Consider the following 57671-nt stretch of genomic DNA (forward strand, 5'->3'; position numbering starts at 1 on the left):
CGCCTGCACAGGCGGGCGCCACACAGGGCCTTGCCCTGGCCCAGCCCGGCGTTGCCGGGCCCGGCCATCCACCTTATTGCCGAATCAGGAGACCTCTCGATGTCCGATCAAACCACTCACTTCACCCGCCGCCGTGGCCTGCAGGCGCTGGCCGCAGCATCCCTGACCGCGCTCGGCGCCCTGTCCGGCACCGCCGCCCTGGCCCAGGACGGCTTCCCCAGCAAGCCCATCACCATCCTCGTGCCCTTTGCCGCTGGCGGCACCACCGACATCCTGGCGCGCATCGTCGCCCAGGCGCTGCAGCAGGAGCTGGGCCAGACCGTGATCGTGGACAACAAGCCCGGCGCTGGCGGCAACATCGGCGCCGTGGCCGCCGCACGTGCACCGGCCGACGGCTACACGCTGTTCATGGGCACCGTGGGCACGCATGCCATCAATGCCGCGCTCTACGCCAAGCCCGGCTTCGACCCCATCAAGGACTTCTCGCCCCTGACGCGCGTGGCCAACGTGCCCAACCTGCTGGTGGCCCACCCCAGCCAGCCGTTCAAGACCGTCAAGGAAATGATCGCCTATGCGCGTGCCAACCCCGGCAAGCTGAACTACGGCTCTTCGGGCAGCGGCAGCTCCATCCACCTGTCGGGCGAGCTGTTCCGCTCCATGACGGGCCTGGACATGGTGCACGTGCCCTACAAGGGCAGCGCCCCGGCCATCACCGACCTGCTGGGCAACCAGATCGCCATCATGTTCGACAACATGCCCTCGGCCATCCAGCATGTGCGCTCGGGCAAGCTGCGCCCCATCGCCGTGACCACGGCCAAGCGCTCGCCCGAACTGCCCGATGTGCCCACCGTGGCCGAAGCCGGCGTGCCCGGCTACGAGGCCACTTCGTGGTTCGGCCTGTGGACCCAGGCCAAGACGCCCGCCGCCGTGCAGCAGCGCCTGTACACGGCCATTGCCAAGGTGCTCAAGGACCCGGCCGTGGTCAAGAAGATCAACGACCAGGGCGGTGATGTCGTGATCGACACGCCGGCCGAATTCCTCGCCTACATCAAGGCCGAATCGACGAAGTGGAGCAAGGTCGTCAAGGACTCCGGGGCGCAAGTCTGACCTTCGTTTCCGTATAAAAGAGCTGCTGCGTGCAGCTCTTTTTCATTGGAGCACCGACCTATTGCTAAGCACCGCCCACATCGCACGAACGAGCGCGGCCCAACTCAGGGACACCGAGGAAGGGCCTAAGCCGGCCGCGCCGCCCCGCACCGAGGGTGTCGTCCCCCTTCAGGGGCGCCGTGCAACGGGGAAGGCGCGAAGCGACTCAGGGGGTAATCATTTCAATCCAGCAGATCGGAGTAGTCGCCCTTGTCGTAGCCTTCGATGGCCTTCCAGGGCTGGGCCAGCGGTGCGGGCAGCTTGGTGGCGGTGACGACGATGCGCTCGGTGCCGTGGGAGTCGCTGCGCTCCACGCGGCGGGCGAACTGGTTGGCCACGTCCCAGTCGATGACGGTGGTCTGTTCGCCTGCCGTGCCGCGGTAGCGCTGCACGCCGTTGTGCGCCTTGCCCACGCGCTCCATGCCCTGCAGCGCGGTGGGAGGCACGATCCAGTACACGTTGTCGAAGGAGCCGCCGTAGCCCACGTTGCCGTGGTGGGCCAGGTCCACGCTGATGACGCGGCGCAGCTTGGCCAGGATGACTTCCACGCCGACCTTGCCGTCATCGGCGCGGCGGATGGACAGGGGTGCGGCGCGGGCCTCGTCATGGGCGTGGCCGGCGTGCGGGCCGTGGGCATGGTCGTGGCCGTGCTCCTGGCTCTGGCGCAGGGCGGCGGGCATTTCGCGCTCTATCCACAGCTGGGCCTTGCGGCGATAGACACGGTTGGTATAGACGCTGCTTCGCTGCACGCCGTCGCTGCCCACGCTCATGGCTTCATAGGTGATGCGCAGGTCGGCTTCGGGCGTGGCCTGCACGGCGGCCGTGGTGCGGGCCACGGAATCCGCAGGGACTGCGGCCGTGGGTGTGGATGCCGCCGCCTTGGCCGGCTCGGCGGCCCATGCAGCGGAGACGGAACAGGCCAGCAGCGCGGCCGCGTAGATGTGGCGCGCCGCACGCGGCGCCGGAAGGGAAAGCGTCATGGAATCCAGCCAATGCGAAAAAACCGGGGCCGGGCACACGCATGTGCCACGGCTCCGGCCAGGGGTTGGCAAGCAGCCAACGAAGGAAGAAACAATTACAGGCCAGCGGCTTCGCGGACCTTGGAGAACACCTTGGTGTTGTCCATCGTGCCCTTGAAGATCTTGGCGCCTGCGCCGCCGGCGAACAGCATCACGTCGCCGCCGCCATGGGTCTCGGAGCCCGGCGTGCCCAGGTTCAGGCCGACTTCCTGCAGGTAGTTGTCGTCCGTGGTGTCCACGGCCGTCACGTCGTCGCGCGAGGCGCCGCGCGTGGGAGCGATCCAGGGCTTGTTGCCATCTTCGGCATTGACCTGGCTGGAGGCCGTGGCGTTGGGACGTCCGCCGTTGCCGAAGGCCAGCGTGGTGTAGGGCTTGCCGTCCTGGGCCTTGGCCATCTGGCCGGTCTGGTAGTCCTGCACCTTGCCCAGGATGGGATTGCCGATCTTGGAGTAGCCGTTGAACACCATGTTGTGGTCGTGATCGGCCGTGACGACGATCAGCGTGTTCTTCAGGCCCGGGTCCTTCTTTTCCATGTAGGCCATGGCGGTCTCGATGGCGCGGTCGAAGGCCAGCGTGTCCTCCAGCGCGCGCTTGGCATTGGTGCCGTGCAGTGCGTGGTCGATGCGGCCGCCTTCCACCATCAGGAAGAAGCCCTTGTCATTGCGGCTGAGCACGTCCAGCGCCTTGCCGGTCATGTCGGACAGGCTGGGCTCGTCCAGCCTTTGCTTGACGCGGTCCAGCTCGTAGGCCATTTCGCTTTGCGTGAACAGGCCCAGCAGCTTGGGGGCCTTGGTCGCGTCCAGGGCCGACAGCTCGCTGCCCTTGGCGACATAGGCGTAGCCCTTGGCCTTCATCATGTCCACGAGGTTGGCCGTGTCCGTGCGCTTGCTGCTGGGGTTGACCGACTTGGGCAGGTAGTTGCGCTGGCCGCCGCCCATGAGTACGTCGATGCCGTCGCCCAACTTGGCGTTGTAGTTGGCATGGCCGGGCACGGACTGCTCGGCAATGCTGTTGTAGCCATTGCGGTTGCAGATGTGGGCGTAGGTGGCCGCAGGCGTCGCATGGCCCACGCGCGTGGTGGAGATGGCGCCCACGGCACGGCCCTTGGCCTTGGACAGTTCCAGCAGGGTCTGCGCGGGCTGGCCGTTGCCGGCCGGGCAGGTGGTGTCCTCGCCGTTGATGTACTGCTGGCCGTTGGCCGCATAGGCCAGGGTCTCGGCCGACATGGAGATGACTTCGTTGTTCATCTTCACGCCGGTCATGTAGGCCGCCATCGAAGGCGCGCTGTCCGTGGTCTGTCCATCGCGCGAGAAGGTCTTGACGCGGCTGGCGTAAGGCAGAGACTGCATGGTCAGCGTGGCGCGCTCGCTGCTGGTCAGTGCCGTGGGATTGGCAGCCAGCTGCTTCTCACCCTTGTAGATGCGCGCGGCGGTCACGGTGACCGGGCCCATGCCGTCGCCGAGGAAGAAGATGACGTTCTTGGCCTCGCCAGCCGCATGGGCGGCAGGTGCCAGCAGCGCCAGCGCGCCGGCCGCAGCCAGGGCGAGGGAGGTCTTTTGGAGGATCGGATGCATGTGGAATTCCTTGAGTGCCTTGATTGCAGCGTGCGGCATCACAAGCCGATGCTCTTCTTGATCAGCGTGAAGACGGTGGTGTTGTCGATCACGCCCGAGAACGTATCGGCACCCATGCCTTGCGCGCCCAGGAACACGTCGCCGCCGCCGTGGGTTTCGGAGGCCAGGGGCACCACGGCCTCCTGCAGGTAGTCGGGGCTTTCCAGCGAGGCAGCGTCGATGGGACCCCGCGTGGCCAGGCGCTTGGGACCGTTGCCGAAGCCCAGGATGGTGTAGGGATTGCCGTCCACGTCGGTGGAGGCCTTGCCATCCACGTAGTTCTTGACCAGGCCCAGCACGCCGGGCTTGCCGGCCTCGGTCTTGCCGGTGCGCGCGGCATAGCCGTTCAGGTGCAGCGTGTGGTCATGGTCGGCGGTGACGACGATCAGCGTGTTCTTCAGGCCCGGATCGAGCTTGGCCATCTTGTCCAGCGCGGTCTGGATGGCGTTGTCGAAGGCCACGGTGTCCTGCAGCGCGCGGCGCGCGTTGGTGGCGTGCAGCGCATGGTCGATGCGGCCGCCTTCCACCATCAGGAAGAATCCCTTCTTCTTGGCCGACAGTGCGTCGATGGCCTTGCCCGTCATCTCGGCCAGGCTCGGTTCCTTGGTCGCATCGCGGTCCAGGTCATAGGCCATGTGGTCCTTGGTGAACAGGCCGGCGATCTTGCTGCCGTCCACGGGCAGCTTGTCGAACTCGCTCTTGTTGGCGGCGTAGCTGTACTTTTGCGTCTTGAACTCGGCGACCAGGTTGCGGCTGTCGTTGCGGCGGCCGCCGTCGGCCTTGGGCGTGAAGTAGTAGGAGCCGCCACCCAGGATCACGTCCACGCCGTCACCGAGCTTGCTGTTGTAGCCGGAGCCGCCGGGCACCAGGGCCGCGGCAATGGTGTTCTCCGCATCGCGGTGGCAGACGTGCGAATAGGTGGTTGCCGGCGTGGCATGCGTGATGCGCGCGGTGGAGACCACGCCCGTGCCGTAGCCGGCGGACTTCATCTGCTCGAGCAGGGTGGGAACGGCCTGGCCGTTGCCGCTGGGGCAGGTGCTGTCGTAGTTGGTGTGATAGGCCTTGCCCGCAGCGTCCGTGGCCTTGGTGTCGGGCGTCATGGAGATGACTTCGTTGTTCATCTTCACGCCGGTCATGTAGGCGGCCATCGAGGGCGCGCTGTCCGTCACCTGGGCGTCGTTCGAGAAGGTGTGGACGAAGGCCGTCTCGGGCAGCTTGTCCATGGTGAGCTCACCGTCTTCACCCACGCTGTAGATGCGTGCGGCCGTCATGGTGGTGATGCCCATGCCGTCACCCAGGAAGAACAGCACGTTCTTGGTCGGAGCGGCTGCGGACGAACCGTCGCTGCCGCCACAGGCGCTCAACAGCAGCGAGGCACCAGCCAGCGCGCTGCACAACATCTTCAATTTCATGCGGATATCCCTCTGTAGGCAGGGGACCCCGCAGCACGGCCGCGCCCTCCCCCTGTTGATTGACCCGTGCACTGTAGGAGCGGCCTGTGACGAGCCCGTGACAGCAAGGCAGCAGCGGCAGGCGTATCGTTGCGGGGATGCGCTGCCAGCCGGGGAGCACCCGGCCACCTCAGCGACTGAACAAGGAACCCCATGGACCAGAAAGCCCAAGCCCCGAACGCCTCGCACGCCACGGATGCGCCGCCCAAGCCGGTGCTCGACTACCCGTTCGAGGCGCCACCGCAGCGCGGGCAGACGCTGGAGGTCGCACCCGGCGTGCTCTGGATACGCATGCCCCTGCCCTATGCGCTGGATCACATCAATCTCTGGGCCATCGATGACGGCCAGGGCTGGGCCATCGTCGATACCGGCGCGCGCACCGACGAAGGCGTGGCTACCTGGCGCGCGCTGTTCTCCCAATCCACCGACGGCCGCTCGCTGACGCGCGTGCTGGTCACCCACATGCACCCCGACCATGTGGGCCTGGCCGGCTGGCTGACGCGCAAGTTCCATGTGCCGCTGTACATGACGCGCCTGGAGTACCTCAACTGCCGCGTCGTGGTCTCGGACTGCAGCCGTGAGGCGCCGCCCGACGCCATCGCCTTCTACCGCCGCGCAGGCTGGAGCGACAGCGCCCTGGAGTCCTACCGCGCCCGCTTCGGCAACTTCGGCAAGCACATCCACGCCCTGCCCGACAGCTACCGCCGCCTGCACGACGGCGAGGAACTGCGCATAGGAAAGCACCTGTGGCGCGTGGTGGTCGGCAGCGGCCACTCGCCCGAGCACGCCAGCCTCTACTGCCCCGATCTCAAGCTGTTGATCTCGGGCGACCAGGTGCTGCCGCGCATCTCGTCCAACGTCTCGGTCCATGCCATGGAGCCAGACGCCAACCCCATGGCCGACTGGATGGATTCTTTGGAAAAGGTCAGGCGCGAAGTGCCCGACGATGTGCTCGTCCTGCCCGCGCATGGCGATTGCTTTCGCGGCCTGCATGCACGAATCGATTCACTGGCCGCAGGCCAGGAACGCGCCAACGCCCGCTTGCTGGCCGCACTGGCCGAACCGCGTCGCGCCGTCGATGTCTTCGGCGCCCTGTTCTCACGCCCCATCAGCGAATCCAGCCCCGCCCTGCTGGGCATGGCCACGGGCGAGAGCCTGGCCTGCCTGAATCATTTGATGCATGCGGGGCAGGTGGAGCGCAGCATCGATGGTGAGGGGATTGCCTGGTACCGGGCGATGCCCGGTGCCGCAGCCATCGGCTAGGAACCGATCAGGCGGGAACGGCCTGTGCGGGGGCCGGCAGATGAGGATAGCGGTGCGCCAGCGTCTGCTCCAGCCCGAACTGCGCCAGCAGGGCATGCAGCCGTTCGGCCGAGCTGCGCTTTTTCTGCCCCGTATAACGCGCAATGATCAGCTCGTTCTTCATGCTGTGCTCCCAGCCGACCAGCTCGGTCACGGTGACCTGGTAGCCACAGGCTTCCAGGTACAGGCAGCGCAGCACGTTGGTGAGCTGGCTGCCCATTTCGCGCGTGTGTATGGGATGGCGCCACAGTTCGGCCAGCGGCGTGCGCGTAAGGCTCAGCGCCTTGGTCTGGCGCAGGCAGGCAGCGACCTCGGCCTGGCAGCAGGGCACCAGCACCATGGCCTTGGCCTTTTTCTCCAGGCCGAAGGCGATGGCATCGTCGGTGGCGGTGTCGCAGGCGTGCAGGGCCGTGACCACGTCGAATTGCGCAGGCATGAAGTCGGCATGCGTGGATTCGGCCACCGACATGTTGAGGAAGCCCATGCGGTCGAAGCCCAGCTCGGCGGCCAGCTTCTGTGAAGCTTCCACCAGCGGCGCGCGCGTTTCTATGCCGTAGATATGGCCGCGCCCCAGCGGTTTGAAATACAGGTCGTAGAGGATGAAGCCCAGGTAGGACTTGCCGGCACCGTGGTCGGCCAGGGTGACCGCATGGTCGTCGGCCGACAGTTCTTCGAGGATGGGGGCGATGAACTGGTACAGGTGGTAGACCTGCTTGAGCTTGCGCCGCGAGTCCTGGTTGATCTTGCCTTCGCGCGTGAGGATGTGCAGAGCCTTGAGCAGTTCGATGGACTGGCCGGGCTTGAGGCCCAGCTGCTCGGTCACATCCTGCTCGGGTTTCGCGGCAGGCTTGCCTTGGCGCGCCTTCATTCGGCTGCGCCCGGCTTGGCTGCATGCGCCACGGGGCAGCGCGCGCCCACGCCCATGTCCAGCCAGCCTTCGATGCCGATCTTCTCCAGCGTCTCCATGTTGCGCTCGTAGATGGACTCCGCCTCGGGGAATGCTTCGACCGCCTTGTCTATGCTGTCCTCGCGCAGCAGGTGCAGCGTGGGATAGGGCGAGCGGTTGGTGCAGTTGGTGACGTCGTCGGCTTCGGTGCCCTCGAACTGGAACTGCGGATGGAACGAGGCCACCTGCAGGATGCCTCCCAGGTCCAGTTCCTCGACCATGGCGTCGGCCACTTCGAGGAAATCGTTGAAGTCCAGGAACTCCTGCAGCGCATGGGGCAGGATCAGCAGCGTGGTGTCGCGCTTCTCAGGCGAGGCCTCGGCCAGCGCCTCCAGCTCGCGGTGCAGGTCCGCCGCCACGCCCTCGGCGTCGGTGGCCTGGCTGACCGTGTAGTGGATCTGGCCCTTGATGTGCACGCCCTTGGCGAAAGGGCACAGGTTCAGGCCGATCACGGCCTTTTCGAGCCAGTGCACCGTATCCTCGATCACGGTGACAGGCGGAAACTCGGCCGCGCGAATCTCGTGGTTGGTATCGGTCATGGCTGTGCCCTTCAAAAATGCGAACGGGGGCACTGCGCCCCCAGACATTGCGAAACCGTCCAGGAACCCTTCCCTGCCCTGTCACGCAGGGTCCGCATTCTAGCCGCGCCGCCCGGGCGATGCCGGTGCTCGGATTTCTCAGCCCAGCAGGCGCAGGCCTGTCAGCAGCTCATGCTCCCGGGCCGCGTAGCGATCCGTCATCCCGGCGATGAAGTCGGCCACCACCCGCGCACGCGCCGATACGTCCTCGGCCAGCATGGCCCGCTGCACGAAACGCGGCTTCATGCGATCGGGCTCAACCATGTAGGCCGCAAACAGCTCGGCCACCACCTGCTGCGCGCCGTCCATGGTCTTCATCACCTGTTCGTGGCGATAGAGATTACGGAACAGGAACTGCTTGAGCTGCAGCGACTGCTGCCTCATGGTATCGCTGAAGCCCACCAGGGGGCCAGCCTGTGCGCGCACCTCATCGACCGAACAGGGCCGCGCCTGAGCAATGCGTTGCTGCGTGGCGGCGATCACGTCATAGACCTGCTCGCTGAGCATGCGGCGGATGCTTTCGTACAGCAGTCGGCGCTCGGCCAAAGGCATGCCCAGTTGGGGATGCTCGGCCAGCGTTGCATCGTGATAGCGCGCGAACAAAGGAACGGCCTCGCGCAGCTGGGCCATGGTGATCAGGCCGGAGCGCACGCCATCGTCCACGTCATGGGCGTTGTAGGCAATGGCATCGGCCAGATTGCACAGCTGGGCCTCCAGCGAAGGCTGCCGGCCCAGCAAAAAGCGCTGGGCCACGCCACCGGGCTCCCGCGCTTCCAGGTGCTCGGCATTGGTGCGCGAGCAGTGCTTGAGAATGCCCTCGCGCGTCTCGAAGCTCAGGTTCAGGCCGTCAAAGGCCGGATAGCGCTCCTCCAGCCGATCCACCACGCGCAGGCTTTGCAGGTTGTGCTCGAAGCCGCCGTGCGGCTGCATGCAGGCATTGAGCGCGTCCTGGCCCGCATGGCCGAAGGGGGTGTGGCCCAGATCGTGGGCCAGGCAGATGGCTTCGACCAGATCCTCGTCCAGTTGCAGCGACCGGGCGACCGAGCGGCCCAGTTGGGCCACCTCCAGCGAATGCGTCAGCCGTGTGCGGAACAGGTCGCCTTCATGGTTGACGAAGACCTGGGTCTTGTAGACCAGTCGCCGGAACGCCGAGGAATGGACAATGCGGTCCCGGTCGCGCTGGTAATCGCTGCGCGTGGGCGTAGGCGCCTCCGGGAAACGCCGCCCCCGGCTGAACGCCGGGTTGCAGGCATAGGGGGCCAGGGCCTGTTTCTGCATTCGATCGCCTCATCATGCTGACAAGGGCACTCTAGCAGTTCCGGCTTGCCCCCGGCGCCGCGCGTCAGGCGCAGCAGGCGTCTATGACTTCGCGCACCAAGGCATCGGGTGCCGAGCGCATGACGGCCTTTCCCGGCCCGTCGATGAGAACGAAGCGGATCTCGCCCGCCTCGGACTTCTTGTCCACGCGCATCAGCTCCAGATAGCGGCCAGCGTTGTCACGCGCATCCAGTACGGCGCCACGCACGGGCAGGCCCGCACGTTCGATCAGCACGCGCAGCCTTTGCACAAAGGCGGCATCCACCAGGCCAAGGCGCTGCGACAGCTCGGCCGCCATGACCATGCCGGCGCCCACGCCTTCGCCGTGCAGCCAGTTGCCATAGCCCATGCCGGCTTCGATCGCATGCCCGAAGGTGTGGCCGAAATTGAGAATGGCGCGCAGCCCAGCCTCTTTCTCGTCCTGCCCCACGACCCAGGCCTTGATCTCCACGCTGCGCTTGATCGCGTGCGCCAGTGCCGTGCGGTCGCGGGCAAGCAAGGCATCCATGTTCTCCTCCAGCCAGGCCAGGAAGTCCATGTCGGCGATCGGCCCGTACTTGATGACCTCGGCCAGGCCGGCGCTCAGCTCGCGCACGGGCAGCGTGTCCAGCGAAGCCAGGTCGCAAACCACCAGTTGCGGCTGGTAGAAGGCGCCGATCATGTTCTTGCCCAGCGGATGGTTGATGGCGGTCTTGCCGCCCACCGACGAGTCCACCTGCGACAGCAGCGTGGTGGGCACCTGCACGAAGGGCACGCCGCGCATATAGCTGGCGGCGGCAAAGCCGGTCATGTCGCCAATGACGCCACCGCCCAGCGCGAACAGCACGGTCTTGCGGTCGCAGCCGCCGGACAGCAGGTCGTCAAAGATCAGGTTCAGCGTCTGCCAGTCCTTGTGGGCCTCGCCATCGGGCAGCACCACGGTACGCACGCTGCGGTAGCGTTGTTCCAGCACGCGACGCAGTGCGGGCTCGTAGAGCGGCGCGACCACATCATTGCTGACGATCACGGCCTGGGCCGCAGAAGGCAGGGCGGCATAGGTCGCGGCCTGGTCCAGCAGGCCGGTGCCGATGGTGATCGGATAGGAACGGTCACCCAGGTCGATGGTCACGACCTGGGCGGCAGGCAAGGAGGAAGCGGTGGGCAAGATGGTGTCGCTCCAAGGCAGAAAGAGTGAAAGGAATTGCGCGACACGGCAGCGCGCCCGGCAACCGCCGATCTTAAAGAAAAAGGCCCCGGCAAGTGCCGAGGCCTTTGGTGTTCCACCTGACTGTGCTCAGGCCAGTTCCGCCTGCATGCGTATGCGCTGCGCAGCCTGCGCCACAGACAGACCCGATGTCTGGATCACGAAGTGAGCCGTCTCCAGATAAAGCGGCTCGCGTTGCAGCAACAGCTCCCGCAGGCGCAGCGCCGGGTCTTCCACCTGCAGCAAGGGCCGCGTCACATCGTTGCGCAGCCGCGCGGCGATGGCCTCTGGCGTGCAATCCAGATAGAAGACCTGGGTGCGCGCATGCAGATGGCGTCGGTTTTGCTCGCGCAGCACCACACCGCCGCCCGTGGACAGCAGCAGGCTGGATGTGGAGGCCGACAGCTCATCAATGACCTGCGACTCCATGTCTCGAAAAGCCTGCTCGCCCTCGCGCTCGAAAAACTCCCGGATGCTGCAGCCTATGCGCTGCTCGACCACATGATCCGCATCCACAAAACGCATCGACCACAGGCGCGCCAGCTGGCGCCCTATGGTCGATTTGCCGGAGCCGGGCAGGCCGATCAGGGCGATCGGCCTTTGACCTGTCAAGGGGCTGTCGGAGTGGTGGGGGTTGTCGGAGTGGTGGCTGTCGCGCATGCCGGATAGTCCACGGGCAGGGTCAAGGTGCTCACATTATTATTGGATTTGAAGGTGAACTGCACTTGAGTCGAGCCCGCAGGAGTACCAATCTTCGAAGTCACCTGGAAAGCAACTCCGCTGCGGCCTGAGACACGATCAAGCACCGGGGATCCGTTGAACACGGAAACCGTCACATTAGTGTCCAGGGATTTGGCCTCGATGGTCGTCCCGGCCGGTGCAGGAAAGCCCTTAGGAGTTCCTAGTTCACCCGTCCAGATCGCATTACAAGTGGCATCCAGCTTGCTCACCGTCAACTTATTGACCAACGCACCGCTTTGGTACAGGCTCAGCCAGCCCACCGAAGTAGCCTTCAGGAACAGGCTGTCGCTGATGACTTGGCCCGTGCCCAGCACAGTCGAAATGGCCACGTTGATCAGTTGACCGTCGGCAGGACGCGGATTCTGCACTTGGTAGTCCACCGTGCACAGTCCGTTGACTGTCTGGCAGCCACCACGATTGGAAGAACCAACGCGGCCGAAGTCCACTGTTGCGACCACAGGCACGCCATCGGATACCGGATTACCGTTGCTGTCCACAATGCCAATGCGCAGTGTGGATGTATCACCGGAAAGGTCCAGGTCCAGGTTGAACTTGGAGGCAGAAAGATCGAAGCCGCGCTGCGTGGAAATACCGGTGGTCACGGTCAAAAGATCTGATTGCGACGTCACGTTCCGACCATTCACCGTTGCCCTCACAACAACGGAAGTGGGAGCGCTTTTGGATGATACCGACGTGGTCACGATGCCATCATTGTTCGAGCGAGCCTGGGCAATATTGACCTGGACACCCCCTGTGGCTTCCATGAAATCCACAACCACGTCTTTGATCGGGCTGCCGCTGGAATCAACCACCTTGAAACGGAGGATGGCGGTCTCAGAGCGCCCATTACCACCCGATCCTTTGATAACGATGGATTTGTCAGACGGAACCACATCCAGGAAATTGATGGCCTGGACCAAGGCCTGAGGATCGCCCGTGGGAGGTGCGCTCGTAATGGCCAGATTCTGGCCGCCGGACACTTCCTTGGTTGCAATTGTGGCAGAGGCCTTGACGCGGGTCGCGCCGATCGAGGTTGCGGTGGCCGCTGAAATTTCCACTTCAGCCACGCCCTTGCTGTCCGTCAGGGCAGTCCTGGATTCAGGGCTGAATTTCAACAAACTCCCGCCATCTTCCGAAAACGTCACGATTTCATTGGCAACTGCAGCGCCTTTGGCATCCAGCAAGGTCGCACGCGCCCTGGCGGTGCTCTCAGAGGCGGTGATCGAAATGACACCCTGCGCGCTGGAGGACGCGCCAGTGATCACCTGAATCGTCATGGTTCCTGCCGGAGTTTCGGTTCCTCCTCCCGTACCACCACCGGTGCCCGGATTTCCCCCTCCGCCACCACATGCGACCAGCGTAAAGGCCGTCAAAGCGGCCAGCCACAACTTTTTCATCAGAAATCTCCCTAAATTTTCACTCAGCGTTTTGCAGCGCTATCAGAAATCATTTTTGGTGTAATGAATACCAGCATTTCTCTCTTGGAAGAGGCCCTGGAGCGGCTCTTGAAAAGATTACCCAGTACAGGCACATCACCCAACAACGGAATCTTGTTTTCCTGATTGGTTTCTTCCAGTTCAAAGATGCCACCAATCACCACGGTGCCGCCGTTTTGCACCAGGATCTGCGTCTTGATATGCTTGGTATCAATAGCTACACCTTGGGTCGTTGTTTCACCGCGAGAATCCTTGTTGATATCCAGATCCAGGATGATATCGCCTTCAGGAGTTATTTGCGGCGTCACTTCCAGCTTCAACACCGCCTTCTTGAAGGCTATGGTGGTCGCTCCGTTAGGAGCAGTGACTGAATATGGGTATTCAGTACCCTGCTCGATCAGCGCCTTTGTCTGGTCAGCGGTCATGAGACGAGGGCTTGAAATGATCTTGCCTTGCCCATCGGCCTCCATTGCCGAAAGCTCCAGCGTAAGGAAGCGATTGGCTGCAGCATTGAAGATGGACATGGCAAACGTGCCAGACCCTGCAACACCTGCCACGGAGGCAGGAAGATTCACGAAGCTGCCCGAAGTGTTGACCGTACCTCCAGCACCCGCTGAAGCATTTGCGTTATCGAACCCCGTACCGAATACAACACGATTGTCACCGCCGATGCTATAGCCGCCATCACCACCGCGCTGGGCACGCAAGTCCCCGCCGCCGAGGCGCACACCCAGCGCACGACCGAACGTGTCACGGGCTTCCACAATACGCGCTTCAATGAGCACTTGCCGCACTGGCACATCCAGCGTCGCCAGCAATGCCTTCATGGCCTCAAGCTTGGCAGGGGTGTCCGTCACAAAGAGTTGGTTGGTTCGAGGCTCGGAGATTGCAGAACCACGCTCGGACAGAAATCTCGTGGCAGTTCCACCAACACCCGCACCACTGGTGTTCGTCGTGATTTGCAACAGAATATCGGCCGCCTTCGCATAGTTCAGCTGAAAGCCCTGGGTGCGCAGCGGCTCCAGTTTCTGGATTTCCATCGCCGCTTCATAGTCACGCTTGGTACGCGCATCAATCTCATCCTTGGGCGCAATCCAGAGCACCGAGCCCGACTTTCGCATGCCCAGGCCCTTGGCATCCATGATGATCTGCAGCGCCTGATCCCAGGGAACATCCTTGAGACGCAGGGTCAATGCCCCGGAAACCGTGTCCGAAGTCACGATATTGAAGTTCGTGAAGTCGGCAATCACCTGCAGCAGCGACCGCACTTCGATGTTCTGGAAATTCAGGGAGAGCTTTTCACCGCTATAGCCGGGTCCCTGCGTGAGCTTGCTCACATCCACCTTTTTCTGGCGGACCTCGATCACAAACTGGCTGTCGCTTTGATAGGCACTGTGCTCCCAGTCACCTGTAGGGGCAATGCGCATGCGCACCGACTCACCCTGCTGCACCGAAGAGATTGTCTGCACCGGCGTTCCGAAATCCGCAACATCCAGCTTGCGACGCAATCCTTCAGGCAGGGAGGAGCGCAGAAAATCGACCACCAGCTCCTTGCCTTCGCGGCGCAGATCCACGCCGACCTGGCTATTGCTCAGCCCCACGACGATGCGGCCAGAACCATCACTGCCACGACGGAAATCAACATCCCGAATGGGTTGGACATCACTGCCAAAAGCTGTCTTGGCTTCAAACACGCCCTGCTGCGTAGAAGGCTTTACTGTGGCAGACGTTGCCACCGGATCCAACAGGATCAGCAGCGCCTTGCCTTGGCGTTCAGTGCGGTAGGACGTAGCAGACTTCAGATTCAGCACCAGGCGGGAGCGGCCCGATGCCTCCACAATATTGATGGAGCGCAGGTTGCCCTGGTTGAGCTCGACCATCGATTTACCCGTGGCATTGGTTGCGCCAGGGAAATCCAGTGCGATTCGTGCAGGCGACTGGATTGCAAATCCGGTCGGGTCCGCCGCCAGCGCTTCGGAAAGCTCGATGCGCACCACCTCAGTGCCCCCTTGAATCGAGCCGGAGACCGACTCTATCGCGGACTGCGCCCATGCCAAGGAGCCAAGCAGCCAACCGCCTACGGCGATTCCCCAGCGAGCCTTGTGCAACATGCTTCGATGTGTGCCCATCATTTTCTTCCCTCCTGCAACTCCAGTGTGCTATTTCTCTCTATCCAGTCGCCGCTGCCGTCCTGGACTATTTCCCGCAACTGGATGGACGTCTCGGTGATCCGGGTAACCTTGCCGTAGTTCTGCCCCAGGTAATTTCCTGCCCGAACCTGGTACAGCAAAGCCCCCACCCTGACAAGCGCCGTAGGCACGCCTTTTTTGTCCAGACTGCCGACCATGGTCATTGCGTCCAAAGGCTCGGCCTCCAGCGGTTCCTTGCGGCGATTGAGTTCGGAAGCAATCAGGGTGGTATTGGCGCTAGTCTGTGCAGACTCCCTGCGCAGCACCTGCATCAGCTTCATGGGATTGAAAGGATCCATGCCATCAGAACCAAGATAGGCCTGGGGCGTGAAGATCTTGGGCTCTTCCAAAGGCTTGACACGGGGCTTGGCATTGGCTCTTTCCTGGGCCATCCAGGTCTGCAGCTCCTCCTGATCAGAAGAAGAGCAGCCTGAGACGGCCAAGCAGGCTGCCAGCGTGAGCCAGCCGCTGAAACGCATGTGTCTCATTATTTCTTGCCCTTCCCTGCAGCCGCGCGTTGCGCCTGCACCTCGTCGGCATCCAGGTAGCGGAAGGTCCGTGCCGTCGCCTCCATGCTCAAGACTTCGCTGCCTTCCTTACCCACGGGGACGATCGAGAGATTGTTCAAGGTCACGATGCGCGACAGGTAGGCCACATCGGAGGCGAATGATCCGATGTCGTGAAAGCGACCAGTCACCTTCAAAGCAATGGGCAGCTCAGCGTAGTACTCCTTGACCACCATCGCACCAGGCCGGAAGGTTTCAAACTGCAGGCTGCGGCCCAGGCCTGCTTGATTGATATCCGAGAGCAGCGCCGCCATTTCCGCCTTGCTGGGCAATTGCTTTTCCAGTTGCGTCACATACTGCTGGACCTGTTCACGCTGCTTCTTCAGGCCATCCAGGCTGACGGCCTTGGACAGCTTCTGGCTGAAGTCCTGGCGCAGCGTGACTTCGGTATTGCGCTCCTGCTCCAAGGTGTCTTCGTAGTCCTTGATCAGCACATACCAGAGCACGGCGGCCACAGCCAGCGCGATGGCCACACACAAAAGCGCCCGCGGCAACACAGGCCACCGCGACGGGTCATTGGGATCAAGACCACGGAACTGGCGCTGGATGTTCTCCTGCAGTGCGGAGAAGTCGATGTCTTTCTTTTTCTTCTTGGCCATCACTGGGGCTTTCCTGGGTTGGCCGGCGTCGAAAGGCTCTTTTCCGCCACACTGGCGCGCGTCAGTTGAAAGCGCAGATTGAACGCAGCAGCGCGGCGCTGGTCCTTGGGCGTGACATTGACCGTCCTGGCCACGATCTCCACCAGATCCGGCTTGGAGATCCAGGGCGTTCCTTCGGACAGATTGCGCAGCATTTCGGAAACCCGCTCATTGGACTGCGCCGTACCCTGCATGGTCACAGACAGACCTTCCTGCCTGATGCTGGTGATGTAGACGCCATCGGGCAACTGCGCCACCAGCTCGTTGAGCATGTGCACCGGAAGATTGCGGTCGGACTGCAGATCTTCCACGGCCTTCTGACGTGCACGCAGGGCCGTGATCTCATCCTCCAGCCCGGCGATCTCCTTGATCTGAGACTCCAGCACGGTGATCTGGGCGCGCAGCATGCTGTTCTTTGCCTGCTGGGCCTCGATCATCATCTGGTACCACCAATAGACTGCACCAATGATCAAAAGCCCTATCAGGGCCGACAGGACCATGGTGGCCTGGAATGCTTCCTTGCGTCGCTTGCGTGTTGCTTCTCTGTGCGGAAGCAGATTGATCAGAATCACGACACAAACCTCCGCATGGCCAGTCCGCAGGCGGTCAGGTAGGCGGGGGCCTCGCGCGACATGCGCTTGAGGCGTACGCCGCTGCCGACTTCCATTCCATCAAAGGGATTGGCAAGGCTGCAGGCAAATCCGGTCTGCTGCGTGATGGCCTCGGACAGGCCGGAAAGTGGGGCCGAGCCGCCTGCCAGCAGGATGTGGTCTATGCGGTTGTGGGGCGTACTGGTGAAAAAGAACTGCAGTGCGCGCGACACTTCCTGCGTCATGCTTTGCACAAAGGGCTTGAGCACGGCGGACGCGTAGTCCTCCGGAAGTTCGCCGCTGCGCTTCTTGGACTCGGCCTCTTCGAGCGAGAAACCATATTGGCGCGCGATCAGTTGCGTCAGCTGTGCGCCGCCAAAGGCCTGGTCCCGGTCATACAGCACCTCGTCGTCGCGCAGGATCTGCATGCTGGTCGTCATGGCGCCCAACTCGAACAAGGCCACAAGGGCGTTGTTGCCCTGATTGGGCAGGCGCTCGATCAGCCGTGCAGCCGCCATGCGGGAGGCGTGGGGCTCGATGTCGATGACCATGGGCTTGAGGCCGGCCGCCTCGGCCAGGCCCTGGCGGTCCTGCACCTTCTCGCGGCGCGATGCGGCAATGAGCACGTCCACGTCGCCGGGTGAATTCGATGACGGGCCTATGACACAGAAGTCCAGGCTCACTTCATCGAGCGAGAATGGAATGTACTGATTGGCCTCGGATTCGACCTGGACCTCCAATTCCTGCTCGCTCATGCCGTCCGGCAGCGAAATCTTCTTGGTGATCACGGCTGAGGCCGGCAGGGCCATGGCCACGTTCTTGGTCCGCGTGCCGCTTTTTTTGACCAGTCGCCGTACAGCCTCTGCCACTTCATCGAACTTTTCGATGTTGCCGTCCGTGATCCATCCCCGCTCCAGCGGTTCGATGGCACAGCGCTCCAGCAACAGTTCGCCCGACTTGGCACGAGACAACTCAACGAGCTTGGCGCTCGAAGAACTGATGTCGATGCCTAGCAAAGGTGCGGGCTGGCGACTGAATAAGGATCCCATAGCAATCAACTTGCCCTCCCTCTTCTTGTGTATGTAAAGAACGCAACAAACCTTCACATATAGGTTGAATGCTATCAGCAAGACTGTCCGCAGCTCACCATGCCAGCCGGAGCACGCTTGGCGCTAGTGGCCAAAAACAGACATTATTGCGGGCCATCAAATGCGACATGAATGCACCCCTGCTTGCATGTCGGCCTGCACGCCTGGCTTAGGATGCGTGGCTTGCGGCCATGCTGGCAACCGTGTGCAGCCGTCTCCTACCGTCCTTCTGGGGCACGCATTTTTATAATGCGGCACTCCTCAGCACTCCCTGCGACATGCCGTCTTCAGACTCCCGAGAACCCCAGGCTGCAAAGCCTCGCTCCGCCCCATCCAAGCCCATGCACTGGTTTCCCAAGGCCTTGCTATGGCTGGCGGGCATCGCCGTCGCCGGCGCGCTGGCCTTGATGCTGACCGTGGCTGTGGCCCTGGCCATGGCCTATCCCAACCTGCCAGACGTCTCCGAGCTGGCCGACTACCGGCCCAAGCTGCCGCTGCGCGTGTACTCCAGCGAAGGCGCCCTGCTGGGTGAATTCGGCGAGGAGCGGCGCACGCTGACTCCCATCCAGGACATCCCCAAGGTGATGACCGACGCCGTGCTGGCCATTGAAGACACGCGCTTTTTCGAGCATGGCGGCGTGGACTACAAGGGAATGGCCCGCGCCGCGCTGGCCAATCTGGGCCGCGTGAAAAGCCAGGGCGCATCGACTATCACCATGCAGGTGGCGCGCAACGTCTATCTGTCTTCCGAGAAAACCTTTACACGCAAAATTTACGAAGTCTTACTGACTTTTAAGCTAGAGCATCTGTTGAGCAAAAACCAGATTCTCGAGATCTACATGAACCAGATTTATCTGGGAAATCGGGCCTATGGCTTTGCTGCTGCCTGTGAAGCCTATTTCGGCAAGCCACTGAAGGACATCACGGTGGCCGAGGCGGCCATGCTGGCAGGCCTGCCCAAGGCACCCTCGGCCTACAACCCGATCAGCAACCCCAAGCGCGCCCGCTCGCGCCAGCTCTACATAATCGAGCGCATGGAGGAAAACGGCTTCATCACCTCCGCCCAGGCCACTGAAGCCAAGGCCGAGCCGCTGAAGATCCGCACGGGCTCCTTCAACACCCGCGTGCATGCCGAATACGTGGCCGAGATGGCACGCCAGCTGATCTTTGCCCAGTACGGCAACGAAGCCTATACGCGCGGCCTGAACGTCTACACCACCATCAATGCCGGCGAACAGGAAGCCGCCTACGCCTCGCTGCGCCGCGGCATCATGGACTACGAGCGCCGCCAGAAGTACCGCGGCCCCGAAAAGTTCGTGGCCCTGCCGGCCGACGCCGAAGACCGTGAAGATGCCATCGACGACACCCTGGCCAACCACCCCGACAACGGTGATGTGCTCGCCGCCGTGGTGCTGGATGCCAATCCGCGCAAGATCCTGGCGGCACGCGCCGACGGCGAACAGATCGAGATCACGGGTGAAGGCCTCAAGCCCGCCGAATCGGGCCTGAACCCCAAGGCACCGCCCAACATCAAGATCCGTCCCGGTGCCGTGATCCGCGTGGTCAAGACGCCCAAGAACACCTGGGAAATCACACAGCTGCCCGAGGTGGAAGGCGCCTTCGTGGCCCTGGTCCCCCAGACAGGCGCCTTGCGCGCCCTGATCGGCGGCTTCGACTTCCAGAAGAACAAGTTCAACCATGTGACCCAGGCCTGGCGCCAGCCCGGCTCGGCCTTCAAGCCCTTCATCTACTCGGCCGCACTGGAAAAAGGCTTCTCGCCGTCCACCATGATCAATGACGCGCCGCTGTTCTTCAGCGCCGGCGTGACGGGTGGCCAGCCATGGGAGCCCAAGAACTACGACAGCCGCTACGACGGGCCGATGACCATGCGCACGGGCTTGAACAAGTCCAAGAACATGATCTCCATCCGCCTGCTGCAGGCCGTGGGACCCAAGCAGGGCCAGGAGTGGGTCACGCGCTTCGGCTTTGACGCCGCCAAGCATCCGGCCTACCTGACCATGGCGCTGGGTGCCGGAGCGGTCACGCCGCTGCAGTTGGCTGCCGGCTACTCCGTGTTCGCCAATGGCGGCCACCGCGTCAACCCCTGGCTGATTGCCCGTGTCACCGATCACAAGGGCCGGATCCTGTCCGAATTCACGCCGCCCCCGGTGCAGGAACTGCCCCAGGCCATCGACGCGCGCAACGCCTTCATCATGGACAGCCTGCTGCAGGACGTGGCGCGCGTGGGCACGGCAGCACGCGCGCAGTCCACGCTCAAGCGTCCCGACCTGTATGGCAAGACGGGCACGACCAACGACTCGGTGGATGCCTGGTTCGCAGGCTTCCAGCCCACGCTGGCCGCCGTGTCCTGGATCGGCTACGACACGCCGCGCAACCTGGGCAGCCGCGAGACGGGCGGCGGCCTGAGCCTGCCCATCTGGATCGGCTTCATGCAGCATGCCCTCAAGGGCGTGCCGGTGGCAGAGATGCCTGTGCCCCCTGGCGTCGTGAACATGGGCGGCGAGTGGTACTACGAGGAAAACGCGCGCAACGGCGGCGTCAGCAGCCTGGGCATGGACAGCGCTTCCACGGGCGGCGCTGCAGGCGCCACGCCCCCGCCCGCCACCGAGGAGCGCAACCGCATCCTCGACCTCTTCCGCAACTGACCGCCACACAAGCGGTTGACCACGCAAGAAAGCCCGGCCATGCCGGGCTTTCTTCATGGAGCCTGCCGATAACGGCGGATCAGCGTGCCGAGAACTGCAGCGCCAGGCCCGACTGCTCGGTGGCGTAGCGGCTCAGGTTGGCGAAAAACTCGCCCGCGCCCTTGGTATCGAGCCAGGCGCCCTGCGCCGCGTCGTAGCGGTAGTGAAAGCCACCGGCCTTGGCCGCCAGCCAGATCTCGTGCAGCGGTTTTTGCTGGTTGATCACGATCTGGCTGCAGTTGGCAAAGACCAGGGTCACCATGCCCCCCACGCGCTGGGCATCGAGGTCGGCATCGGTTTCATCGTTGATGCGATCGCAGTCTTGCTCCACCGCCAGCAGCAGTCGTTCGGCAAGGTCCAGAAATTCTTGGTCGGTCATTACAATTCGCTTATGTTGAAAGCCTCGCAAATTCTAGTCAGGTGCATTGCCCTTGGCGCCTGTGCGGCGTCCCTGGCCGCCTGCGGCCAGAAAGGCCCGCTGTTTCTGCCCAGCTCGCCTGCGGCCAGCCACCGCGCCACACTGCCGCAGACCCTGGGCATTTCCAGCCCGGCCGAGCGTGCAACGCCCGCACCTGCACCCACCACCTTGCCCGCTGGCCCGTCAAGTGCCGCCGTCGAGGAAAGCTCGACACCCACCGGCACTACGGACTCCCGCAAGCAGCAGGCCGACTGAGCCGGTGGCCGCGCCGCGGCTTGATACACATCAACACCGCTGCCAGGCATGGCGCTTAGAGTGACTTTCTCTTGTCCCTCGACAACCCGCCATGCCCGTAGAGCTCTACCGAGACAAAAATCACGCCTGCCTGATGTTCACCGACCTCATCGAGGAAGATGGACAGGCCATACAGGCCAATCAGTTCCTCATCGTCGATGACGACACGGGCGCCATCATCGACCCGGGCGGCAATCTCGCATTCAACGAGCTGTTCATGGGCATGTCGCGGCATTTCGCGCCGCACAAGCTGTCCTATCTGATCGCTTCCCACGCCGATCCCGACATCATTGCCTCGCTGGACCGCTGGATGACCAGCACCAAGGCACAGCTGGTGATCTCGCGCATCTGGGAGCGCTTCGCGCCCCACTTCACCAAGGTCGGCAAGACCGAAAACCGCGTGATCGGCGTGCCGGACGCCGGTGGCCGGCTGCCGCTGGGCCGCCATGAACTGCACCTGCTGCCCGCCCACTTCCTGCATGCCGAAGGCAACTTCCACTTCTACGACCCGGTCAGCCGCATCCTCTTCACGGGCGATCTGGGCGTGTCCCTGATGAACGGCATCGAGGCGCAGGTGCCCGTGACCGACCTCGTGCCGCACATCGCCCGCATGGAAGGTTTTCACCGCCGATACATGGTCTCCAACAAGATCCTGCGGCTGTGGGTGCAGATGGCGCGCCAGCTGCCCATCGACATGATCGTGCCCCAGCACGGCGCGCCCATCATGGGCGCCAAGGCGATTGCCGACCTGTTCAATTGGCTCGAAGGCCTGCAGTGCGGCATTGATCTGTTCGACCAGCGCAACTACCAGCTGCCCATGGCGGACATCGACCCCGTGACCCGCCAGCTGCTCCCTGCCCTGCGCGCCGTCGCCGGCTAGCGCCTGGCGCGCCGGCGGCGCAGTGCATGGACCACGCGCCAGGCCAGCAGCAGCGCAAGAATGGCGGCGTACACGCCGACCTCGGCAAAGTTGTTCTTGCCTGCGCGCATCCAGAAGAAATGCAACAGGGCCAGCGGCGCGACCGCATAGATACAGCGGTGCAGCCATTGCCAGCGCCTGCCGCCCATGGCGCGCATGACACGGTGCGGTGAAGTCACCGCCAGAGCGGTCAGCAAGAGCAGCGCCGCAAAGCCCACCAGGATGAATGGGCGCTTCGGGATGTCGAGCACGATCTCGCCCCAGTCCAGCCCCATGTCGAACCATGCATAGCACAGCAGGTGCAGCAGCGCGTAGAAGAACACATACAGACCCAGCATGCGCCTGAAGCGCGCCAGTGCCGTCAGTCCCAGCGCCTGGCGCAGCGGTGTCACGGCCAGCGCCACGCACAGAAAGCGCAAGGTCCAGTCGCCGGTGGAGCGCAGCAAGGCCTCGGCCGGATTGGCGCCAAGCGTGTTCAGGATGGCTCCAGCCAGCAGCCAGGCAAACGGCAGCAGGCACGCAAGAAACACCAGCGGCTTGGCCGTCCGGTGCAGCAAAAGACGCTGCACCGCCGTCATTGCATGGGCCACATCAATAGAACTTCTTGAGGTCCATGCCCGCGTAGAGCTGGCCCACCTGGGCTTCGTAGCCGTTGAACAGCTGCGTCTTGCGCTTCTTGGCGAACAGGCCGTCTTCGCCAATGCGCCGCTCCGTGGCCTGGCTCCAGCGCGGGTGCGGCACGTCGGGGTTCACATTGGAATAAAAGCCGTACTCGTTGCGTGCCGCCTTGTTCCAGGCCGTGCCCGGCTCCTTGTCGGTCAGGCGGATGGCGACGATGCTCTTGGCGCTCTTGAAGCCGTACTTCCACGGCACGACCAGCCGCACGGGCGCACCATTCTGGTTGGGCAGCACCTCGCCATACATGCCAAAGGCCAGCAGCGTCAGCGGGTGCATGGCTTCATCAAGACGCAGCCCCTCGGTGTATGGCCAGTCCAGCACGCCGCTGCGCAGGCCCGGCATCTGCGCCTTGTCGGCCAGGGTCACGAATTCCACATACTTGGCACTGCCCAGCGGCTGCACCTTGCGCAGCAGCTCGGCCAGGGAATAGCCCACCCAGGGAATCACCATGGACCAGCCCTCCACGCAGCGCAGCCGGTAGATGCGCTCTTCCTGTGGAGCGAGCTTGAGCAGCGCATCCAGGTCCAGCGTCTGCGGCTGCTGGACCAGGCCCTCGATCTTCACCGTCCAGGGGCGGGTCTTAAGCGTGTGGGCATTCTTGGCAGGATCGTCCTTGTCCAGCCCGAATTCGTAGAAGTTGTTGTACTGGGACACATCGGCATAGGCCGTGACACGGTCCATGGTGTTTGCGCCCACTACCTGGGAAGGCACGGAGGCCAGTGCCGCCAGCTTGCCGGGGCGCTGCACGCCCGCCGCCCAGCCGGGCAATGCCGCGCCCGCCGAGCCTGCGGCCAGGTACTGCAGCCAGGCACGGCGCTGCAGGTAGCCGGCCCGGGGCGTGATCTCGCTGCCTTGCGGGTGTTGGAAGCCGTTGTCGTGGGAGCGGATCAGCATGGGAATCTCCTGGTGTGCCGGCGGGCACGGGGCGCTATTGCTGGCGATATAGCGATTGGGAGCCTCGCAGGCGCGCGCAAGTTCCCTGCGGCACCGATGCGATGGTGCACGAAAAAGCGGCATGCGCCTGAACGCATGCCGCTGCCCTTATCTTGCCACTGTCACTCTGCCACTGCCGTGGCTCAAAGCTCGCCGTAGCTGTGCAGCCCCGACAGGAACATGTTCACCCCCAGGAAGGCGAAGGTGGTGATGGCCAGTCCACCCAGCGCCCACCAGGCGGACACCGTGCCGCGCAGGCCCTTGACCAGGCGCATGTGCAGCCAGGCCGCGTAGTTGAGCCAGACGATCAGCGCCCAGGTTTCCTTGGGGTCCCAGCTCCAGTAGCCGCCCCAGGCCTCGGCCGCCCACAGCGCGCCCAGCACGGTGGCGATGGTGAAGAAGGCAAAGCCCACGGCGATGGATTTGTACATCACATCGTCCAGCAGCTCGAAGCTGGGCAGGCGCTCGGCGATGCGCTTGCGCGCCAGCAGGATGCCGGCCACGATCAGCGCCGAGATGCCGAAGTAGACCATCCAGTAGCTGCCGCCGTTCTGGGTGGCGCCCTGGCGGAAGACGATGGGCTCGAAGCACAGCACCACACCCAGCATCCACAGCGGCGCGAGCTTGTACCAACGGGTCTCCGTGGCCTGCTGCTTGATCAGGTAGGCAAAAGAGACCATGGCTGCCAGCGCAAAGGTGCCGTAGCCGATGAAGTTGGCCGGCACGTGCAGCTTCATCCACCAGCTCTTGAGCGCCGGCACCAGCGGCTGGATCTCGTGCGCCTCGCGCACCAGCGTGTACCACAGCAAAAAACCCACGGCCGCGCTGACCACCAGCATCACGAAGCCGCCCAGGGCGCGCGTGTCGTAGTGCTGTTCGTAATAGAGATAGAAAAGCGCCGTCATCCAGCAGAACATGACGAACACTTCATAGAGATTGCTGACCGGAATGTGGCCTACATCGGGGCCGATCAGATAGCTCTCGTACCAGCGCACCATGGTGCCCACCAGCGCCAGCGTCACGGCCAGCCACGCCAGGCGCGAGCCCAGCAGCGACAGCGCCGTGCCCTCGCCCCGCGCAAACATGCCGATCCAGTAGAAGACGGTGCTCATGAAGAACACCATGCTCATCCAGAGGATGGCCGACTGGCTGGACAGGAAGTACTTGAGGCCGAACACCGTGTCCGAGCGCGCCAGTTGCGCCCCTTCAGGCCCCTGGTAGAGCCCGATGGCCAGCAGCGACAGCCCGGCCACCACCAGCATCAGCCCGCGCAGCGGGCGCCAGAACCAGCCCAGCCAGATGGCCGAGGGAATGGTGCCGACCAGGATGCACTTTTCGTAGACATCCATGTACTCGCCATAGCGCTGCAGCGCATACAGCAGTCCCGCCGCCACCAGGGCCGCGAACACCCAGTCGAACCAGTTGCGGCGGGCGAAGAAGCCCTCGTTGAGCGTCAAAGTCGTCGTGGTAGTGGCGGTGTTCATGCGGAACCTCCGGGGGATTTCTTGTGGATGGGCTCGGCGCCTATCAGCTTGCCGGCCAGCATGGCGAATTCTCTATCACCATCGAGTGTCTTGCGATTCGTGGACAAGGCCATTTCGGCATGGCTTACCCCATCGCGGGGCGTGAGCCAGATCCAGAGGCGGCGGTCACGCACGTACAGCATGCAGAACACGCCGATGATGAGGAACAGGCAGCCCAGATACACCACGTTCTTGCCCGGGGCGCGCGCCACCTGGAAGACGCTGGCCTGCACCTGCTTGAAGTCCTGCAGCATGAAGACCATGGGCATAGGGTAGAACTGCGCATCGCTGAGCGAGAACACGGCCTGGGTCATGAAGGACTGCGTCTGCTCGCTGGGCTCCAGGGGCGCCTGGCCCGCCTGCGTGCGCACGATCTGGGCCAGCTCGAACAGCACGCCGTTGAGAATGCGCACCAGCACCTCGCCCGCGCGTTCGCGCTCGGCCGCAGGCACATTGCTTTCCATGAAGTCCGAGATGGCCTGCAGCCCGCCCAGCGGCTTGCCGTCCGGCCCCTTCTTGTCGGTCTGGCCCGCGAACAATTCCAGCGCCTTGGTGGCCGACTGCGCCAGCGCGCCGCTCAGTTCGGAACGCGAGGAATCGATGGCCTTGGCCACATAGGCCTTGGCCGCCTGCTCGCGCAGCCGAGGGTCCTGCAGCGCGCTGCGCAGGCGCAGGAAGGTGTCCATCTCGCTTTCGGGATCGGCGGGAATGCGCAGGTAGCGCATGGCATCGGCCTGGTTGTCGCGCACGCCCAGCAGGAACACGCGCTGGCCGTCGCCCGTGTCCACGGGCAGCATGTAGTTCTGGAACTCGCGCGCCTGGCCCGAGGCATCGCGCAGCTTGTAGCGGATGCTGGGGCCGATGTTGCGCAGCTCCTTCTTGGTCACGGTCTTGTGGGCCGCGCCCAGGCGCTCGTCGATGGCCTGCTTCAGGTCCACCTTGCGCACATCGGTGCCGCTGCCATTGGCCCCGCCGCCACCGCCGAAGTTCTCCACGTTGATGGTGCGCAGTTCGGCAAACTCCAGCGTCACTGTCTCGTCCTTGCCGTCCGGGAGCTTGCGCACGAACTGGTCCGATCCGCCGATCACGCCCTCGACATCAAAGGGCTTGGCTCCCGCCTCCAGCGGCACGGCGCGCAGCTTCACCGACGAGCCGCCGTCGTCAAAGCTGGACTGGTAGATCTCGATGCCACGGTAGCTGGCCGGGTGGTTGACCTCGATGCGCTTTTCCAGCTTTTCGCCCGTGGCCTTGTCGTGGATGACGACCTCGCTGGCGAACAGCTTGGGCATGCCCGTGGAGTAGTACTCCACGATGAATTTCTTGAGTTCCACCGCAAAGGGCAGCTCCTGCAGCAGCACGCCGTCGGACTGCGACAGGATGGCCGTGCCTGCCGTGCCGCCCTCGGTCACCAGCAGGTTGCCTCGGAAGGTGGGGTTGCGCTCGCTCAGCCGGTGCTGCTCGGACACCTCGGAGATCAGGCCACCGCCGGTATAAGGTGTTTTGCCTCCCAGCCACATCTGCGCGCGCACGATGAGGTCGCCATCGAACAGCCCGCCCAGGCAGATCAGCACGATGGCGCTGTGGGCCGCGATATAGCCCAGCTTGTGGGCCGCACCCGCCTTGGCAGCCAGCATCCAGCCGGTGCCGGGACCGGCCGCCGTGTCGCGCTGCTGCAGCCGCACCTTCCAGCCGCCCGATACCAGCTGCTGGCCCAGGCGCCTGGCGGCCTCTTCGGTGCTGCCGGGCACCACGTTCTGCGCACGGTGGCCGAATGCCTTGAGGCTTTGTTCGCGAACGTTTTCCTTGTAGCTGCGCAGATCGGCCAGGTACTTGGGCGCATGGCGGGCCACGCACAGCGAGGTGCTGATCACCAGAAAGGCCAGGATCAGCAGGAACCACCAGGCGCTGTAGACCGCATTGAGCTTGAGCGCGAGGAACAGCTGGGCCCAGAAAGGCCCGAACTGGTTGACGTAGTTGCCCACCGGCTCATGCTGCTTGAGCACGGTACCGATCACCGAGGCAATGCAGATGACCGTCAGCAGCGAGATCGCGAAGCGCATCGATGCCAGCAGCTCCAGGGTCGCGCGCGCGGCCTGCGGGCGGGAGGGAGCAAGAGCGGCACCGGAAGAGTTGTCTGACATGAAGAACGAAAAGCCAAAACCCGAATGAAAAAAGCGGGACCATCTGCATTCATGCGATGGACCCGCCTGGCTTGGGGTGTCTATAAAGCAATAGGTTCCCGGTGATTACCCTGGGAACCGCGTCGGCCCCGGGATCGCATCAACGCAGGCCAGCGATGTAGTCTGCCACGGCCTTGATTTCGCGATCGTTAAGCTTGGCAGCAACCTGCGTCATCTGAATGCTATTGCCGCGCTTGCCGTCACGGAAGGCCGTGAGCTGGGTCGTGGTGTAGTCGGCATGCTGGCCCGCCAGGCGCGGGTACTGGGCTGGAATGCCGGCGCCGTTGGGGCTGTGGCAGCCCGCGCAGGCAGCAATGTTGCGCTCCTGGATGCCGCCGCGGTAGATGCGCTCGCCCATGGCCACCAGGTCCTTGTCCTTGGCAAAGCCGTCCTTGGGCTTTTGCGTGTGCAGCCAGGCGGCGATGTTCTTCATGTCAGGCTCGCTGAGCATGCTGGCAAAGCCCTTCATCACGGGGTCCTTGCGCTTGTCGCCCTTGAACTCCAGCAACTGCTTGACCAGGTACTCGGGATGCTGGCCGGCCAGCTTGGGCTGCAGCGGGATGGTGGAATTGCCGTCGGCCGCATGGCATGCCGCGCAGACGGCGGTGTAGCTGGCCTCGCCCTTCGCCAGGTCGGCCTTGGCCGCCTTCGGCTGTGCCGAGGCAGCAGGTGCCTCGCCAGCGGAGAAAGCGGGAAAGGCGGGGGCTGCAGCAAGAATGGCAGCCGTCAGCAAAGAGGCAAGCAACTTCATATCGAGGGCGTGGTTCTGTTGTTGAAAGCGCAAAATTCGGCGGATTCTACAATGGGGTCCCCTGTGATTGATATCGTCAGGAACCCTGGTTTCGCCCCTGCGCACAGAGGAAAACATATTCCTTGATCGTGGTCACAAACTGGCCACGGATTCGGTGCTGAAAATATGTTTTTCGCAGCCCAGCATATCGATCTGTGCCAGCGCGGCAATAAGGGCTCTACCCATGTGGCGCGCAATACCACACCCGTGCGCGCCAGATTCCGCTTCCCCGTCGCTTCAACCCGCGCCGAAGCGGCTGTCCGCCTGGCGGCGGAACTCCGAGGGCGTCATGCCCTTGATCTCCAGGAAGCGCCGGTTGAAGTTGGCCACGTTGTTGAAACCCACCTGGTAGCAGATGTCGGCGATGAAGCTGTCGGTCTGCATGAGCAGGTGGCATGCGCTGTTGATGCGTACGCGGCTGACGAAGTCGGTGAAGCTGTTGCCCGTGGCCCGGCGGAAAAAGCGGCTGAAGCGGCTCTCGCTCATGCCCAGCTCGGCCGCCACGTCGGCCAGGCTCAGCGGCTCGCTCACGCGCGCCATGATGCGGTTGACCACCTCGTTGATCTGGTCCACCTGGGCCTCGCCCTGGGCGCCCTGCATCTGCACGGCTGACAGCAGCCGGTAATCGGTGCACTCGGCCAGATCGGACAGCAGCGCGCAAAAGGCCGTGAAGCGGCGCATTCCGCGCGCACTCCTGACCGCATCCCAGTGCGCGCGCGCCGTCTGCGCCAAGCCGAAGAACTCGATGCCATGGCGCGCACGGTCCAGCAGTTGAAGCACCTCGCGCATCTCCGGGATCTGCTCGGCCGCACGGGCGATGGGGTCGTGGTTGAAAAGGATCACGTAATCGCGTGCAGGCGAGCCCCCATCGGGCGCATCGAACGAGATCCAGTTGTGCGGCAGGCGCGGGCCGCACAGCACGAGGTGGCCGGGCTCGAAGGGGCCTATCCAGTCTCCCACGAAGGCGCGGCCCGAGGTGTCGGTGATGAGGTGCAGCTCGTACTCCTCATGGAAATGCCAGCGCACCAGGGGGCTTGGGAAACCATGTGCCAGGCAGCGCACCAGGCCGCTGCCCTCCATATCCTCATAGCCCAGCGCGGGCGTCCGCACGAAATCGCGCTCCAGTTCAGGGTGACGCTGGCGGGGTGTGCGACGGCGTGGGCTGGTCATGGCGGCGTGAAGGTTTCTGGAGAGGCCATGGGCAAACAGTATCACCAGCGGCGGCTATCCACCGCAATGGGCTGCCAGCGCGGCATCGAGTTCCGCGCGCCGGGGCGGCTGGGCACCGGCGCGCGTGCAGTTGAGCGCTGCGGCCGTTGCGGCAAAGCGCAGCACCTGGCGCCACGCGCTCTCGGGCAGTTCCTGCAACTGGCCCGGCTGCTCGACACCCTGCTCCAGCAGCGCAACCGACAGCGCCGCGCCAAAGGTGTCGCCCGCGCCGATGGTATCCACCAGTTGCACGGCCGGCGGCTGCACCGACACAGGCGCCTGTCCTGCACGCAGCAAGGTCGCGCCGGCCGCTCCGCGCGTGAGCACCACGGCCCGGGGACCCAGCGCCAGCCAGCGCGCGGCGGCCTCCAGCGCCGGAACGCCGGGCGCGATAAAGGCCAGGTCCTCATCGCTGAGCTTGACCAGGTCTGCCTGGGCCAGCCAGCCCAGGCAGTCGCGCCGGAAGGCCTGGGCATCGCGGATCAGCGTGGGCCGCACGTTCGGGTCGAACACGATGATGCGGCGCCCGCGCTCAGCCGCCACCAGGTCCAGGATGCGCGGCCCGACAGGGGTGTGCAGCAATGCGATGGAGCCGAACTGCAGATAGCGGCATTCGGGCGGCAACTCGGGCAGCTCGGCAGGTGCCCACAGCGTGTCCGCCGTTGCCTGCGTATAGAAGGCATAGCGGTTGGTGCCCTGCGCATGCTCGACAAAAGCCAGCGTGCTGGGCGCATCGCAGCGCTGCACCAGGCGCATGTCCACGCCGTTGCCCTGCAGGTGCGCGAAAAGGCGCTCGCCGAAGAGATCGCGCGACAGTTGCGAGACAAAGCCCGTGGCCTGCCCGAGCCGCGCGGCGGCCACGGCGCAGTTGGCGGGCGCGCCTCCTTCATGGCCCTGGAAGGCCAGGCCGCCCGTGGCGGTGAAATCGATCAGGGCTTCGCCCGCGATGGCTATGCGCATGCGTTCTACCTCGCTGCCTGTTGGACAAAAGCATGGACACGGTCTGTGGCACGGCGGACCGCCTCCACCAGATGCGGATGGCCCGCGGCCTCACCCCACAAGGGCACTTCGGCACACAGCGCGGCCACGGGGTCGGTGGCGGCGCAGATGGCGTGTGCCACTGCGGGGTCCATGGCCTGATCCTGGTAGGCATAGGGCAGTGTGTCATGGTGCCAGCGCTGCAGAAAAACCAGGAACAGCGCCGGCAGCATGGCCACGGCATCCATGGACGCGCCCTGCGCGATGCGCTCGCGCACCGTGGGCGCGATGAAGCCCGGGATCTTGGCAAAGCCGTCGGCCGCCACGCGCTGGTTGGTGTCGCGTATCGCAGGGTTGCCGAAGCGATCCAGCACGGTGTCGCGGTAGGCCGGCAGGTCCAGGGCCGATGCCTTGCCGGGTGTTGCAAGGCAGGGAATCACGTCCTGCGTCACATAGTCCCATGCCATCTGGCGTATCGCCGGCACGGCACTGCCTTCGTGGATGAATCGCAGGCCGGCCAGCGTGCCGGCCCAGGCAATGCAGCTGTGGCTGGCGTTGAGGATGCGGATCTTGGCCTCCTCGTAGGGAGCCACGGAAGACACCATCTCCACGCCCACGCGCTCCCAGGGCGGGCGGCCTGCGACGAAGCGGTCCTCTATCACCCACTGTGAAAAGCTTTCGGCCGTCACGGCGGCCGCATCGTCCCAGCCCGTCGCGGCCTGCACGCGCTCGCGCAGCTCCGGCGGTGGGCGCGGGGTGATGCGGTCGACCATGGCATTCGGGCAGCTGATGTTGTGCCCTGCCCACTCGGCCAGTTCCTGCAGTTGCGCCAGTTGCATGAAGGCCAGCAGGCCGGCCAGCAGGCGATCGCCGTTGTGGCGCAGGTTGTCGCAGCTCAGCAGTGTGACCGGGCCGGCATGTGCACAGCGGCGCAACTGCAGGATGGCGCACAGCACGCCATAGATCGTCTCTCCGACCTGCCCCTGGCGCATGCGGCCGATGTCGGCCGCAAGCTCCGGGCTGCCGGTGTCCAGCACGCCGCTGCCATCGAGGTAGTAGCCAGCCTCGGTCACGGTGAGGGAGATGACACGTGTGCAGGGGCTGGCTCCGCGCGCGATCACGGCAGCCAGCCCGGGCGCATGGGGGATCACTTCGCGCAGGGCCTCGATGCGTTGGTAGCGCACCGATCCGCCAGGCGCAATCGTCTCCAGTGTGTAAGCCCCTCCCTGGCGCGCCAGCGCCTCCAGCGTCTGCGCCATGTCGGAGCGCAGGTTGGCCCCCACCAGCTCCCATTGCGTGTCCCCTGCATCGATCAGCCGCTGTTGGTAAGCGGCCTGGTGCGCACGGTGAAAGGAACCCAGGCCCAGGTGCAGCACCGTGGGGCTGGAAAGATGCGGAACAATCGCGTTCATGGTGACCAGAGGGAGATGAGGAAGAAAGGATGACTGCTCCGGGCAGCCTCTCGGAGCGAAGCGCTCAGGCGCCTGCCAGCGTGCGTCCCTGGCGGTCGAACAGGTGCAGAGCGCAGCCGGTGTCCAGCGCGACGGACACCGCGTCGCCCACGGCCAGTGGCGTGCGCTCGGCCTGGCGCGCAATGAGCTGCGCCCCGCCCACGCTGACATGGATCAGCGTGTCGGCGCCCAAGGCCTCGATCAGGTCCACGCGGCCCATGACCTGTCTCTGTGCAACGGCATCGGTTGCGACCTGCGCTCTGGCCACGCGCAAGGCCTCGGGGCGTATGCCCAGCGTGCCGTCGGCGGGCAGGCGGCCCTGCGTGGCCCCGGAGAACACGGGCAGTGCCCCGGCGGCGATCAGGTTCATCGACGGCATGCCGATGAACTGCGCAACGAACTGGTTGGCCGGATGGTCGTAGAGCGCCAGGGGCGCGCCCACCTGTTCGATGCAGCCATCGCGCAACACCACAACGCGGTCGGCCAGGGTCATGGCCTCGACCTGGTCATGGGTGACATAGATGGTGGTGGCGCCCAGCGCCTTGTGCAGCTTGTGGATTTCCACCCGCGTGTTGCCGCGCAGCGCCGCATCGAGGTTGGACAGCGGCTCGTCGAACAGGAACACCTTGGGCGCACGCACGATGGCCCGGCCTATGGCCACGCGCTGGCGCTGCCCCCCGGACAGATCGCGCGGCTTGCGTTCCAGATAGGGCGTGAGGTCGAGCGTCTCGGCCGCCTGCCCGACCTTTCGGCGTATCTCCTCTTTGGGCACGCCGGCCAGGCGCAGCGCGAAGGACATGTTGTCGTACACGCTCATGTGCGGATACAGCGCATAGCTCTGGAACACCATTGCCAGGTCGCGCTCGCCCGAGGGCGCATGCGTGATGTCGCGCCCGTCGAGCAGCAGTTGCCCCGAAGTGATGCTCTCCAGCCCGGCGATCAGGCGCAGCAGCGTGGACTTGCCGCAGCCCGAAGGCCCGACGAAAACGATGAATTCGCCGCGCTCGATGGCGAGGTCCACGCCGCGGATGATCTGCGCCTCTCCGAAGCGCTTGCGTATGTCCTGAAGTTGCAGATAGGCCATGGTTTTCCTTGTGCAGCACAAAACCGCGAAATGGATGCCGGACGGCTACTTGACGGCGCCAAAGGTCATGCCCTGCACCAGTTGCTTCTGGCTGAACCAGCCAAACACCACGATGGGAGCGATGGCGATCAGCGAAGCGGCCGAGAGCTTGGCCCAGAACAGCCCTTCGGGGCTGGCATACGAGGCGATCAGCGTGGCCAGCGTTCCGGCCCGGGCGCTGCTCAGGTTCAGCGACCAGAAGGCCTCGTTCCAGCTCAGCACCAGACACAGCAGCCCGGTGGAGGCAATGCCGCCCACCGCCAGCGGCAGCACCACATGGCGAAACTCGGCCCACAGGCCTGCGCCATCCATGCGCGCCGCTTCCAGGATCTCGTTGGGGATGTCCTTGAGCGCGCTGTAGAGCATCCAGACCATGATGGGCAGGTTGGACAGCGTGAAGACGATGACCAGCACGGTGAGCGAATCCAGCAAGCCCGCCCCTTGCGCCAGCACATAGATGGGCAGCAGGGCCCCCACGACCGGCATCATCTTGGTCGAGAGCATCCACATGAGCACGTCGCGCGTGTGGCGGCTGCGAAAGAACGCCATGGAGTAGGCAGCAGGCACGGCGATGACCAGGCCGATCAGGGTCGAGGCCAGGCTGGTGATCAGCGAATTGCGCGCATACAGCAGGTAATCGCTGCGCTGCTGCACTTCGCCGAAGTTGGCCAGCGTGGGCTCGAACACGAACAGCGGCGGCACGGCAATGGCCTGCAGTTCCGTCTTGAAGGCCGTCAGGAACAGCCAGGCCAGCGGAAAGAACAGCAGCAGTGCCACGGCCCATGCCGCAGCGGCGCGCACCAGGGTGGAGGAACTTGTTTTCATCATGCCCTCAGTCCAGGCTCTTGCCCACGATGCGGATCAGGAAGAGGGAGACGATGTTGGCCAGCACCACGGCAAACAGTGCACCGGCCGAGGCCACGCCCACGTCGAAGTTCATCAGCGACTGCTTGTAGATCAGGTAGGTCAGGTTGGTGCTCTCGTTGCCGGGCCCGCCCGCCGTGGTGATGGCGATCTCTGCGAACACGCTGAGCAGGAAGATCATCTCGATCATCACCACCACCGCCATGGGCCGCGCCAGATGGGGCAGCGTGAGGTAGTAAAAGCGCTGCAGGGCGTTGGCGCCATCCATGCGCGCCGCCTCCATCTGTTCTCGGTCCAGCGACTGCAGCGAGGTGATGAAGATCAGGCAGGCGAAGGGCAGCCATTGCCAGGACACCATGACGATGACGGACAGCAGCGGCATCTCGGTGAGCCAGTCCACGGGCTGCAGTCCGACGGCCCTCCACAGGCTGGCCAGCACGCCATAGATCGGGTTCATCATCATGTGTTTCCACAGCAGCGCATTGACCGTGGGCATCACGAAGAACGGCGAGATAAGCAGCACCCGCACGACGCCACGCCCCGGAAACGGCTCGTTGATCAGCAAAGCGATCAGCACGCCCAGCACCAGGGTGATCAGCACCACGCTGGCCAGGAAGTTCAGCGTGTTCCACACGGCGGGCAGGAAGTCCGGATCGGTGATGAAGAAGGCGTAGTTGTCCCAGCCGGCAAAGCGGTGCTCGCCCGGCTGCATGAGGTTGTAGTTGACGAGCGAGAAATAAATCGTCATCAACAAAGGCACGAGCATCCAGCACAGCAGCACGGCCACGGCGGGCGCCATCAGGGCGCGGGGCAGCAGGCGCCTGGCGGACGCCGCCCTGTCGGGAGTCCTATCGGCCCTCATTTGTAGTAGCCGCTTTTCCTCATCTCGCGTTCGGCCAGCGTCTGCGAGGTACTGAGCGCCTGCTCCACCGTGACCTTGCCCGACAGCGCGGCGCTCATCTGCTGGCCCACGGCAATGCCAATGGCCTGGAACTCTGGAATCGCGACGTACTGCACGCCGGCATAGGGCGACTTGGGCTCGGTCGCATCGGTCAGGCTCACGCTGTCGATGGCCCGCTTCTCGGCTGCGGCAAAGCCTGCCACCTTCTGGAACTCGGCATTGGCATAGGTGGACTGGCGCGTTCCTGTGGGCACGGCACGCCAGCCGTGCTCCTGCGCGACCAACTGCACATACTCCCTGGAAGTGGCCCACTTCACGAAGACCTGGGCCGCATCGGCCTTCTTCGAGCTGGAGGGAATGGCCAGGTTCCAGGTCCACAGCCAGGTCGATCCCTTGGGCGTGCTGGCGATGGGTGCAGCCGCATAGGCCACCTTGTCGGCCACCTTGGATTGCTTGGGGTCGCTCACGAAGGAGGCGGCGATGCTCGCATCCACCCAGGCGCCGCACTTGCCCTCGTTGAACAGCGCCAGGTTCTCATTGAAGCTGTTGGCCGAGGCGCCCGGGGGGCCATAGGCCTTCATCAGGTCCACATAGAAACCCATGGCCTTCTTCCAGGCGGGTGTATCGATCTGCGGCCTCCACTGCATGTCGAACCATTGGCCGCCGAAGGTATTGGCCATGGTGGTGATCAGGGCCATGTTGTCCCCCCAGCCCGGCTTGCCGCGCAGGCAGATGCCATAGACCCCGGCCTTGGGATCGTGGACCTTGGAGGCGAACTCCCGGACCTGCTCCCAGGTGGGCTTGTCGGGCATCTGAAAACCCGCCTTGTCGGCCAGGTCCTTGCGGTACATGAGCATGGAGCCTTCGCCATAGAAGGGCGAGGCATAGAGCTTGCCTTCGTAGGACAGGCCTTCGCGGATGGTGGGCAGCAGATCGGCCGCGTCATAGGCGGCATCGGTGGCAATGGGCTGCAGCCAGCCCTTCTTCGACCAGATCGGCACCTCGTAGATGCCCACGGTCATCACATCGAACTGGCCGCCCTTGGTGGCGATGTCGGTGGTCACGCGCTGGCGCAGCACGCCTTCTTCCAGCGTCACCCATTTGAGCGTGATGTCGGGGTGGGCCTTCTCGAACCGGGGGGTGAGCTTTTGCATCTCGATCATGTGGCCGTTGTTCACGGTGGCGATCACGAGTTCGGTGCCGGCGAGTGCGCCCGCTGCGGCAGTGGCCATGGCCCATGTGAGGCTGGCCTTGAGCAAGCTGTGCATTTTTTGTCTCCTTGTTCCCTGGTCTTCGAATGCTGGATCACCGCGCCTCCCATCCCGGCTGCGGATGAGGCATTGTGGCGACGGCCTCGTGCCCGGACTGGTACGACAGATGCGCCTTTCAATACTTTTATGCGCAGCCAAGCCGGTGATATCCCTTAGCCAATGCATCAAACCATGTGCCGCTGCTGCGGTGCGTTCCGACCTCCTAGAATTCCGTTCATCCGCATCTCCGAGGCAGACCATGGCCGTGCAGCGCATCCCTGTTCCACCGAGTGCACTCGGCGAGTCCCCCTTCTGGCACCCGCAGGAACACCGGCTCTACTGGTGCGATATCCAGGACAGGCACATCCATTCCTGGGAGCCCGCCACAGGCCTGCACCGCAGCTGGGCCACGCCCAGCGAACCGGGCTGCTGCGCTCCCACGGACCGGGGCCGCATCGTGCTGGGGCTGCGCGATGGCTTCGGCCTGCTGGACACCGCCACGGGACACACCGAAATGATCGCCCGCCTGGACCATGATCCGCAGCAGCTGCGGCTCAACGACGGGCGCTGCGACCGCGCCGGGCGGCTGTGGGCGGGGTCACTGTTCTCGCCCAAGACGGCGCCCGATGCCGCGCTGTGGTGCCTGCGTGCGGACGGCGCCGGAGGCTACGCCGTTCAGCGCATGGCAGGAGACTGCACCACGGCCAACGGCCTGGCATTCAGCCCCGATGACGACTGGATGTACTGGGCAGACACGCCAGCCCACCGCATAGACCGCTTTGCCTTCGACCTGGACTCCGGCACGCTGGGCACGCGCTCGTTGTGGAAGGCCTTCGCCCCCAAGGCCGAGGGCAGGCTCTATGGCGGCCGCCCCGACGGCGCCAGCGTCGACGTCCGGGGCAACTACTGGGTGGCCATGTATGAAGGCGGCTGCGTGCTGCAACTGAGCCCCGAGGGCGATGTGCTGCAGCGCCTGGACACGCCCGTGCGCTGTCCCACCATGGTCTGCTTTGGGGGGGAGGACCTGCGCACGCTGTACATCACCTCGGCCGGACACGGCCGGCCCGATCCGGAGCGATCGGCGCAGGTGCCTGCCGGCGCACTGATGGAGTGCCGTGTCGATGTGCCTGGACTGCCGGTGAACAGCTTCCGCGAAGCCTGAGTCTGCTCGGCCCCGGCAACGTGTTGCCAGGGGCGTCAGGCCCGCATGCGCTGCAGCAGTCCTGCGGTCGATGCATCGAGCTGCGCCACATCCCCGCTGGCCAGGCGCTGCTGCAGGTCGCGCGCCAGCAGCTTGCCCAGCTCCACCCCCCATTGGTCGAAGCTGTTGAGGCCCCACAGCGTGCCCGCCACGAACACGCGGTGCTCCTGCAAGGCGATCAGCGCACCCAGCGCCGCCGGCGTGAGCGCATCCAGCAGTACGAAGGTACTGGGCCGGTTGCCAGGGAAGTGGCGATGACCATCATCGCAGGAACGCCCCTGCATCAACGCCTGGGCCTGGGCCAGGGCGTTGGCCAGCAGTTGCTCATGGTGGCCCTGCAGGCCGTGCGACGGCCGCTGCACGGCGATGATCTCCAGCGGCACAATGTCCGTCCCCTGGTGCAGCATCTGGAAGAAGGCATGCTGCCCATCCGTACCCGGCTCGCCCCAGAGCACGGGGGCTGAGCCCAGCGCCAGCGGCCGGCCCTGGCGGTCCACGCGCTTGCCATTGCTCTCCATCTCCAGTTGCTGCAGATAGGCCGGCAGGCGCCGCAGGCCTGCGTGGTAGGGCGCAATGCAGCGGCTGGCAAAGCCCAGCAGATTGCGGTTCCAGACATCGAGCAGGCCCAGCCGCACGGGCAGGTTGGCCGGCAGCGGTGCCGTGCGGAAGTGGTGGTCCATGGCATGCGCGCCGGCCAGCAGGTCGCGGAATGCCGCAGCTCCCACGGCGAGGGCCACGGGCAGCCCGATCGCCGACCACAGCGAATAGCGACCGCCCACCCAGTCCCAGAAACCGAAAGTGGTGGTGATGCCCATCTGCGCAGCCGCCGAGGCATTGGTCGTCAGCGCCACGAAATGCCGCGCCACATCTTCACCGCCCTGCGCATGGAACCATTGCAGTGCGCTGCGCGCATTGGTGAGCGTCTCCTGCGTGTTGAAGACCTTGGAGGCCACGATGAACAGCGTGCTGCGCGGCTGCAGCCCATCGAGCACCGATTGCAGCTCATGCCCATCCACGTTCGAGACGAAGTGCATGCGCCGCCGTGCATCGCACATTCCCTGCAGCGCCTGCACGGCCATCTGCGGCCCCAGGCCCGATCCGCCGATGCCCATGCACACCACATCGGTGATGCCGGCATCGGCCCTCACGCGCTCGGCATAGGCCAGCATGGCATCCAGCGTTTCGTGCACCTGGGCCAGGGCCCATGCCAGGCCCGGCGGCGACTCGCCGCGCGGGCAGCGCAGCAGCGCGTGCAGCACGGCACGGCCCTCGCTGCCGTTGACGTGCTCGCCGGCGAACATGGCATCGCGCTGCTGCTCCACTGCGCACTCGCGCGCCAGACGCAACAGCAGCGCCTCGGCCGGGGCATCCCAGAGGTTCTTGGACAGGTCTGCAAAACAATGTGGCGCCTCCTGGCTGAAGTGCGTGAACCGGCCGGGATCATCCGCAAAGGCGTGGCGCAGATCGAAGCCCTTGCGCAGGGCCAAGGCATGGTGGTGCAGCGCAGTCCAGACAGTGGCATGGTCGCAGCGCGGGGGCTGGGGAATGACGGACAGCATGGGATGAAAGTAATCTGATTACCAAATCGACAACACATCTCTGGAACAAAACCTCAATACCTTCCTATAATTTATCCGATTCTTCAAAATTTTGGTAACCAAGTTACCAAAATAGATGCACCAACTTGTGGAGACAGCATGGGTTTCGATCTGGTTTTGTTCGGTGGCACGGGTGATCTCGCATGGCGCAAGCTCATGCCCGCGCTGTTCCAGGCGTTCCGCCACGGCACCCTCCCCGAGGGGGGACGCATCCTGTGCGTGGGTCGCGATGATCTGAGTGACGACCAGTACCGCGCGCTCATCCAGGGTCGCTTCGAAAAGGTGGAACTGTCCAAGCGCCCCAGTCCAGAGGAGTTCTCGCGTTTCGCGGCCCTGCTGCACTACCTGCGCATGGACCTGTCGCAACCCGCCGACTACGAGCGCCTGGCCACGGCGCTGAACACGCGCGGCGCCGAGACGGTGGTGATGTACCTGGCCACTGCGCCCAGCCTGTTCACCACGGTCTGCGAGCAGATTGCCGCCGTGGGCCTGAATGGCCCGCAGACGCGCGTGGTGCTGGAAAAGCCGCTGGGCCACGACCTGGCCTCCAACCAGGCCATCAACGCCACGCTGCGCAAGGTCCTGCGCGAAGAGCAGGTGTTTCGCATAGACCACTACCTGGGCAAGCCCTCGGTCCAGAACCTGCTGGCCCTGCGCTTCGGCAACGCACTGTTCGAGCCGCTGTGGCGGCGCGAGACCATTGCCAACATCCAGATCACCATTGCCGAGGAACTGGGCGTGGAAAGCCGGGGCGCTTTCTACGACCAGACCGGCGCGCTGCGCGACATGGTGCAAAACCATGCCCTGCAACTGCTGTGCGCCATCGGCATGGAGCCGCCGATCAACGCCTCGGCCCACGCCATCCGCGACGAAAAGCTCAAGGTGCTGCAGTCGCTCAAGCCCTGGACGCCGGAAATCCTGAGCCAGCACGTGGTGCGCGGCCAGTACCTGGCCGGCGCCAGCCAGGGCCAGCCCGTGCCCGCCTACCAGCAAGAGAAAGGCGTGGCGGCCGGCAGCCAGACCGAGACCTTCGTCGCCCTGCGCACCGAGATCTGCAACTGGCGCTGGGCCGGCGTGCCCTTCTACATCCGCACCGGCAAGCGGCTGGCAGGACGGGATGCGCGCATCGTCGTGAACTTCCGGCCCGTGCCCCATCCCATCTTCCGCTCGCCCCTGTCCGAAGCCAACCGGCTGGTCATCAACCTGCAACCCAAGGACGGCCTGGAACTGCACCTGCTGGCCCAGGGCGCCACCCAGCAGCAGGCCGAGCCTTCGCTGGCCCCCGTGCACCTGAACCTGGACTTCGACCAGCGCTTCGGCGCCAAGCGCGTGGGCGCCTACGAACGCCTGCTGCTGGACGTGATCGCCGGGCGGCTGAACCTGTTCGTGCGCAGCGACGAGCAGGAACAGGCCTGGCGCTGGGTGGAACCCATACTGCAGCACTGGCGCAACGATCTCTCGGGGCCGCGCGGCTATGCGGCTGGCGGCTGGGGACCCAGCGCGGCCAGCGCGATGATTGCGCGGGATGGGTTTTGCTGGAGCGAGGAGGTTTAGGCACCCCCTGAGGCGCTGCGCGCCTTCCCCCTCTCTCGCTACGCGGGAGGGGGACGACAGCCTCGGGGCGGGGCGGCCCTTCCTCGCTGTCCCTGGCGCTGGGGCGCGCCGGTTTCAGGCGATGCGCTCGGCCTGCAACGCAGCCTATAGCCCGCGGGGGGCGCTGGATCATGGGGGAACCTACAATGAGGCCCCGAGAGACTGACCACACCATGAATCCTGCTGCGCCGGCTGCCGATGCCGCCCCCACTTCCTCCCTGATCGATCCCAAGCTCGCCATGGGATGGATGCACACGACGCGCTTTTTGACGACGGCTGCGCAACTGCACCATCTTCCCAAGGTCGATGTGCCCGAGATCGCGTTCGTGGGCCGCTCCAATGCCGGCAAGTCCACCTGCATCAACACGCTGACGCAGCAAAAGCAGCTGGCCTTCGCCTCGAAGAAGCCCGGCCGCACGCAGCACATCAACCTGTTCTCCCTGGGCAAACAGGGCGTGACCGACGCCGTGCTGGCCGATCTGCCCGGCTACGGCTACGCCGCCGTGTCGCGCACGGACAAGCAGCGCTGGCAGCGCGTGATGCTGAACTATCTGGTCAGCCGCGAGAGCCTGACGGGCATCGTGCTGCTGTGCGATCCGCGACTGGGCCTGACCGAACTCGACGAAGCCTTGCTCGATGCCCTGCGCCCGCGCGTGCAGGAGGGCCTGAAGTTCCTCGTGCTGCTGACCAAGGCCGACAAGCTCACGCGCGCCGAGCAGGCCAAGGTGCTGTCCATCACGCGGCTCAATGCCGGCGGTGGCGAGGTGCGCATGTTCTCCGCGCTGAAGAAGCAGGGTGTGGACGAGGTGGCCCAGCTGCTGTGGCACTGGAGCCATCCCGAAGGGCTGGCCCAGCCGTCCGCCGCTGCACCGCAGGCGGACGTCGCAGCCGCGACGCCCGGCGAGAGCGACAGCCCCCAAGATTAGCGCCCGGAGGCGCTCGTGTAGCCAGCGCCCCGCAAGGAGCGCAACATGGTGACCACCTGCATTCGTGAGCTGCCTCACGGCATCCATCTGCACTGCCGCGTCAGCGGCGAACCCGGCCGGCCGTTGCTGCTGTTCCTGCACGGCTTTCCCGAAGGCAGCTTCATCTGGGAAGGCATGCTGGAGCAGTTCGGCACGCAATGGCGTTGCGTCGCCCCCGATCTGCGGGGCTTTGGCCGCTCCAGCCAGCCGGCCGGCGTGGAGCAGTACAAGGCCAAGCACCTGCTGCAGGATCTGGCGGCGCTGATCGCCATCGAAAGCCCTGGCGCACCAGCCGCCTGCGTGATCGCCCACGACTGGGGCGGTGCCCTGGCCTGGGGTCTGGCCAATCGCCATCCCGGGCTGATGCAGCGGCTGATGATCCTCAACGCCCCGCATCCAGGCGCCTTTCTGCGCGAGTTGCTGGACAACCCCGTGCAGCAGGCCGCAAGCCAGTACATGCATTTCCTGCGCCGCCCCGACGCGCCCGCCCTGCTGGCCGACAACGACTGGCAGCGCATGCTGGGATTTTTCCGCACGCCGCAGGGCGAGTTGCCCGGATGGCTCACGCCGAAGTTGCAGCAACGCTACCGCGAGCACTGGGACCTGGGCGTGCAAGGCTCCTGCCACTACTACGGCGCCAGTCCCCTGGTGCCGCCCCGGCCCGAAGATCCGGCCTCAGCCGACGCACTGCGCAACCTGAGGCTGCCGCCCGAGATGCTGGACATCGGCGTGCCCACGCATGTGCTCTGGGGCGACAGCGACCCGGCGCTGCAGCCTGCCCTGGTCGAAGGTCTGGAGCCGTGGGTGCCGCGCCTGACGGTGCAGCACCTGGCAGGCACTTCGCACTGGGTCGTGCACGAGCAGCCCGATGCGGTGCGGCAAGCGCTGGAGCAGTTCCTGTCCCGCCCCGTTCAGTAGACCGAGGGTTCGCCCTCGGGCCGGGTCTTGAAGCGCCTGTGCACCCAGTAGTACTGGTCGGGCATGGTGCGAATCGCCGCTTCCAGCTCGCGGTTCATGCGTGCCGTGTCGGCCTCGGCATCGTCGGTAGGAAAGTCCGTCCAGGCCGGCGTGATCTCGGCCACGTAGCCCGTGGGCGTCATGCGCGTGTACATGCCCAGCACCTTTGCCCGGCCCAGGCGTGCAAAGCGCGACAGCGAGGGGATGGTGGCCGCGTTCACGCCGAAGAAGGGCACGAAGACCGAGTCGTTGCGGCCGAAGTCCATGTCGGGCAAAAGGTACAGCAGCCCGCCCTTGCGCAGGCTGGAGATGATGGGCTTGACCCCGTCGGCGCGGTTGAGCATGCGAACGTCGCCAAAGCGCTGGCGCCCTGACATGAACCACTCATCGACCGCAGGGTCCGGGTGGGTGGAGAAAATCGAGGTGAAGGGCCGCGTGGTGTGCAGAGGCAGCGCCAGGCCACCCGCATCCATGCTGTAGAAATGCGGCGCGAACAGGATGGTGGGCGTATCGCCATCGAGCTCATGCACGGCGCCCTGCAGCTTCACGCGCTCGGCCACCACCTCGCGCGGCGCGGCCCACAGCCAGCTGCGGTCCAGCCAGGTCTGGCAAAAGACGATGAAGTTGCTGCGCGCCAGCTCCACGCGCTGCGCCTCGGTCAGCTCGGGAAAGCACAGCGCAAGATTGCGCAGCGCCACCTTGCGGCGCGGCGCCGCCAGCACGAACAGCACACGCCCCAGAAACGCACCCAGCCCCCGCAGCCACGGCAGCGGCATCCAAGCCAGCGACCGCATCAGCCACACGCCGATGCGCCCGCTCATGCATGCACCTCGTTGGCAGGTGCTTCACGGCGCGGCTGCTTGTAGCGCGCATAACCCCACAGGTACTGCTGCGGGCATTGGCGGATGGTCTGCTCCATCGCCTCGTTGATCTGCTGCACCGCAGCTTCCAGATTCTCGGACAAGGGCACGGGCAACTCCTCAAGATACAGCGCATAGCCCCGCCCCCAGGACAAGCGCTCACAACGGGCCACGATCACCGCGGCCCCCGTCTGCAACGCCAGGCGCGCCGCCAGCGTCATCGTATAGGCATCGCGGCCGAAGAACGGCGACCAGACGCCCTGCCCCTCGGGCGGAACCTGGTCTGGCAGCAGCCCCACAGCCGAGCCCTTGCGCAGCGCCTTGATCATCTGGCGCACGCCAGCCAGCGTGGTCGGCACAGCCTGCACGCCGGGGCGGTTGCGCGCCGTCTCCATGACGCGGGCCAGCCAGGGCTGGCGCGCGGGGCGGTAGAGAATGGTGATCTCGCCGTGCTCGGCCGACCATTGCCGCGCTGCATGCTGCACTGACAGCTCGAAGCAGCCCAGGTGCGGCGTCAGAAAGATGATGCCGCGCCCGGCCGCGTAGGCCCGGCGCACGCATTCCTCGTTGTGCATCTCGCAGCTCGGCTGCCTGCCCATCCACATGCGCGGCAGCTCCGCCACCATGCGCCCCGCATGCCCCACGGCCGGCGCCACGGCGCCCAGGCCGTAGCCGGCCTGCCGGGCGTTGGCCAGAAAGCGGCGCCGGTACGTGGCCGAAGCGGCGAACGCCACCCAGCCCATGAGCGCGCCAAGGGGGTGCAATAGCCACAAAGGCAGTGCAGCAAACAGTCGGAACAGGGATGGCATTAAAATGATGGGTGTCGCTGAGTTAACTGAGCAACTTGCAGAGCGACGTTAAACAATTTCTGCTAAAGCGTTCGCCAGAGCTCCTGCAGCTTGGGCAGCGCCCAGCAAAAAAGCTGCAACCAAGGAGTTTATTCATATGGCGAACGACTTTCTTTTCACCTCGGAATCCGTCTCTGAAGGCCATCCGGACAAGGTGGCTGACCAGATCTCTGACGCGATCCTGGACGCCATTTTCGCCCAAGACCCGTACAGCCGCGTGGCGGCCGAGACGCTGACCAACACGGGCCTGGTGGTTTTGGCAGGTGAGATCACCACCGGCGCAAACGTCGACTACATCCAGGTCGCACGCGACACCATCAAGCGCATCGGCTACGACAACACCGACTACGGCATCGACTACAAGGGCTGCGCCGTGCTCGTGGCCTACGACAAGCAAAGCCAGGACATCGCCCAGGGCGTGGACAAGGCCAGCGATGACCAGCTCAACACCGGCGCCGGAGACCAGGGCCTGATGTTCGGCTACGCCTGCGACGAGACGCCCGAGCTGATGCCCGCGCCCATCTACTATGCGCACCGCCTTGTCGAGCGCCAGGCCCAGCTGCGCAAGGACGGCCGCCTGCCCTTCCTGCGTCCTGACGCCAAAAGCCAGGTGACCATGCGCTACGTGGACGGCAAGCCCCACAGCATCGACACCGTGGTGCTGTCCACCCAGCACAGCCCCGACCAGTCGGAAACCGCCACGAAGATGAAGGCCAGCTTCACCGAAGCCATCATCGAGGAAATCATCAAGCCCGTGCTGCCCTCCGGGTGGCTGCAGGACACCAAGTACCTGATCAACCCCACGGGACGCTTCGTTGTCGGCGGCCCCCAGGGCGATTGCGGCCTGACCGGCCGCAAGATCATCGTCGACACCTACGGCGGTGCCTGCCCCCATGGCGGCGGCGCCTTCAGCGGCAAGGACCCGACCAAGGTGGACCGCAGCGCCGCCTACGCCGCACGCTACGTGGCCAAGAACATCGTGGCCGCCGGCCTGGCGCGCCAGTGCCAGATCCAGGTGGCCTACGCCATCGGCGTGGCACGCCCGATGAACATCACGGTCTACACCGAAGGCACGGGCGTCATCCCCGACGCCGAGATCGCCAAGCTGGTGGCCGCCCACTTCGACCTGCGTCCCAAGGGTATCATCCAGATGCTGGATCTGCTGCGCCCCATCTACAGCAAGACCGCCGCCTACGGCCACTTCGGCCGTGAAGAGCCCGAGTTCACCTGGGAGCGGACGGACAAGGCAGCCGTACTGCGCGCTGCGGCCGGCCTGTAAGCAAAATGCCAGGGGCGTTCACGCCCATCTGATGGCCTCCCGGCCCCATGCCGCGCCTGACGCAGCATGGGGCTTTTTTCATCTCGAGCCTTCTCACAACACTCACGTCAAACCGGCGCAGCAGGCTGCGGTAGCGGGTTGCTCGGCTGGTAAACTGCCTGCGCTCTTCCCAAGAGCGGCCATTTCCCGGCCCACCATTCCAAGTCCCGCCACATCCGAGACAAGACAAGAAGCAATGGCTGCCCCCTCCAAAGCGATTTACTGGTTCAGTGCCCTTCTTTTGCTGGCCGTATTGGGGGTGTATCTGCCCGGCCTGAACAACGGGCTGCTGTTCGACGATATGCGTCTGACGGATGGAACGATTTTCGGCAACTATGGCAGCCTATTGGACTTCAAGCAGCGCACGCTGTCGTATGGCAGCTTCGTCTGGATCGAGCAGATTTTCGGAGCCGGCTGGTGGAAGCAGCGCGTCTTCAATATCGCCTTGCATCTCGCGACCGTGGCAGCTTTGTATGCACTGTTCAAGGCCCTGCTGACGCAGACGCGCTTTCCGCATGACATCGAGGAGCAGCCCCATTTCCTCGCGTCGCGCGATGCAGCCTTGCAACTGGGCCTGATCCTTTTTGCACTGAACCCGGTCGCGGTCTACGCCGTCGGATACTTGGTGCAGCGCTCCATCGTCATGGCAACGCTTTTCGCGGTGCTGGCATGCTGGGCCTTTGTGCGCGGGCTTCAGAGCGGGCGGGTCCTGTGGCATGTCGCGGCATTGATCTGCTATGTGCTTGCCGTACTGTCCAAGGAGCATGCTTTTCTGACAGTCGCCATGGTGGTTCCGCTCTATATCTTTGTGCGGCGCCCCGGCCTGAAGGCTGCCATGGTCATTGTGGGAGTGGCCTTGATGCTGCTGGCCATTGCCTCGGCTGCCGTCTTTCATTTCTTCGGCAGTCTGGTGGGCCAGATTTTCGATGAGCAATCCCAGGGCTATGCAAGGCAATTGGAAGCCCTTCGGCCCGGAATCACCTCTCGGATCTATCCCCTGAGCATCCTCAACGAGGCAGCCCTTTTCTTTGCCTATGGCTTTCTGTGGATCGTTCCCTATGCGGGCTGGATGTCCATCGATCTGCGACCGGCATTTCCTCTCGGCTTCGGCTCGATCTGGCACCTAGCCGGCGCGCTCGCTTACCTGGCCCTGCTGGCCTGCTCGATCTGGGCCGTGCTCAGGCGTCCCGGTGTCATTGGCCTGGTCGCGCTCTGCCTCCTGTTTCCCCTGCTCTGGTATGCGACCGAATTCGCCACGGTCTGGCTGCAAGACCCCTTCGTTCTGTATCGCAGCTATCTGTGGGCTGTGGCCATTCCGGGATTGGCGGCCATTGCGCTGACGGGGGTCAAACCACGCACCATCTACATCGTCGGTATCGTCATCGGCATGGTGTTCGGAGCCCTGGCTTTCGAGCGCGTGCTCTCTCTTCAGGATGTAGGCACCTCATGGGCCGATGCCGCTGAAAAAATCGACAAAAAAGCCCCCGCCAATGCCGTGGGACGCGGCCGTGCCTTCCTGAACGTCGGAACAGCGCACTCAGACAAGGGCATGCTCGACCAGGCGCTGCAGGACTTCGCTACAGCCAATGCTCTTGGGGATCTGGGGGGCAATGCGCTGTTCAACATGGGTGCCGTGCTGTCCCAGCAGAAGAAATTTCCAGAAGCACTCAATGCCTTTTCTGCCGCCCAGGCCAAGGGCTTCAAGGGCCAGGCCCTGTACTACCAAAAAGCAGAAACGTTGATGGCCACAGGCCAGTTGCGTGCAGCATTCGAGGAATACTCACGCGCCCTGGGCGAGCCCACCGAAGACAGTGCCAACGCCAAGCAAATGGAGCAGACCCTGCGTCTGAAACGCGCAGAGGCAGCCATAGGTGCGCAGCAATACAAAGTTGCAGCCGACGACTTCCAAACTCTGCTGCAGGCCTCGCCAAATGCCCCTCGCCTGATCGTCGGATTGGGGCTGGCACTTGTCGGCCAGGGTGATAGTGCGCAAGCCAAAGAGCTGCTGGAACCATTGGTTGCTCGCAGCCCCAGCGCGCCTGCTTTCTACGGGCGTGCAATGGCCTATCACGGCCTGGGCAACCTGCCGGAAGCACTGAAGAGTCTGGATCAGGCAATACGCCTGGAGCCACAGAATCCGCAGTACCGGCAGGTCCGCAATCAGCTGAGCCCGGCTACCGCAAAGCCTCAGACGACGAAGTAGGCGCTGTCCGCCATGGCCCTGCGCATACTTCACGTCGGCAAATTCTTCCCTCCCTACCGGGGCGGCATGGAAGTCTTTCTGGCCGACCTGATACACGAGCAACGACGCCAGGGTGTCGATGCTCATGCCCTGGTCCATGGTGATCCGGAGCCAGACGATCCACCGTGGCTGCAGCGTGTGCCCGTGCAGTTCAATCTGGTCTATGCGCCCATGGCCATGGGTTTTCGCAGCGCACTGGGCCGGGCCATCGAGCGCGTTCAGCCTGATGTATTGCACCTTCACCTACCCAACAACTCGGCGCTTTGGGCACTTACCCTACCCATCGCGCGGCGCGTGCCCTGGGTCATCCACTGGCACTCCGATGTGGTGGTGTCCAACATCAAGTGGTCCGTGGCATTGGCCTACATGCTGTACCGGCCGTTCGAGCAGGCCCTGTTGGAGCGCGCTCAGCAGGTGTTTGCCACGTCGCCGCCCTATCTTGAGGCCAGCAATGCACTGCGCACCTGGCGCAGCAAATGCGAGATCGTTCCGCTGGGCCTGAACCTCGAAACCATTCCTGCACCAGCATCGCTGCAGCACGGACAAGGCTGGCGCCCCGACACCCGGCTGCGCCTGTTGTCCATCGGCCGGTTGACCTACTACAAAGGCTTCGAGACCTTGATCCGAGCCGTCTCGGCCATGCCTGGCGTGGAGTTGCTGATTGCGGGAGAAGGCGAGCTGCGTGCATCCCTTGAAGAGCTGATACGCCAATGCACTCCTGAGGGCAGACAGGCCCGTGTGCGACTGGTGGGCTCGGTGTCGGACGAGGAAAAACATGCCTTGTTTGCAGGGTGCGACATCTTCTGTCTAGCTTCGCGTGAGCGCACTGAGGCCTTTGGCATTGTGCTGCTGGAGGCCATGCTGCACCAACGTCCCTGCATCGTGACCGATCTTCCCGGTTCAGGTATGCCCTGGGTAGTTGCACAGGCCCGCTGTGGGCTGCACGTGCCTTTTGAAGACATCGACGCTTGGCGCAGTGCCATCGCACGACTGCAGCATGACGGTGCGCTGCGCGAACGACTGAGCCGCAGTGGCCCCAAGGCCTTGCAACGCTATTTCGGCATTGGGGCCTGCGAACGCGCCATGGCCCGGCACTACCGCTCGATGGCGCCCGGTCTACTGCCGGAGCGCACAGTCGAGGAAACAGGACGCCATCTCATGGTGGTGATTTCCACGCGCAACCACGAAGCGAGCATCACCGAGCTCGTGCACCGAGTGCACTCGCTGGTGGATGCCACTGTTGTCGTGGTCGACAACCGCAGCACGGATGCCACCTGTCACCTTGCCGAACAAAGTGGTGCGCAGGTCATGCGCCCCCTGCTAGCCATGACCACCTGGGGCAGCTTGCAAACCGGCATACGCCATGCATTAGCCCAAGGCTTTGAGACGGTGATCACTATCGATGCCGATGGGCGCTACGAAGCCGAGGAAATACCGACACTGCTCTCTGCCAGAGGGGCTGCCGACGTGGTGGTGGGCTACTTCGAAGCCCGCCACAGCCGGGTGCGGCGCATGGCCTGGCAATGGTTTCGTTGGGTCACCGGCTTTGCGTTGCGCGACTTTGTCTCGGGCTTTCGCGTCTACAACCGCAGCGCCATGCGCATCGCGGCCTCGGCCGATGCAACGCTGCTCGACTACCAGGATATCGGTACGCTCTTGCTCATGCGCCGTGCACAATTGCGAATTGCCGAGATAGCCCTGCCTCTTCACACCGCCAAGCCAGACCGCTCAAAGATGTTCCAATCCTGGGCCCATGCGCTGCGCTATGTGGCTGTATCTACTCTGCTTGGGGTGGCTCACCTGCGCGCCAGATCCGGCGACTAAACCGGCACGCTGGGCAGATCTAGCGCCGCACGCATGCTCTCCACGAATCGGGTTTGTGTGAACTGCCGAGCCCGGTCCATGCAGACCCGGGACACCTCAGGCCCGTGCATATACTCCAAGTCATCCACTGCAGCCATTACGGACTCCGGCGTGGGCGGTTCGGCGACCAGAATGCCCGTCTGGCCTTGGACCACGGTTTCCAGCAGCCCTCCCTGTGCCACTCCTATGACTGGTTTTCCGGCTGCCATAGCCTCTACCGGCGACATACCGAAGTCTTCGTCCACAGGCAAGTAGACCACCGCCCGAGCCCGCCCCACCCAAAGGCGCAGTTGCTCATCAGTTTGCCAGCCTGTGAATTCGATGTTCGCAGCACCTGCTGCCAGCGCCTTCAGGCGCCCAAGCTCTGCGCCACCCGATAACACCACCAACCGCCGCTGCGGCATACGCAAAAAAGCACGCACGATGATGTCGACGCGCTTGTTGAGCACCAGCCGCGCGGTGGACAGGTAGTAGCCTGCGTCATCCAATGGCCTGAAACTTTCTGTGGCTACAGGCGGATAGACAACTGTGGCATCCAGTCCTGTGTAGCGCCGCAAACGCTGGCGCACATTCTCGGAGTTCACAATAATGCGGTCCATGCGGCCTATGGCCTTCTCGTAGCGCCTGCGGAACCACCAGACGAATAGCCTGTATAGCGGGCGCAAGGGCGCCGGAAACTGCGCCAGCGTGCTTTCGTAGAGATCGTAGGCAAAGCGAGGAATCGTATGGCAGTAGTACAGGCGCAGCCCGCCGCGCTGCTGGTGAACCGCGAAAGGAGCATAAAAGCCGCTGTAGACCACCTGTTGTGCATCGCGCAGGCACTGCGATCGAAAGCGAAAGCACCACATGCTTTCAGGTATACGCGGCAACCAGGCCGACCAGCCGCCGCGCAACTCGCGCACGCGCACCTGTGACCCTTCTAGCAGCGGCATAGCCTGCGCATAACAGCGGCTCACCAGGGTTTCGAAGCCAGGCAATGCCTCTGCCAGCATCAGGGTGACGCGCTCCGCGCCACCCGCGACTTGCATGAAATCGTAGAGCAGGAAATGTCCGCCTTCAGTCCGTTTCGTCATGCCAACAATGCCTCCAAGCGGGCCAGCATGGCTTGGATACGCTTCTCCCAGGCATGCTCGCGCACGAACTCCTGAGCATACCCATGGGGACGAGCCTGCGCCTCGGCACGTGCCTGCTCTATGGCCTGCGCGAAGCCCGATGCTCCATTGCCGTAGCGAGCCAGCTCTCCCATGCCCACACGCAGAGCGCCGAAATCGGTACTCGCCACGCCGAGACCGGCCGCCACGTATTCATAGAACTTCAGCGGCCTCTCCACGTAGCGCATGCGCCCGTCCGTATCCTGGAAGGGGATAAGGCCGACCTCATAGCGCGGCAGCAGCTGCGCCAGCACATCGCGCGAAACGCTGCCGTGCCAGCGCAGATTTGGAGGATCCTCGGGTCGCGGAATGGCACCGGGGCCATAGATGTCGAAACGCCAGCCAGGCATGCGCCGCGCTACTGCAGCCAGCAAGCCCTTATCCAGCCAAGCCGTCATGGCGCCCACATACACGGCGCTGCGTGGCAACCGAGCCTTATTAGGCCACGCCAGCTCCAACAGCCGCGCTTCCACCCCGTTAGGTATGTACGGAACTGACATTCCCGGATGAAGCTCGAGAGCATATTCCTGCAGCGGCTTGGAGACGGCCCATACCTCGTCGAAGCCCGGTCCACGCAGCCCGTCCTCCAGGGCCTTCAGCGCCACCGGATGCAAATCCCTGGCGAAGCCCTGCGGCCAGTCATTGAGCCGGCAGACACGCACGCGCGCAACGATCCTGCCCTGCGCCAGCATATTGGGCGCGACATCAGCCAGGCACAGGTCATAGCGGGTGCGGCGCAACCGTGCCGGCAGCAGGCTGCCATAGAGACTAGTCTGCCATGCGAATCGCAGAAACAAGTGGTGCGCAGGAAACGGTGCCTTGGCGGTCCACTCAGTCAACCCTGGAGAAATCTCCCGGGCAATGCCCCCGCCGCCCCATGCACGGCGCAGGCGCGCATGGCGCTGACGGCCGACAAGGTCCAGGGGCGATGACAGAGTGGGCACATAGTCCACGCGCCAGCCCGCCACGGCCAGCGCCTGGGCCAGGTACTGGATGCCGACCTTAGTGCCGCCGTCGATGAAAGACTGGGTACCGAAAAGGATGGCCTGCATTTCAGGGTCCTTCACCGGTGCTTGCCGCATCCACGCACGGCCGCCAGCCCTCGAGCAGCGCGTTGACCTCGGCCCGCAGCCAGGCGCGCGTGGCCTCGGCGTTCCAGCGCTTCGCGGCCCGATCGGAGGCCTGCTTCATGGCCTGCACCTGCTCACACGTGAGCGCATTGAGCACGCCCGCCAGATCGGCAGGCTCGAAACCGGGTGCCACCACGCCACAGCCATGCGCGTCGACCAGGGCTTGCATCTGCGGTGACGGACCGATGGCGATCGCCAGACGTGCCTGCATGAATTCGAAGAATTTGTTCGGCAAGGCGTTCAGGTAATTGAAATTGACGGGGGGCAGCAGGAACAGACCGATGTCATAGCCATTGGTGCGTGCCGCGATCTCCGACATGGCCACGGGCTCCACGAAGCGGATGCGCGGCTGCTCCTGCGCCCTTCGACGCAGCAACGCCATATAGGCCGGATCCTGCCCGACCAGCATCAAATCAAGGGAGAAGCGCTGGTCCAGTTGCCGCATGAGATCGATCATGACTTCGATGCGGCGCGAGGCGATGGCCGCGCCATGATGGATCATGCGTATCGAGCCGTCGGCCACAGGACGCACGGGCAAGTCCATGGGCTCGGGGCAGTTGGGCATGACTGCCACCGGCAGCCCGTAGCGCATTGCGTACTCTTGCGCGATGCCATCACAGACCGTACTCATGCGCGCCACGCGCCCCAGCTCGCTCCGGCACACGGCGTCGAAGAAAGGTCCCAGCAGCAAGCGCCATGCCGTCCTGTCTTCAAATTCACGTGGCGCATATTCGTGGGCATCCAGCCAGACAGGAGCACCCCGCGCCAGCTTCAGCGCGGCCGGCAAGGCCATCACATCGTTGGCGAGCACCAGATCGAAGCCGTTGACTGGCAGACTCTGTGCAGCATGCATCAGCGCGCGAACCTGGGCATGGTGCCAGTAATACCAGTGGTGACGGCGCGCCGCCAGCAGGACGGCATTGGCCGCGGTGGACCATGCGCGGCCTCCCGCCTGGCGTATCGCTTCGAAGGCGTGGACACCTGCTGGCCGGGGGCCAAAGCCCAGCACATGAAGCTCGTGCTCCTGGCCCAAAGCCTGGATCTGGCGCATGACGCGTGGGTCCGAAACAATGGGCGACAGGGACAGCAGCAGCAGGCGCGCCATGGCATCAGCCCCCGAACTGGCGCGCGTACCAGCGCGTGAAGTTGATCCAGCGCCAGACCTGCCAGCTGAAGGGCCGCTGGCCGGCCACGACCTGGTCGAAGGCCTTCAGGATCTCGTCCTGGCGCAGGAAAGGCAGGTTCAGCGGCTGGCGCAGCCATTCCCGCACCTGAGGTGCCATCTGCATCAGCCAGTCCTTCTCGGGTGTGGCGAAGCCGATCTTGTCGCGACGATTCAAAACCTCATCCGGGACCAGTCCCCTCATGGCACGCCTGAGCAAATGCTTGGTCTCCCCATTGGGCGCCACCAAATACTCTTCGGGCAAGGTCAGCAGAAAGTCCGCAAGCGCCGTGGTCAGGAATGGGACCCGGCTTTCCACGGAAAACCGCATGGAATTGCGGTCGCCGTGGCGCAGCAGCCCCTGCAGGCCAAGGCCATGCAGCGAACGCGCCAGCTCAGCGTTCATGCGTCGGCCCGGCGCCGTCGCGCTGGAGCGTGGCCGCGGAAAGCGCAGAGACACACCAGCTTCGTGCAGCACAGGGCCGTCGAGCCAGGAAGGCGTCGCCTGGGCGCCATTGAACCGCCTCAACAACTGGTAGGCGCCATCACCCGTGAACTCGGCCACGGCAGCCTTGAGTCCATCCAATGGCGTTCGCCCAGGCCACCGCCCCCAATCCCTCAGGAATGCCACCGCCTGGCCCCAATGCCCTTGCTCCACCAGGCTGCGCACGCGCGGCCCCGGATATCCAACATAACCGCCACAGAGCTCGTCGGCGCCTTGTCCATCCAGCGTTACGACCATGCCTCGCTCGCGCGCCAGCCGGAACACGCGATACTGCGCATAAATGCTGGTGCTACCGAAAGGCTCGCCCTGCGCCGCGATCATGTCGTCGAGGTCCGCTGCGAGTTCCAGCGGAGCAATCTCCAGTTTGTGGGCCACGGTGCCTGCCCGGTCATTCACGAGGTCGATCCAACGCTCTTCCGACACAGCGCTGCCCGAAGCAATGAAGCTGAAGGTGTGCAGCGGGGCATCAGGCTCCAGATGTCTCATGCAGGCGACGATGGCCGAAGAGTCGAGGCCGCCGGAGAGCGCGGCGCCCAGGGGCACGTCGCTGTGCAGATGCAGGCGCACGCTGTCGAGCAGCAGGCGCTTGAACTCCTGCGCGGCCTCCTCGAAGCCAAGGCGTCGCACGGGGGTGACCTTCGGCTGCCACCAGGACTTCAACGTGAAGCGGCGCCGGGAAACGTCGTAGCAAAAGTGGTGGCCGGGCGGCACCGCGCGCACATCCTGAAAGAAGGTGCGCTCACCTGTGTCGTAACTGCCATGGGTCAGATAATCGTAGGCCACCTGCCAGTCCAGGTCATGGCTCCCGTTCTCACCAAGCGCCAGCAAGGCCGGTAGTTCCGAAGCAAAGCCAAAGCCCTCGGCATCCGTGCAGTAGTACAGCGGCTTGATGCCGAATGCATCGCGCGCACCGTGCAGCAGGCCTGTCTCGCGATCCAGGAGCACGAAGGCGAACATCCCCACGAATCGTGACAGCGCGGCTTCGCCCCAGACTTCCCACGCCTGAAGCAGCACCTCCGTATCGGAGTTGGAGCGAAAGCAGCGCCCGCCGGACTGCAGCAGCGCCCGCAATTCGCGGTAGTTGTAAATTTCGCCATTGAAAGCCAGCAAAAAGCGTCCGTCCTCGCTGCGCATGGGCTGATGGGCCTGTTCGCTGAGATCTATGACGCTTAGACGCGTCTGCCCCAAGACTACCTGCCCGGCCTCTACCGCCACAGCCTCGAGACCGCGATCATTGGGTCCACGGTGCGCAAGCAGGTCCAAGGCGGTGGCAACCCGCACCGTGGTGTCGCATCCGCAGGAGAAGCTCCCCGCTATTCCACACATCGCAGACCTACCTCGTTCCGTTCACTGCTGCCGCAGCGCATGCGTGCACTCTCAGGATACCGCTTGGCCCGCAGGCCGCCTCGCGCTCGCGCCAAGCCGACCGCAGGCATCCCGTACGCCAACGCAGCGTGAATCAACGAGGCCATGTCAGATCCCTTGCAAACGACGCCACACCATGTCGGCGAATGGCTTCAAGCGGCGACGCAGCGGTAGCGGCGTATTCGCCCATACGACATGGCCTACGTGAAGCAGCAGAGACCTTAGCCCGGGGCTGAGCTGCCTGGAGGTGTCGAACTCCGTCACGCTCACGTCATCCGCCACGCCACGCCCTGGCCCAAACCATTGCAACGGCCTGCTCGGCCTGCCGGCCAGCAAGCCGCCCAGGGCCCGGTAAAAGTCCACGCTAACGGCCTCCCAGTGGAATGTGGACAGGGAGTGGTCTGCGCTGTTGCGCGCGAACCGTTCGCGCGCGACCGGGTCGCTGGCCAGTAGATTCACGGCTCTTGCCAACGCCTTCCGGTCCCGGAAGTCCACGACCAGGCCCGCGTCCGCGCGCCGAATCACTTCGCCCACATAGGAGGTTTCATTGGCCAGCATGGGCAGGCCTGCAGCCATGTACTGCGACATCTTGTTAGGACAGCAATGCTGGTGATTGGCACCATGGGGCTCGTAAGGAATCAGCCCCACGTGGGCGCGTGCCGCCGCATCCACCAGCTCGGACTCGTCAACGGGAAGTGGGAAGAATATTCTTTTGTTCAACAGCCCCGTCGCCGCTGCCCTGGCCAGCATCTGATCCCGCCAATCTCCCAGAGGCCCCCTCAAATGCAGGTGGGCACCCTCCGCAACATCGGGCCACGCGTCGATCAGCAACTCTATCCCTCTGCCTCTGGCAAATCCGCCCTGAAATAGGAAATCGCAGACGCCGTCCAGCTTGTGCTCCACCATCCTCTGCTGCTCCGACTTTGGTTCTGCATTCGGCAGAACGCCGAAAGGGACCCCGTAGCTGGCCTCCATCACCCGGGCCAGTCCCGTTGAAACCGTGAACCTCAGGTCGGCATGCGGGAGTAGCAGGCGCTCGACGCGGTCCCAGAACTGGATCTCGAAATCCGCCGCGCCCAGATCCGCCTCAGGCCAGTACTCATGTGCATCGAAGACCACCTTGGCCTTGAAAATGGCACCCAGCATCAGCGCGGCGGGTAGGGTCGGAAGGTCTGCGGCAATGACGCAGTCGACCCCGCGCAAACGGCTGGCCTCACGTACCAGGGTCGCTGAAACATTCAGAAAGTAACGAAAAAGATCGCGCAAAATCAATGCACGCTCGCCTATGCCCCATGCACCGACCGCGCTCAGATATGCTTCTTCAGGCAGCGCCAAGGCGCTTTCCATCCAGAGCAGCTGGCCCACCGCAGCTTGCGCGCCCGCATTGGCACCGCACCTGGTTCCCCACAGAACAGCCTCACCCTGCCGATAGGCCTGCGTGGGTACAGAGGACACTAGCCCTTCTCTGGCATCGAAGGCCTGCTCAATCTTATTGTCGTGCGCCGGATGCACCCCCAGCTGATGCACGCGCAGTGGCGATGGCGCTCCGGCCGCTATCCAGCTTAGACGAGGGTCCTGCTTGGGCCTATGGGGAACCAGGATCAGGATATTTTGGCCTGCCTGGGTGACCGCTCTGGTGTCAGGCCAATCACTGCGAGACTGCAGCACCTCCTCCAGCCGACGATCCAAACGTTCGACCGCACCGGCCTGAAAGGGAAGTGGTTCATCGATACTATAAAACGTTGCATGTCCTGCATCAATGCACCAATTCCCCAAGACTAGCACGGGCAGGCCCGATGCAATACATAACTCCTGATATCTAGGCTCGGAAAGCGCAGCGCCCGCCACCAACAAAATATCGAATCTTGGCTGTGCTTTCTTGGGGTCAAAGAAAAGCGGGTCATCGAATACCGTCACGGCGAACCTGGAACCAGCTTGAAAGATGCCTGCGGAACGAAGCTCATCGGAATCGTGCCCATGCTCTGCCGTAGCAAGGCCAAGCCATGCCACCCTCACTGGGCCGGGCGCCATTGCGGTAAACCCGGGATGAAAAACACAACCCGGCGCCAGCCCGCTGGTTGCCATATTTTCATCCAATGAACTATTCATTCCAAATTCCCATCCCGAGCCCATGAAAATCCACGGCAAATATTCTCGCAGAATGCCAAGCAGCAGATTTTAGATACCGCTGACATGCATGTCGCCATCAATGAAGATGCGATGCCAAAGCTCCATACACAGCAGCCCCCAGACGACCCGACCAAATTCTCGCTCATTGCTCAGAGCATTTTCCACAGCAGCAACGTTGAAAAGGCCTCGCCCCCTGGCTCGCTCCGATAGCAGAACATCCCTGACAAAGCCCTTGGCTGCTCCCTTCGTCCATTGATTCAAAGGCGTTGGAAAACCCATTTTATCCTTACGCTCAAATATTGCTTTGGGCAAAGAGCTTCGGACCGCCTCCTTAAATATATGTTTCATCTGACCACCTGCAAACTTGATGTTCGGCGGAATGGTGGCCATGAACTCCACGATACGATGATCGAGCAGCGGAACGCGTGACTCTATGGAAGCAGCCATGCTGGTTCGATCTTCCACATGGAGCAGCGCGGGAAGAGACCCCTTTAGGTCAAAGTAGGTCATCTGGTTGACCAAGGAGTGCATACCCTCCCGATTGAAAATCCTCTGGAATGCATCAAAAGACGAATAACCATTATCAGATTTCAGGCACTCAGGATTGATGAGCTGGCTCATGCCTTCGCTACGATCAATCAGGCGAAAATAACGCTCATCTCTGGGACCGAACAGACCATCACGCCATAGCATCTGGAGCATGGGCTGATAGGTGTTCAGCAACGGTAGATTGGGAACGATTGACTCCAGAGATACCGCATAGC

Annotated in this window: 48 protein-coding genes (1 of these 48 running past the window's edge); 12 read left to right on the forward strand and 36 right to left on the reverse strand. The window is 64.1% G+C overall.

The annotated features are described in order from the left end of the window. Window positions 1–99: 99 nt before the first annotated feature. Window positions 100–1107 carry a Bug family tripartite tricarboxylate transporter substrate binding protein gene (locus IAE24_RS05110; protein ID WP_012207363.1) on the forward strand — a complete coding sequence of 336 codons (1008 nt, stop codon included), beginning with the start codon at window positions 100–102 and terminating at the stop codon, window positions 1105–1107. 221 nt (window positions 1108–1328) lie between these two features. Here the strand turns inward: IAE24_RS05110 and IAE24_RS05115 are convergent, their stop codons facing one another. The 3 genes from IAE24_RS05115 to IAE24_RS05125 all read right to left on the reverse strand — a co-directional run bounded on the left by IAE24_RS05115 (window position 1329) and on the right by IAE24_RS05125 (window position 5190). Beyond that, entirely contained in the window at window positions 1329–2126 is a 798-nt protein-coding gene (locus IAE24_RS05115; protein ID WP_199959352.1) for a hypothetical protein, read from the reverse strand. 95 nt (window positions 2127–2221) lie between these two features. Continuing rightward, complete coding sequence (locus tag IAE24_RS05120; RefSeq protein WP_199959350.1) at window positions 2222–3739, reverse strand: alkaline phosphatase; 1518 nt, start codon at window positions 3737–3739, stop codon at window positions 2222–2224. A 38-nt stretch (window positions 3740–3777) separates the two neighbouring features. After that, window positions 3778–5190: an alkaline phosphatase gene (locus tag IAE24_RS05125; RefSeq protein ID WP_043822237.1), complete on the reverse strand. Its 1413-nt coding sequence runs from the start codon at window positions 5188–5190 to the stop codon at window positions 3778–3780. A 192-nt stretch (window positions 5191–5382) separates the two neighbouring features. On the opposite strand from IAE24_RS05125, the gene IAE24_RS05130 reads away from it, so the two are divergent. After that, on the forward strand, window positions 5383–6492 hold the full coding sequence (locus tag IAE24_RS05130; RefSeq protein ID WP_199959348.1) for an MBL fold metallo-hydrolase: 1110 nt from the start codon (window positions 5383–5385) through the stop codon (window positions 6490–6492). Window positions 6493–6499: 7 nt separating this feature from the next. On the opposite strand, the gene IAE24_RS05135 is transcribed toward IAE24_RS05130, so the two are convergent. The 11 genes from IAE24_RS05135 to IAE24_RS05185 all read right to left on the reverse strand — a co-directional run bounded on the left by IAE24_RS05135 (window position 6500) and on the right by IAE24_RS05185 (window position 17773). After that, entirely contained in the window at window positions 6500–7399 is a 900-nt protein-coding gene (locus tag IAE24_RS05135) for a class I SAM-dependent methyltransferase (RefSeq protein ID WP_013800768.1), read from the reverse strand. Then, window positions 7396–8016: a DUF1415 domain-containing protein gene (locus IAE24_RS05140; protein ID WP_012207370.1), complete on the reverse strand. Its 621-nt coding sequence runs from the start codon at window positions 8014–8016 to the stop codon at window positions 7396–7398. The genes IAE24_RS05135 and IAE24_RS05140 overlap by 4 nt, the downstream gene beginning before the upstream one ends. A gap of 138 nt (window positions 8017–8154) precedes the next feature. Beyond that, entirely contained in the window at window positions 8155–9333 is a 1179-nt protein-coding gene (locus tag IAE24_RS05145; RefSeq protein ID WP_199959337.1) for a deoxyguanosinetriphosphate triphosphohydrolase, read from the reverse strand. A 64-nt stretch (window positions 9334–9397) separates the two neighbouring features. Then, window positions 9398–10516, reverse strand: a complete 1119-nt coding sequence (gene aroB, locus IAE24_RS05150) for a 3-dehydroquinate synthase (RefSeq protein WP_034397001.1) — start codon at window positions 10514–10516, stop codon at window positions 9398–9400. A 129-nt stretch (window positions 10517–10645) separates the two neighbouring features. Beyond that, window positions 10646–11167, reverse strand: a complete 522-nt coding sequence (locus tag IAE24_RS05155; RefSeq protein WP_096916777.1) for a shikimate kinase — start codon at window positions 11165–11167, stop codon at window positions 10646–10648. Next, the gene (locus IAE24_RS05160) at window positions 11164–12693 is read right to left on the reverse strand and encodes a hypothetical protein (protein WP_199959336.1); all 1530 of its coding nucleotides are present in this window, start codon (window positions 12691–12693) and stop codon (window positions 11164–11166) included. Before IAE24_RS05160 ends, IAE24_RS05155 begins: the two co-directional genes overlap by 4 nt. Window positions 12694–12716: 23 nt before the next feature. Then, the gene (gene pilQ / locus IAE24_RS05165) at window positions 12717–14864 is read right to left on the reverse strand and encodes a type IV pilus secretin PilQ (RefSeq protein WP_199959334.1); all 2148 of its coding nucleotides are present in this window, start codon (window positions 14862–14864) and stop codon (window positions 12717–12719) included. Beyond that, on the reverse strand, window positions 14861–15409 hold the full coding sequence (locus IAE24_RS05170) for a pilus assembly protein PilP (RefSeq protein WP_034397003.1): 549 nt from the start codon (window positions 15407–15409) through the stop codon (window positions 14861–14863). The genes pilQ and IAE24_RS05170 overlap by 4 nt, the downstream gene beginning before the upstream one ends. Then, window positions 15409–16086 (reverse strand): type 4a pilus biogenesis protein PilO, encoded by a 678-nt coding sequence (locus tag IAE24_RS05175; protein ID WP_034397004.1) that lies wholly within the window; start codon window positions 16084–16086, stop codon window positions 15409–15411. The genes IAE24_RS05170 and IAE24_RS05175 overlap by 1 nt, the downstream gene beginning before the upstream one ends. After that, on the reverse strand, window positions 16086–16697 hold the full coding sequence (locus IAE24_RS05180) for a PilN domain-containing protein (protein ID WP_199959332.1): 612 nt from the start codon (window positions 16695–16697) through the stop codon (window positions 16086–16088). The genes IAE24_RS05175 and IAE24_RS05180 overlap by 1 nt, the downstream gene beginning before the upstream one ends. Continuing rightward, a complete protein-coding gene (locus tag IAE24_RS05185; protein ID WP_034347621.1) occupies window positions 16694–17773 on the reverse strand; it encodes a pilus assembly protein PilM in 1080 nt (359 codons plus the stop codon). Before IAE24_RS05185 ends, IAE24_RS05180 begins: the two co-directional genes overlap by 4 nt. 371 nt (window positions 17774–18144) lie before the next feature. Here IAE24_RS05185 and IAE24_RS05190 point away from each other — a divergent pair, with 371 nt between their 5' ends. Next, complete coding sequence (locus IAE24_RS05190) at window positions 18145–20469, forward strand: penicillin-binding protein 1A (protein WP_013800758.1); 2325 nt, start codon at window positions 18145–18147, stop codon at window positions 20467–20469. A 79-nt stretch (window positions 20470–20548) separates the two neighbouring features. Here IAE24_RS05190 and cyaY read toward each other — a convergent pair whose 3' ends face one another. Further along, window positions 20549–20887, reverse strand: a complete 339-nt coding sequence (cyaY, locus tag IAE24_RS05195) for an iron donor protein CyaY (RefSeq protein ID WP_199959322.1) — start codon at window positions 20885–20887, stop codon at window positions 20549–20551. A gap of 12 nt (window positions 20888–20899) precedes the next feature. Here cyaY and lptM point away from each other — a divergent pair, with 12 nt between their 5' ends. Continuing rightward, window positions 20900–21181 carry an LPS translocon maturation chaperone LptM gene (gene lptM / locus IAE24_RS05200; protein WP_080518227.1) on the forward strand — a complete coding sequence of 94 codons (282 nt, stop codon included), beginning with the start codon at window positions 20900–20902 and terminating at the stop codon, window positions 21179–21181. Between the two features lie 91 nt (window positions 21182–21272). Then, window positions 21273–22100: an MBL fold metallo-hydrolase gene (locus tag IAE24_RS05205; RefSeq protein ID WP_199959320.1), complete on the forward strand. Its 828-nt coding sequence runs from the start codon at window positions 21273–21275 to the stop codon at window positions 22098–22100. On the opposite strand, the gene IAE24_RS05210 is transcribed toward IAE24_RS05205, so the two are convergent. The 12 genes from IAE24_RS05210 to IAE24_RS05265 form a co-directional block, all read right to left on the reverse strand. After that, window positions 22097–22717 carry a sulfite oxidase heme-binding subunit YedZ gene (locus IAE24_RS05210; protein WP_199959372.1) on the reverse strand — a complete coding sequence of 207 codons (621 nt, stop codon included), beginning with the start codon at window positions 22715–22717 and terminating at the stop codon, window positions 22097–22099. The genes IAE24_RS05205 and IAE24_RS05210 overlap by 4 nt on opposite strands. A gap of 13 nt (window positions 22718–22730) precedes the next feature. Then, window positions 22731–23711 carry a protein-methionine-sulfoxide reductase catalytic subunit MsrP gene (gene msrP, locus IAE24_RS05215; RefSeq protein WP_016450968.1) on the reverse strand — a complete coding sequence of 327 codons (981 nt, stop codon included), beginning with the start codon at window positions 23709–23711 and terminating at the stop codon, window positions 22731–22733. A gap of 182 nt (window positions 23712–23893) precedes the next feature. Continuing rightward, entirely contained in the window at window positions 23894–25234 is a 1341-nt protein-coding gene (ccsB, locus tag IAE24_RS05220; protein WP_012207385.1) for a c-type cytochrome biogenesis protein CcsB, read from the reverse strand. Next, on the reverse strand, window positions 25231–27414 hold the full coding sequence (locus IAE24_RS05225; RefSeq protein ID WP_199959318.1) for a cytochrome c biogenesis protein ResB: 2184 nt from the start codon (window positions 27412–27414) through the stop codon (window positions 25231–25233). The genes ccsB and IAE24_RS05225 overlap by 4 nt, the downstream gene beginning before the upstream one ends. A gap of 139 nt (window positions 27415–27553) precedes the next feature. After that, on the reverse strand, window positions 27554–28204 hold the full coding sequence (locus IAE24_RS05230; RefSeq protein ID WP_034397008.1) for a c-type cytochrome: 651 nt from the start codon (window positions 28202–28204) through the stop codon (window positions 27554–27556). A 276-nt stretch (window positions 28205–28480) separates the two neighbouring features. After that, complete coding sequence (locus tag IAE24_RS05235; protein ID WP_016450966.1) at window positions 28481–29413, reverse strand: AraC family transcriptional regulator; 933 nt, start codon at window positions 29411–29413, stop codon at window positions 28481–28483. A gap of 54 nt (window positions 29414–29467) precedes the next feature. After that, the gene (locus IAE24_RS05240) at window positions 29468–30412 is read right to left on the reverse strand and encodes a carbohydrate kinase family protein (protein ID WP_199959316.1); all 945 of its coding nucleotides are present in this window, start codon (window positions 30410–30412) and stop codon (window positions 29468–29470) included. Between the two features lie 5 nt (window positions 30413–30417). After that, window positions 30418–31842, reverse strand: coding sequence for a D-arabinitol 4-dehydrogenase (dalD, locus tag IAE24_RS05245; RefSeq protein ID WP_199959314.1), 1425 nt, complete (start codon window positions 31840–31842; stop codon window positions 30418–30420). Window positions 31843–31906: 64 nt separating this feature from the next. After that, window positions 31907–32965, reverse strand: a complete 1059-nt coding sequence (locus IAE24_RS05250) for an ABC transporter ATP-binding protein (protein ID WP_065345543.1) — start codon at window positions 32963–32965, stop codon at window positions 31907–31909. 45 nt (window positions 32966–33010) lie between these two features. Next, on the reverse strand, window positions 33011–33829 hold the full coding sequence (locus IAE24_RS05255) for a carbohydrate ABC transporter permease (protein WP_199959312.1): 819 nt from the start codon (window positions 33827–33829) through the stop codon (window positions 33011–33013). Between the two features lie 7 nt (window positions 33830–33836). After that, a complete protein-coding gene (locus IAE24_RS05260; protein ID WP_051940972.1) occupies window positions 33837–34730 on the reverse strand; it encodes a carbohydrate ABC transporter permease in 894 nt (297 codons plus the stop codon). Next, on the reverse strand, window positions 34727–36037 hold the full coding sequence (locus IAE24_RS05265; RefSeq protein WP_199959310.1) for an ABC transporter substrate-binding protein: 1311 nt from the start codon (window positions 36035–36037) through the stop codon (window positions 34727–34729). Before IAE24_RS05265 ends, IAE24_RS05260 begins: the two co-directional genes overlap by 4 nt. A 241-nt stretch (window positions 36038–36278) precedes the next feature. Here IAE24_RS05265 and IAE24_RS05270 point away from each other — a divergent pair, with 241 nt between their 5' ends. Continuing rightward, window positions 36279–37181 (forward strand): SMP-30/gluconolactonase/LRE family protein, encoded by a 903-nt coding sequence (locus IAE24_RS05270; RefSeq protein ID WP_013800746.1) that lies wholly within the window; start codon window positions 36279–36281, stop codon window positions 37179–37181. Between the two features lie 35 nt (window positions 37182–37216). On the opposite strand, the gene pgi is transcribed toward IAE24_RS05270, so the two are convergent. Next, window positions 37217–38779 (reverse strand): glucose-6-phosphate isomerase, encoded by a 1563-nt coding sequence (pgi, locus tag IAE24_RS05275; RefSeq protein WP_199959308.1) that lies wholly within the window; start codon window positions 38777–38779, stop codon window positions 37217–37219. Window positions 38780–38917: 138 nt separating this feature from the next. Here pgi and zwf point away from each other — a divergent pair, with 138 nt between their 5' ends. The 3 genes from zwf (at window position 38918) to IAE24_RS05290 (ending at window position 42294) form a co-directional block, all read left to right on the forward strand. After that, on the forward strand, window positions 38918–40372 hold the full coding sequence (gene zwf, locus IAE24_RS05280) for a glucose-6-phosphate dehydrogenase (RefSeq protein WP_199959307.1): 1455 nt from the start codon (window positions 38918–38920) through the stop codon (window positions 40370–40372). 212 nt (window positions 40373–40584) lie between these two features. Beyond that, window positions 40585–41337, forward strand: coding sequence for a ribosome biogenesis GTP-binding protein YihA/YsxC (yihA, locus tag IAE24_RS05285; protein WP_199959305.1), 753 nt, complete (start codon window positions 40585–40587; stop codon window positions 41335–41337). 45 nt (window positions 41338–41382) lie between these two features. Continuing rightward, window positions 41383–42294 (forward strand): alpha/beta fold hydrolase, encoded by a 912-nt coding sequence (locus IAE24_RS05290; protein ID WP_199959303.1) that lies wholly within the window; start codon window positions 41383–41385, stop codon window positions 42292–42294. On the opposite strand, the gene IAE24_RS05295 is transcribed toward IAE24_RS05290, so the two are convergent. Then, on the reverse strand, window positions 42288–43154 hold the full coding sequence (locus IAE24_RS05295) for a lysophospholipid acyltransferase family protein (RefSeq protein WP_012207400.1): 867 nt from the start codon (window positions 43152–43154) through the stop codon (window positions 42288–42290). The two genes, IAE24_RS05290 and IAE24_RS05295, sit on opposite strands and share 7 nt — an antisense overlap. Further along, entirely contained in the window at window positions 43151–44002 is an 852-nt protein-coding gene (locus tag IAE24_RS05300) for a lysophospholipid acyltransferase family protein (protein ID WP_199959302.1), read from the reverse strand. Before IAE24_RS05300 ends, IAE24_RS05295 begins: the two co-directional genes overlap by 4 nt. A gap of 136 nt (window positions 44003–44138) precedes the next feature. Here IAE24_RS05300 and metK point away from each other — a divergent pair, with 136 nt between their 5' ends. The 3 genes from metK to IAE24_RS05315 all read left to right on the forward strand — a co-directional run bounded on the left by metK (window position 44139) and on the right by IAE24_RS05315 (window position 49425). Continuing rightward, window positions 44139–45320 (forward strand): methionine adenosyltransferase, encoded by a 1182-nt coding sequence (gene metK, locus IAE24_RS05305; RefSeq protein WP_199959300.1) that lies wholly within the window; start codon window positions 44139–44141, stop codon window positions 45318–45320. 235 nt (window positions 45321–45555) lie between these two features. Continuing rightward, on the forward strand, window positions 45556–47562 hold the full coding sequence (locus IAE24_RS05310; protein ID WP_199959298.1) for a tetratricopeptide repeat protein: 2007 nt from the start codon (window positions 45556–45558) through the stop codon (window positions 47560–47562). A gap of 12 nt (window positions 47563–47574) precedes the next feature. Continuing rightward, window positions 47575–49425 (forward strand): glycosyltransferase, encoded by a 1851-nt coding sequence (locus IAE24_RS05315; RefSeq protein ID WP_199959291.1) that lies wholly within the window; start codon window positions 47575–47577, stop codon window positions 49423–49425. On the opposite strand, the gene IAE24_RS05320 is transcribed toward IAE24_RS05315, so the two are convergent. The 6 genes from IAE24_RS05320 to asnB (IAE24_RS05345) form a co-directional block, all read right to left on the reverse strand. Next, window positions 49422–50537, reverse strand: a complete 1116-nt coding sequence (locus tag IAE24_RS05320) for a glycosyltransferase (RefSeq protein WP_199959289.1) — start codon at window positions 50535–50537, stop codon at window positions 49422–49424. The genes IAE24_RS05315 and IAE24_RS05320 overlap by 4 nt on opposite strands. Beyond that, the gene (locus IAE24_RS05325) at window positions 50534–51667 is read right to left on the reverse strand and encodes a glycosyltransferase (protein WP_199959287.1); all 1134 of its coding nucleotides are present in this window, start codon (window positions 51665–51667) and stop codon (window positions 50534–50536) included. Before IAE24_RS05325 ends, IAE24_RS05320 begins: the two co-directional genes overlap by 4 nt. A gap of 1 nt (window position 51668) precedes the next feature. Continuing rightward, window positions 51669–52850: a hypothetical protein gene (locus tag IAE24_RS05330; protein ID WP_199959285.1), complete on the reverse strand. Its 1182-nt coding sequence runs from the start codon at window positions 52848–52850 to the stop codon at window positions 51669–51671. A 4-nt stretch (window positions 52851–52854) separates the two neighbouring features. Beyond that, window positions 52855–54738 carry an asparagine synthase (glutamine-hydrolyzing) gene (asnB, locus tag IAE24_RS05335; protein WP_199959284.1) on the reverse strand — a complete coding sequence of 628 codons (1884 nt, stop codon included), beginning with the start codon at window positions 54736–54738 and terminating at the stop codon, window positions 52855–52857. A 147-nt stretch (window positions 54739–54885) separates the two neighbouring features. Further along, a complete protein-coding gene (locus IAE24_RS05340; RefSeq protein WP_199959282.1) occupies window positions 54886–56886 on the reverse strand; it encodes a glycosyltransferase family 4 protein in 2001 nt (666 codons plus the stop codon). Between the two features lie 69 nt (window positions 56887–56955). Then, on the reverse strand, window positions 56956–57671 hold the end of the coding sequence (gene asnB, locus IAE24_RS05345; RefSeq protein ID WP_199959280.1) for an asparagine synthase (glutamine-hydrolyzing). It continues 1207 nt past the right edge of the window; only the last 716 of its 1923 coding nucleotides appear in the window; the start codon falls outside the window, past its right edge — the gene reads right to left on this strand; the stop codon is at window positions 56956–56958.

The organism is Delftia sp. S65 (assembly GCF_016516495.1).
In the GTDB taxonomy this organism is placed as follows: domain Bacteria; phylum Pseudomonadota; class Gammaproteobacteria; order Burkholderiales; family Burkholderiaceae_C; genus Comamonas; species Comamonas acidovorans.

Coding starts and splice junctions, on each gene's coding strand:
- IAE24_RS05110 (WP_012207363.1), top strand. CDS start 100: ATGTCCGATCAAACCACTCACTTCACCCGCCGCCGTGGCCTGCAGGCG.
- IAE24_RS05115 (WP_199959352.1), bottom strand. CDS start 2,126: ATGACGCTTTCCCTTCCGGCGCCGCGTGCGGCGCGCCACATCTACGCG.
- IAE24_RS05120 (WP_199959350.1), bottom strand. CDS start 3,739: ATGCATCCGATCCTCCAAAAGACCTCCCTCGCCCTGGCTGCGGCCGGC.
- IAE24_RS05125 (WP_043822237.1), bottom strand. CDS start 5,190: ATGAAATTGAAGATGTTGTGCAGCGCGCTGGCTGGTGCCTCGCTGCTG.
- IAE24_RS05130 (WP_199959348.1), top strand. CDS start 5,383: ATGGACCAGAAAGCCCAAGCCCCGAACGCCTCGCACGCCACGGATGCG.
- IAE24_RS05135 (WP_013800768.1), bottom strand. CDS start 7,399: ATGAAGGCGCGCCAAGGCAAGCCTGCCGCGAAACCCGAGCAGGATGTG.
- IAE24_RS05140 (WP_012207370.1), bottom strand. CDS start 8,016: ATGACCGATACCAACCACGAGATTCGCGCGGCCGAGTTTCCGCCTGTC.
- IAE24_RS05145 (WP_199959337.1), bottom strand. CDS start 9,333: ATGCAGAAACAGGCCCTGGCCCCCTATGCCTGCAACCCGGCGTTCAGC.
- IAE24_RS05160 (WP_199959336.1), bottom strand. CDS start 12,693: ATGAAAAAGTTGTGGCTGGCCGCTTTGACGGCCTTTACGCTGGTCGCA.
- pilQ (WP_199959334.1), bottom strand. CDS start 14,864: ATGATGGGCACACATCGAAGCATGTTGCACAAGGCTCGCTGGGGAATC.
- IAE24_RS05170 (WP_034397003.1), bottom strand. CDS start 15,409: ATGAGACACATGCGTTTCAGCGGCTGGCTCACGCTGGCAGCCTGCTTG.
- IAE24_RS05175 (WP_034397004.1), bottom strand. CDS start 16,086: ATGGCCAAGAAGAAAAAGAAAGACATCGACTTCTCCGCACTGCAGGAG.
- IAE24_RS05190 (WP_013800758.1), top strand. CDS start 18,145: ATGCACTGGTTTCCCAAGGCCTTGCTATGGCTGGCGGGCATCGCCGTC.
- cyaY (WP_199959322.1), bottom strand. CDS start 20,887: ATGACCGACCAAGAATTTCTGGACCTTGCCGAACGACTGCTGCTGGCG.
- lptM (WP_080518227.1), top strand. CDS start 20,900: ATGTTGAAAGCCTCGCAAATTCTAGTCAGGTGCATTGCCCTTGGCGCC.
- IAE24_RS05205 (WP_199959320.1), top strand. CDS start 21,273: ATGCCCGTAGAGCTCTACCGAGACAAAAATCACGCCTGCCTGATGTTC.
- IAE24_RS05210 (WP_199959372.1), bottom strand. CDS start 22,717: ATGACGGCGGTGCAGCGTCTTTTGCTGCACCGGACGGCCAAGCCGCTG.
- msrP (WP_016450968.1), bottom strand. CDS start 23,711: ATGCTGATCCGCTCCCACGACAACGGCTTCCAACACCCGCAAGGCAGC.
- ccsB (WP_012207385.1), bottom strand. CDS start 25,234: ATGAACACCGCCACTACCACGACGACTTTGACGCTCAACGAGGGCTTC.
- IAE24_RS05225 (WP_199959318.1), bottom strand. CDS start 27,414: ATGTCAGACAACTCTTCCGGTGCCGCTCTTGCTCCCTCCCGCCCGCAG.
- IAE24_RS05230 (WP_034397008.1), bottom strand. CDS start 28,204: ATGAAGTTGCTTGCCTCTTTGCTGACGGCTGCCATTCTTGCTGCAGCC.
- IAE24_RS05235 (WP_016450966.1), bottom strand. CDS start 29,413: ATGACCAGCCCACGCCGTCGCACACCCCGCCAGCGTCACCCTGAACTG.
- IAE24_RS05240 (WP_199959316.1), bottom strand. CDS start 30,412: ATGCGCATAGCCATCGCGGGCGAAGCCCTGATCGATTTCACCGCCACG.
- dalD (WP_199959314.1), bottom strand. CDS start 31,842: ATGAACGCGATTGTTCCGCATCTTTCCAGCCCCACGGTGCTGCACCTG.
- IAE24_RS05250 (WP_065345543.1), bottom strand. CDS start 32,965: ATGGCCTATCTGCAACTTCAGGACATACGCAAGCGCTTCGGAGAGGCG.
- IAE24_RS05255 (WP_199959312.1), bottom strand. CDS start 33,829: ATGAAAACAAGTTCCTCCACCCTGGTGCGCGCCGCTGCGGCATGGGCC.
- IAE24_RS05260 (WP_051940972.1), bottom strand. CDS start 34,730: ATGAGGGCCGATAGGACTCCCGACAGGGCGGCGTCCGCCAGGCGCCTG.
- IAE24_RS05265 (WP_199959310.1), bottom strand. CDS start 36,037: ATGCACAGCTTGCTCAAGGCCAGCCTCACATGGGCCATGGCCACTGCC.
- IAE24_RS05270 (WP_013800746.1), top strand. CDS start 36,279: ATGGCCGTGCAGCGCATCCCTGTTCCACCGAGTGCACTCGGCGAGTCC.
- pgi (WP_199959308.1), bottom strand. CDS start 38,779: ATGCTGTCCGTCATTCCCCAGCCCCCGCGCTGCGACCATGCCACTGTC.
- zwf (WP_199959307.1), top strand. CDS start 38,918: ATGGGTTTCGATCTGGTTTTGTTCGGTGGCACGGGTGATCTCGCATGG.
- yihA (WP_199959305.1), top strand. CDS start 40,585: ATGAATCCTGCTGCGCCGGCTGCCGATGCCGCCCCCACTTCCTCCCTG.
- IAE24_RS05290 (WP_199959303.1), top strand. CDS start 41,383: ATGGTGACCACCTGCATTCGTGAGCTGCCTCACGGCATCCATCTGCAC.
- IAE24_RS05295 (WP_012207400.1), bottom strand. CDS start 43,154: ATGAGCGGGCGCATCGGCGTGTGGCTGATGCGGTCGCTGGCTTGGATG.
- IAE24_RS05300 (WP_199959302.1), bottom strand. CDS start 44,002: ATGCCATCCCTGTTCCGACTGTTTGCTGCACTGCCTTTGTGGCTATTG.
- metK (WP_199959300.1), top strand. CDS start 44,139: ATGGCGAACGACTTTCTTTTCACCTCGGAATCCGTCTCTGAAGGCCAT.
- IAE24_RS05310 (WP_199959298.1), top strand. CDS start 45,556: ATGGCTGCCCCCTCCAAAGCGATTTACTGGTTCAGTGCCCTTCTTTTG.
- IAE24_RS05315 (WP_199959291.1), top strand. CDS start 47,575: ATGGCCCTGCGCATACTTCACGTCGGCAAATTCTTCCCTCCCTACCGG.
- IAE24_RS05320 (WP_199959289.1), bottom strand. CDS start 50,537: ATGACGAAACGGACTGAAGGCGGACATTTCCTGCTCTACGATTTCATG.
- IAE24_RS05325 (WP_199959287.1), bottom strand. CDS start 51,667: ATGCAGGCCATCCTTTTCGGTACCCAGTCTTTCATCGACGGCGGCACT.
- IAE24_RS05330 (WP_199959285.1), bottom strand. CDS start 52,850: ATGGCGCGCCTGCTGCTGCTGTCCCTGTCGCCCATTGTTTCGGACCCA.
- asnB (WP_199959284.1), bottom strand. CDS start 54,738: ATGTGTGGAATAGCGGGGAGCTTCTCCTGCGGATGCGACACCACGGTG.
- IAE24_RS05340 (WP_199959282.1), bottom strand. CDS start 56,886: ATGAATAGTTCATTGGATGAAAATATGGCAACCAGCGGGCTGGCGCCG.